Source organism: Bacillus nitroreducens (assembly GCF_964021195.1).
Genome location: NZ_CAXHYI020000003.1, coordinates 1922992 through 1980662, shown reverse-complemented (window position 1 = coordinate 1980662; position 57671 = coordinate 1922992). Strand labels below are relative to the sequence as shown.

Annotated in this window: 56 protein-coding genes and 3 riboswitches (2 of these 59 only partly in view); of the genes, 13 read left to right on the top strand and 43 right to left on the bottom strand. The window is 37.5% G+C overall.

The genetic code is table 11. The features are described from left to right. From ACWPVE_RS13380 to yutH, 3 genes are all read right to left on the bottom strand, one after another. Nucleotides 1-904 carry the 5' portion of a homoserine dehydrogenase gene (locus tag ACWPVE_RS13380; RefSeq protein ID WP_453994111.1) on the bottom strand. 395 nt of this gene lie to the left of the window's left edge, so only the first 904 of its 1299 coding nucleotides appear in the window; it begins with the start codon at nt 902-904; the stop codon falls past the left edge of the window. A 214-nt stretch (nt 905-1118) separates the two neighbouring features. Next, the gene (locus ACWPVE_RS13375; RefSeq protein ID WP_453994109.1) at nt 1119-2108 is read right to left on the bottom strand and encodes a 2-hydroxyacid dehydrogenase; all 990 of its coding nucleotides are present in this window, start codon (nt 2106-2108) and stop codon (nt 1119-1121) included. 56 nt (nt 2109-2164) lie between these two features. Continuing rightward, entirely contained in the window at nt 2165-3169 is a 1005-nt protein-coding gene (yutH, locus tag ACWPVE_RS13370; protein WP_453994107.1) for a spore coat putative kinase YutH, read from the bottom strand. A gap of 144 nt (nt 3170-3313) precedes the next feature. Here yutH and ACWPVE_RS13365 point away from each other — a divergent pair, with 144 nt between their 5' ends. Together ACWPVE_RS13365 and ACWPVE_RS13360 are read left to right on the top strand one after the other, a co-directional pair. Then, the gene (locus ACWPVE_RS13365) at nt 3314-3814 is read left to right on the top strand and encodes a phosphatidylglycerophosphatase A family protein (protein WP_453994105.1); all 501 of its coding nucleotides are present in this window, start codon (nt 3314-3316) and stop codon (nt 3812-3814) included. Nucleotides 3815-3990: 176 nt separating this feature from the next. Continuing rightward, nucleotides 3991-4197 (top strand): hypothetical protein, encoded by a 207-nt coding sequence (locus tag ACWPVE_RS13360; protein ID WP_453994103.1) that lies wholly within the window; start codon nt 3991-3993, stop codon nt 4195-4197. 181 nt (nt 4198-4378) lie between these two features. On the opposite strand, the gene ltrA is transcribed toward ACWPVE_RS13360, so the two are convergent. From ltrA to ACWPVE_RS13345, 3 genes are all read right to left on the bottom strand, one after another. Next, the gene (gene ltrA / locus ACWPVE_RS13355) at nt 4379-5677 is read right to left on the bottom strand and encodes a group II intron reverse transcriptase/maturase (protein WP_453994101.1); all 1299 of its coding nucleotides are present in this window, start codon (nt 5675-5677) and stop codon (nt 4379-4381) included. 559 nt (nt 5678-6236) lie between these two features. Next, nucleotides 6237-7007: a TIGR01457 family HAD-type hydrolase gene (locus ACWPVE_RS13350; RefSeq protein WP_453994100.1), complete on the bottom strand. Its 771-nt coding sequence runs from the start codon at nt 7005-7007 to the stop codon at nt 6237-6239. Between the two features lie 249 nt (nt 7008-7256). Beyond that, entirely contained in the window at nt 7257-7694 is a 438-nt protein-coding gene (locus ACWPVE_RS13345) for a DUF86 domain-containing protein (RefSeq protein ID WP_453994098.1), read from the bottom strand. Between the two features lie 242 nt (nt 7695-7936). Between ACWPVE_RS13345 and ACWPVE_RS13340 the strand changes: the two genes are divergently transcribed. Then, nucleotides 7937-8203, top strand: coding sequence for a DUF3055 domain-containing protein (locus ACWPVE_RS13340; RefSeq protein WP_453994096.1), 267 nt, complete (start codon nt 7937-7939; stop codon nt 8201-8203). Between the two features lie 117 nt (nt 8204-8320). Then, entirely contained in the window at nt 8321-8551 is a 231-nt protein-coding gene (locus ACWPVE_RS13335) for a cytosolic protein (protein ID WP_453997530.1), read from the top strand. 264 nt (nt 8552-8815) lie between these two features. Here the strand turns inward: ACWPVE_RS13335 and ACWPVE_RS13330 are convergent, their stop codons facing one another. After that, nucleotides 8816-9091 (bottom strand): YutD family protein, encoded by a 276-nt coding sequence (locus ACWPVE_RS13330; RefSeq protein WP_453994094.1) that lies wholly within the window; start codon nt 9089-9091, stop codon nt 8816-8818. 108 nt (nt 9092-9199) lie between these two features. On the opposite strand from ACWPVE_RS13330, the gene ACWPVE_RS13325 reads away from it, so the two are divergent. Beyond that, entirely contained in the window at nt 9200-9970 is a 771-nt protein-coding gene (locus ACWPVE_RS13325) for a YhcN/YlaJ family sporulation lipoprotein (RefSeq protein WP_453994092.1), read from the top strand. Between the two features lie 163 nt (nt 9971-10133). Here ACWPVE_RS13325 and lipA read toward each other — a convergent pair whose 3' ends face one another. Beyond that, nucleotides 10134-11033, bottom strand: a complete 900-nt coding sequence (gene lipA / locus ACWPVE_RS13320; RefSeq protein WP_453994090.1) for a lipoyl synthase — start codon at nt 11031-11033, stop codon at nt 10134-10136. Between the two features lie 299 nt (nt 11034-11332). On the opposite strand from lipA, the gene ACWPVE_RS13315 reads away from it, so the two are divergent. Next, complete coding sequence (locus ACWPVE_RS13315; protein WP_453997528.1) at nt 11333-12271, top strand: M23 family metallopeptidase; 939 nt, start codon at nt 11333-11335, stop codon at nt 12269-12271. Nucleotides 12272-12350: 79 nt separating this feature from the next. Here the strand turns inward: ACWPVE_RS13315 and ACWPVE_RS13310 are convergent, their stop codons facing one another. The 25 genes from ACWPVE_RS13310 to ACWPVE_RS13190 all read right to left on the bottom strand — a co-directional run bounded on the left by ACWPVE_RS13310 (nt 12351) and on the right by ACWPVE_RS13190 (nt 39178). After that, nucleotides 12351-12458 (bottom strand): methionine/alanine import family NSS transporter small subunit, encoded by a 108-nt coding sequence (locus ACWPVE_RS13310; protein ID WP_453994088.1) that lies wholly within the window; start codon nt 12456-12458, stop codon nt 12351-12353. Then, complete coding sequence (locus ACWPVE_RS13305) at nt 12458-13981, bottom strand: sodium-dependent transporter (protein WP_453994086.1); 1524 nt, start codon at nt 13979-13981, stop codon at nt 12458-12460. The genes ACWPVE_RS13310 and ACWPVE_RS13305 overlap by 1 nt, the downstream gene beginning before the upstream one ends. 247 nt (nt 13982-14228) lie before the next feature. After that, the gene (locus tag ACWPVE_RS13300) at nt 14229-15812 is read right to left on the bottom strand and encodes a Na+/H+ antiporter NhaC family protein (RefSeq protein ID WP_453994084.1); all 1584 of its coding nucleotides are present in this window, start codon (nt 15810-15812) and stop codon (nt 14229-14231) included. 133 nt (nt 15813-15945) lie between these two features. Next, nucleotides 15946-16129, bottom strand: a riboswitch (Lysine riboswitch). Nucleotides 16130-16221: 92 nt separating this feature from the next. Next, nucleotides 16222-16935 carry a sporulation protein YunB gene (yunB, locus tag ACWPVE_RS13295; RefSeq protein WP_453994082.1) on the bottom strand — a complete coding sequence of 238 codons (714 nt, stop codon included), beginning with the start codon at nt 16933-16935 and terminating at the stop codon, nt 16222-16224. Between the two features lie 172 nt (nt 16936-17107). Next, the gene (locus tag ACWPVE_RS13290) at nt 17108-17410 is read right to left on the bottom strand and encodes a YunC family protein (RefSeq protein ID WP_453994080.1); all 303 of its coding nucleotides are present in this window, start codon (nt 17408-17410) and stop codon (nt 17108-17110) included. Nucleotides 17411-17526: 116 nt separating this feature from the next. Next, entirely contained in the window at nt 17527-18930 is a 1404-nt protein-coding gene (locus ACWPVE_RS13285) for a bifunctional metallophosphatase/5'-nucleotidase (RefSeq protein WP_453994078.1), read from the bottom strand. Nucleotides 18931-18964: 34 nt separating this feature from the next. Beyond that, nucleotides 18965-19819, bottom strand: coding sequence for a DUF72 domain-containing protein (locus ACWPVE_RS13280; RefSeq protein ID WP_453994076.1), 855 nt, complete (start codon nt 19817-19819; stop codon nt 18965-18967). 120 nt (nt 19820-19939) lie between these two features. Next, on the bottom strand, nt 19940-21337 hold the full coding sequence (gene sufB, locus ACWPVE_RS13275; RefSeq protein ID WP_453994074.1) for a Fe-S cluster assembly protein SufB: 1398 nt from the start codon (nt 21335-21337) through the stop codon (nt 19940-19942). A gap of 56 nt (nt 21338-21393) precedes the next feature. Next, nucleotides 21394-21840, bottom strand: a complete 447-nt coding sequence (gene sufU, locus ACWPVE_RS13270) for a Fe-S cluster assembly sulfur transfer protein SufU (RefSeq protein WP_453994072.1) — start codon at nt 21838-21840, stop codon at nt 21394-21396. Next, nucleotides 21830-23050 carry a cysteine desulfurase gene (locus tag ACWPVE_RS13265; protein WP_453994070.1) on the bottom strand — a complete coding sequence of 407 codons (1221 nt, stop codon included), beginning with the start codon at nt 23048-23050 and terminating at the stop codon, nt 21830-21832. Before ACWPVE_RS13265 ends, sufU begins: the two co-directional genes overlap by 11 nt. Next, nucleotides 23050-24357, bottom strand: coding sequence for a Fe-S cluster assembly protein SufD (gene sufD / locus ACWPVE_RS13260; RefSeq protein WP_453994068.1), 1308 nt, complete (start codon nt 24355-24357; stop codon nt 23050-23052). The genes ACWPVE_RS13265 and sufD overlap by 1 nt, the downstream gene beginning before the upstream one ends. Nucleotides 24358-24374: 17 nt before the next feature. Continuing rightward, nucleotides 24375-25160 carry a Fe-S cluster assembly ATPase SufC gene (sufC, locus tag ACWPVE_RS13255; RefSeq protein ID WP_453994066.1) on the bottom strand — a complete coding sequence of 262 codons (786 nt, stop codon included), beginning with the start codon at nt 25158-25160 and terminating at the stop codon, nt 24375-24377. 494 nt (nt 25161-25654) lie between these two features. Then, nucleotides 25655-25780 (bottom strand): hypothetical protein, encoded by a 126-nt coding sequence (locus tag ACWPVE_RS13250; RefSeq protein WP_453994064.1) that lies wholly within the window; start codon nt 25778-25780, stop codon nt 25655-25657. A gap of 187 nt (nt 25781-25967) precedes the next feature. Next, a complete protein-coding gene (locus ACWPVE_RS13245) occupies nt 25968-26828 on the bottom strand; it encodes a MetQ/NlpA family ABC transporter substrate-binding protein (protein WP_453994062.1) in 861 nt (286 codons plus the stop codon). Nucleotides 26829-26846: 18 nt separating this feature from the next. Then, nucleotides 26847-27515, bottom strand: a complete 669-nt coding sequence (locus ACWPVE_RS13240) for a methionine ABC transporter permease (RefSeq protein ID WP_453994060.1) — start codon at nt 27513-27515, stop codon at nt 26847-26849. Then, complete coding sequence (locus ACWPVE_RS13235) at nt 27512-28534, bottom strand: methionine ABC transporter ATP-binding protein (RefSeq protein ID WP_453994057.1); 1023 nt, start codon at nt 28532-28534, stop codon at nt 27512-27514. The genes ACWPVE_RS13240 and ACWPVE_RS13235 overlap by 4 nt, the downstream gene beginning before the upstream one ends. A 250-nt stretch (nt 28535-28784) precedes the next feature. Then, a riboswitch (SAM riboswitch) is annotated at nt 28785-28891 on the bottom strand. A 106-nt stretch (nt 28892-28997) separates the two neighbouring features. After that, entirely contained in the window at nt 28998-30326 is a 1329-nt protein-coding gene (locus tag ACWPVE_RS13230) for an O-acetylhomoserine aminocarboxypropyltransferase/cysteine synthase family protein (RefSeq protein WP_453994055.1), read from the bottom strand. A 169-nt stretch (nt 30327-30495) separates the two neighbouring features. Then, nucleotides 30496-30595: riboswitch (SAM riboswitch) on the bottom strand. A 245-nt stretch (nt 30596-30840) separates the two neighbouring features. Beyond that, nucleotides 30841-31146: a thioredoxin family protein gene (locus ACWPVE_RS13225; RefSeq protein WP_453994053.1), complete on the bottom strand. Its 306-nt coding sequence runs from the start codon at nt 31144-31146 to the stop codon at nt 30841-30843. Between the two features lie 81 nt (nt 31147-31227). Next, on the bottom strand, nt 31228-31581 hold the full coding sequence (locus tag ACWPVE_RS13220) for a toprim domain-containing protein (RefSeq protein WP_453994051.1): 354 nt from the start codon (nt 31579-31581) through the stop codon (nt 31228-31230). 151 nt (nt 31582-31732) lie between these two features. Then, a complete protein-coding gene (locus ACWPVE_RS13215; RefSeq protein WP_453994049.1) occupies nt 31733-31978 on the bottom strand; it encodes a YusG family protein in 246 nt (81 codons plus the stop codon). Nucleotides 31979-32110: 132 nt separating this feature from the next. Beyond that, on the bottom strand, nt 32111-32494 hold the full coding sequence (gene gcvH / locus ACWPVE_RS13210; protein ID WP_453994048.1) for a glycine cleavage system protein GcvH: 384 nt from the start codon (nt 32492-32494) through the stop codon (nt 32111-32113). Between the two features lie 112 nt (nt 32495-32606). Beyond that, nucleotides 32607-32963: an arsenate reductase family protein gene (locus ACWPVE_RS13205; protein ID WP_453994046.1), complete on the bottom strand. Its 357-nt coding sequence runs from the start codon at nt 32961-32963 to the stop codon at nt 32607-32609. A gap of 571 nt (nt 32964-33534) precedes the next feature. Then, a complete protein-coding gene (locus ACWPVE_RS13200; protein ID WP_453994044.1) occupies nt 33535-35319 on the bottom strand; it encodes an acyl-CoA dehydrogenase family protein in 1785 nt (594 codons plus the stop codon). 59 nt (nt 35320-35378) lie between these two features. Continuing rightward, on the bottom strand, nt 35379-36557 hold the full coding sequence (locus ACWPVE_RS13195) for an acetyl-CoA C-acetyltransferase (protein ID WP_453994042.1): 1179 nt from the start codon (nt 36555-36557) through the stop codon (nt 35379-35381). Nucleotides 36558-36793: 236 nt separating this feature from the next. Next, nucleotides 36794-39178: a 3-hydroxyacyl-CoA dehydrogenase NAD-binding domain-containing protein gene (locus tag ACWPVE_RS13190; RefSeq protein WP_453994040.1), complete on the bottom strand. Its 2385-nt coding sequence runs from the start codon at nt 39176-39178 to the stop codon at nt 36794-36796. Between the two features lie 241 nt (nt 39179-39419). Here ACWPVE_RS13190 and ACWPVE_RS13185 point away from each other — a divergent pair, with 241 nt between their 5' ends. Further along, nucleotides 39420-39569, top strand: a complete 150-nt coding sequence (locus ACWPVE_RS13185; RefSeq protein WP_453994038.1) for a YuzL family protein — start codon at nt 39420-39422, stop codon at nt 39567-39569. Nucleotides 39570-40681: 1112 nt separating this feature from the next. On the opposite strand, the gene ACWPVE_RS13180 is transcribed toward ACWPVE_RS13185, so the two are convergent. Further along, the gene (locus ACWPVE_RS13180; protein ID WP_453994036.1) at nt 40682-41599 is read right to left on the bottom strand and encodes a proline dehydrogenase family protein; all 918 of its coding nucleotides are present in this window, start codon (nt 41597-41599) and stop codon (nt 40682-40684) included. 213 nt (nt 41600-41812) lie between these two features. Here ACWPVE_RS13180 and ACWPVE_RS13175 point away from each other — a divergent pair, with 213 nt between their 5' ends. Both ACWPVE_RS13175 and ACWPVE_RS13170 read left to right on the top strand, forming a co-directional pair. Further along, the gene (locus ACWPVE_RS13175; protein WP_453994034.1) at nt 41813-42124 is read left to right on the top strand and encodes a hypothetical protein; all 312 of its coding nucleotides are present in this window, start codon (nt 41813-41815) and stop codon (nt 42122-42124) included. Nucleotides 42125-42187: 63 nt separating this feature from the next. After that, nucleotides 42188-42523, top strand: a complete 336-nt coding sequence (locus ACWPVE_RS13170; protein ID WP_453997526.1) for a spore coat protein — start codon at nt 42188-42190, stop codon at nt 42521-42523. Between the two features lie 101 nt (nt 42524-42624). On the opposite strand, the gene ACWPVE_RS13165 is transcribed toward ACWPVE_RS13170, so the two are convergent. The 5 genes from ACWPVE_RS13165 to ACWPVE_RS13145 form a co-directional block, all read right to left on the bottom strand. Continuing rightward, nucleotides 42625-42870 carry a YusU family protein gene (locus tag ACWPVE_RS13165; protein ID WP_453994032.1) on the bottom strand — a complete coding sequence of 82 codons (246 nt, stop codon included), beginning with the start codon at nt 42868-42870 and terminating at the stop codon, nt 42625-42627. Further along, entirely contained in the window at nt 42842-43645 is an 804-nt protein-coding gene (locus ACWPVE_RS13160) for an iron reductase (RefSeq protein WP_453994030.1), read from the bottom strand. The genes ACWPVE_RS13165 and ACWPVE_RS13160 overlap by 29 nt, the downstream gene beginning before the upstream one ends. A 157-nt stretch (nt 43646-43802) precedes the next feature. Continuing rightward, complete coding sequence (locus ACWPVE_RS13155) at nt 43803-44615, bottom strand: ABC transporter ATP-binding protein (RefSeq protein ID WP_453994028.1); 813 nt, start codon at nt 44613-44615, stop codon at nt 43803-43805. A 50-nt stretch (nt 44616-44665) separates the two neighbouring features. After that, nucleotides 44666-45724, bottom strand: coding sequence for a FecCD family ABC transporter permease (locus ACWPVE_RS13150; RefSeq protein ID WP_453994026.1), 1059 nt, complete (start codon nt 45722-45724; stop codon nt 44666-44668). Continuing rightward, the gene (locus ACWPVE_RS13145; RefSeq protein WP_453994024.1) at nt 45721-46725 is read right to left on the bottom strand and encodes a FecCD family ABC transporter permease; all 1005 of its coding nucleotides are present in this window, start codon (nt 46723-46725) and stop codon (nt 45721-45723) included. The genes ACWPVE_RS13150 and ACWPVE_RS13145 overlap by 4 nt, the downstream gene beginning before the upstream one ends. Before the next feature lie 454 nt (nt 46726-47179). Here ACWPVE_RS13145 and ACWPVE_RS13140 point away from each other — a divergent pair, with 454 nt between their 5' ends. After that, nucleotides 47180-48160 carry an ABC transporter substrate-binding protein gene (locus ACWPVE_RS13140; RefSeq protein ID WP_453994022.1) on the top strand — a complete coding sequence of 327 codons (981 nt, stop codon included), beginning with the start codon at nt 47180-47182 and terminating at the stop codon, nt 48158-48160. Between the two features lie 154 nt (nt 48161-48314). Here the strand turns inward: ACWPVE_RS13140 and ACWPVE_RS13135 are convergent, their stop codons facing one another. From ACWPVE_RS13135 to ACWPVE_RS13120, 4 genes are all read right to left on the bottom strand, one after another. Then, nucleotides 48315-49079 (bottom strand): (S)-benzoin forming benzil reductase, encoded by a 765-nt coding sequence (locus ACWPVE_RS13135; RefSeq protein WP_453994021.1) that lies wholly within the window; start codon nt 49077-49079, stop codon nt 48315-48317. 67 nt (nt 49080-49146) lie between these two features. Beyond that, nucleotides 49147-50229 carry a Ger(x)C family spore germination protein gene (locus ACWPVE_RS13130; protein ID WP_453994019.1) on the bottom strand — a complete coding sequence of 361 codons (1083 nt, stop codon included), beginning with the start codon at nt 50227-50229 and terminating at the stop codon, nt 49147-49149. Continuing rightward, the gene (locus ACWPVE_RS13125) at nt 50226-51314 is read right to left on the bottom strand and encodes a GerAB/ArcD/ProY family transporter (protein WP_453994017.1); all 1089 of its coding nucleotides are present in this window, start codon (nt 51312-51314) and stop codon (nt 50226-50228) included. The genes ACWPVE_RS13130 and ACWPVE_RS13125 overlap by 4 nt, the downstream gene beginning before the upstream one ends. A gap of 17 nt (nt 51315-51331) precedes the next feature. Further along, the gene (locus ACWPVE_RS13120) at nt 51332-52816 is read right to left on the bottom strand and encodes a spore germination protein (RefSeq protein ID WP_453994015.1); all 1485 of its coding nucleotides are present in this window, start codon (nt 52814-52816) and stop codon (nt 51332-51334) included. 275 nt (nt 52817-53091) lie between these two features. Between ACWPVE_RS13120 and ACWPVE_RS13115 the strand changes: the two genes are divergently transcribed. The 3 genes from ACWPVE_RS13115 to ACWPVE_RS13105 form a co-directional block, all read left to right on the top strand. Next, on the top strand, nt 53092-54453 hold the full coding sequence (locus tag ACWPVE_RS13115; RefSeq protein WP_453994013.1) for a S8 family peptidase: 1362 nt from the start codon (nt 53092-53094) through the stop codon (nt 54451-54453). Nucleotides 54454-54723: 270 nt separating this feature from the next. Next, nucleotides 54724-56436, top strand: a complete 1713-nt coding sequence (locus ACWPVE_RS13110; RefSeq protein WP_453994011.1) for a DUF6044 family protein — start codon at nt 54724-54726, stop codon at nt 56434-56436. 417 nt (nt 56437-56853) lie between these two features. Further along, nucleotides 56854-57671, top strand: partial view of a glycosyltransferase family 2 protein gene (locus tag ACWPVE_RS13105; protein ID WP_453994009.1) — the 5' portion only. The gene runs 205 nt beyond the window's last position; the window shows 818 of its 1023 coding nt (coding positions 1-818); the start codon lies at nt 56854-56856; its stop codon lies beyond the right edge, outside the window.

Genomic DNA, 57671 nt, shown 5'->3' with positions numbered 1-57671 from the left:
CCGCTCCTGGTCCGTAGAACATTGTTTCACCGACTGCTTCACCATGCACATATACTGCGTTAAATTCGTCATTTACCCCAGCCAAAGGATGGGATTCTGGAAGAAGCGTTGGCTGAACACTAACTTCGACCTTTTCTCCTGCGCGATGGGCATTACCGATTAATTTAATGACATACCCTAAACGTTTACTGTATTCAATATCCTCACTTGTTACAGAAGAAATTCCTTGAACACGAACGTCTTTGAGGTCGATATTCATCGAGTACCCTAATGAAGCCAAAATTGCCATCTTTCTTGCTGCATCTAGTCCTTCCACATCTGCTGTTGGATCTGCTTCTGCATAGCCAAGTTCTTGTGCTTCTTTTAACACATCTTCATAGGCACTTCCGTACTTACTCATCTTTGTTAGAATAAAGTTCGTTGTACCGTTAACGATTCCCATCATTTTAACAATTCGATCTGATGCAAAGCCATCTACTAAGCCACGAAGGATTGGAATCCCCCCTGCCACACTTGCCTCATAAAACAAATCACAGCCATTTTCATTTGCTACAACTAATAGTTCTGGACCGTATAAAGCCATTAAGTCTTTATTGGCTGTTACAACATGTTTTTTATTACGAAGGGATTGTAGAACTAGCTCTCTAGTGTCTTCTACTCCCCCCATTACTTCTATAACAACATCAATATCTGGGTCTTCAATTACATCGTAAGCATTTGTTGTCAAAATTGACGGATCAATTTCTACTGGTCGTTGTTTAGTGAGATCTTGTACTAACACTTTCTTTACTTCTACTGGGCATCCAACTTGATGCATTAATTTATCTTGATGGTTCTTTATAATCGTAACAACGCCACTACCAACCGTACCTAATCCTAATAATCCAACTGAAATACTTTTCATTCTTCTTCCGCCTCCTCTGTACTCCCTAGAAATACAATTGTCTTCCTATAAAAGACATTATAGTGGGGATACAATACTTTTACAAGTACTAATTTTAAATTTTATTAATTATAAACGTATAACACGGTAAAATTAAAGGGAATTTTTTTTATTATGGAAAAATTTTTGCTAAAGAATAAGAGCACCCTATAAGCTCCAGGGTGCTCGATTAAAATTACTTAACTGAAAGTCCCCATTCTTTGTTCACAAGTGTCTCTGGTTGTTTATTACTTAAGATAAGTTCAATATTCTTACAACATAATGCCATCATCGCTTCTCGAGTTTCTATACTCGCACTACCTATGTGAGGTAAGGCCACAACATTCGGAAGTGTTAATAATGGATGATTCACATCCACGGGCTCTTTTACAAACACATCTAATCCCGCTGCGGCAATTTCTCCCTCCACTAATGCATCATATAAAGCATCTTCATCTACTACTGCTCCTCTTGAAGCATTAATGAAGATTGCCGATTTTTTCATTTTCTTAAAACTTTCTTTACTAAAGAATCCTTTTGTTTCTGCAGATAATGGAATTAAGCTTACAACAAAATCAGACGTTTCGAGCAATTCTTCGATAGATACATAGGACGCACCAATACGCTCTTCTGCTGTTACGTTACGTGAACGATTATGGTACAAAATATTCATATCAAAGCCAGTCGCCCGCTTAGCCACTGCTTCCCCAATCTTACCCATACCAACAATGCCTATTGTTTTGTGGTGGACATCATGACCTGCTAGCAATAGGGGACTCCAGCTCTTCCAATGACCATTTTTAACAAATTCTGCTGACTCTACAACTCGTCTTGCAGTTGCTAGTAATAAGGCAAACGTTAAGTCGGCGGTTGTGTCTGTTAACACATCTGGTGTATTACAGATAGCAATTCCCTTTTTATTCGCATATTCTACATCGATATTGTCATATCCAACAGCAAGGTTTGCTACCACTTTTAAATGAGGCGCTGCATCAAGAAGTTCTTTGTCGATTTTTTCTGTTATTACACTTAATAGAGCATCTGCCTTTTTAGCCTCTTCAAGCAGCACCTCCCTTGGAACAGCGGTTTCCTCTTCATGCCACATATGTACATCTGCAACATTCATCAATGGTTGAATTACTTTTTCGGAAATTTTTCTAGTAATAAACACATATGGTTTCTTCATATTCCACCTCTTAGCAATATTTGTTAAAGAATCTTATATTATAGTACCATATTTATTTAATTTTGAAGCCAATCAATACTTGGAATTTTCAACCTTTTCTCACCAATGCCTACATTTGATAAAAATGAGGCTAAAAAACGTTCATGGTCGCTAGAATGAGTTAAGATTGAGTCTAATTGTTGAGATTGTTTTTCTCTCTCTTGATCAGACTTTGACATGTAATACCCTTCAATACACTCAAAAAAATGAAGTGGAAAGAGGAGTCTTGCATATAGAAGCCTCCAGGAAAAGGTGGATAAGGGTGAAACCTGCTGATATTCTTGTAAAAAGTGGGCAATCAGTCCGCTTTGCCGCGTGTCTCCACTTACATAAAGACTGCGGATAAATTCTGCCAAATCTCGGGTATAATGGTCAAACACCCAATCTGTTGGAAGTTTTGTGTAGGAATCCTGATGCCATGTTTGTTGTGTAAAACGGTGGTGACAGATGGTCGCAGAATCAATTGTAGTTGGTGTTTCATCCATTTCGGTGTCCACGAGATATTGGATAGCATTTTCCGTTAGTCCCAAATAATAGGGAAATGCTTCAATAAATAATGTTTCAAAACGATTTTCTGGGTGTTGTTTCACTTTTTCCTTCCAGAACAGTTCCATTTGATCCACTCTTTTTTCCCATAGGTATTTCCATTGGCCGATTCGATTGACTTTATTTATCTGATAAGGAAAGCTTCTCCCTCTCTTATGAAATCGTGCTAATTCATATCCGATAGAATGGGGCATCCTATAGCTGTAAGCAGGACATCTAATGATCACGATCTCTTTATTATCAATGTTTGTGCTCAATTTTCCATCTGTTGTTGGTAAAATCGAACCGACGCGAATATCGCCTTTTTGAATCATATAATCACTAAGATGTTTCATTTCAAACAATTCTTCTTGTTCCAAATTTGGTATTGGCACAATACAATATACTATATTCCGATAAAGGATGGCTTCATAGCCAAATACATGCATATAACGATCCACTTTCAATTTGTATTTCTCATAAAGTGCTTCGTTCATAAATCATCACTCCTCGCACATACTATGTAACTACGTAATTGTCTTTCTAATCCATCTATATGAAACAAAACCCCATTACTTGTGGTAAACTAGTAAATATTAGAAATAATTGATTTAGAAATCAGAAGAAATTAGGTGAACAATATGAGTGAAGAAAATAAAATGAATGATATTGAACGCACTGCAAGACGTTGGTTAGAGGAAAGAGGCGTCACCATCCAAGATATTGCAGAGCTAGTATATTATCTTCAAAGTAAATATCACCCTGAGTTAAAAATGGAGGAATGTATTCATAACGTTGATCGTGTTTTAACGAAACGTGAAATTCAAAATGCTGTGTTAACAGGGATTCAACTAGACAAATTAGCTGAACAAGGGTTACTTGAGGAGCCACTATTGTCAACCATTAAAGTTGACGAAGGGCTTTATGGGGTCGATGAAATCCTTGCGTTTTCTATCGTGAACGTCTATGGATCGATTGGTTTCACAAATTATGGATATATAGACAAGAAAAAGCCTGGTATCTTGAAACGTTTAAATGATAAATCTTCTGGAGAATGCCATACATTTTTAGATGACATTGTAGGGGCAATTGCAGCTGCAGCATCAAGTCGTTTAGCACATAGAGCAGCAAATACTAATTAATAAAAAGCACAAAGTCCACAGCCTTAGGCGACAAGCGTTGCCTTCTGACTTGATTAGCTTGATGGCACCTTGTGCTAGACAAAAGGGAAAAGTCCAAATCAATCCAGATTTGGTCTTTTTTATTGATTACTAATCGTAGACTGAATTTCCGAACTTTTTTAAAGAGGGGGATATAGATGAACATGTACTTTAAAATCGTAGGTCTTATCTTTATAGTATGGGCACTTTTTATCCTAGTTCCTTTTAGAAAAGAATTTACAAATCTTGATGATCAAATTCTACATAGAACGATGGTAAAGCGCTGGTTGAGACGCCTAAAAACATTTACATTCTTGACCGTAATCGGTAGTACTCTTGTTATAATTGGGCCTATTTTTTCATAGTAGAGTAGAAAACAGGAATTAAATATTGCCTTCTTTGTCTTCGGGTTTCAGGGTGTTCCACCTTACTAAGCCAGATAGGAGGGCAATTTCTTTTCCTGCTTCCCCTCATCAATTCCGTACGTGAGGTTTTCCCTCATACGGCTTTCCGATGTTCTTCTTTCTTTGGCTTTACGTACTTTCCTTACTTTGCCAATTTCACAAGTGTATGTTGAGTCATTTTATTAACTTGACCAATCCCACTATGTTTATTGCGTTTATTTCTCTTCTTATTCCAAAACAGCGTTAACCTTTCGATTACATACCAATCAATTCTGTTGAGCCATTTCTTGGCGATTGGTGAGATGAGATAGTAATTCTTGAATCCCTGGAGCTTCCTATTCAGTCCCTTTATCAATTCAAGCATATCTAGGAAAAGCTTATTCCTTTTCCCGGTATATTCTTTAATTTTATATCTCATATTCTTCATTGCTTTCTTTGTCGGAATATGTGACATGGCATAGATTTTAGAGCCTCCCCTGTTCATTACAGGAAACTTTCTATGATGTAATCCCAGAAAGTCAAAACCATCTGAGTCACCCCATATATTGACCAATCTAGATTTCTCAGCACTTAGTGTAAGGTCAAGTTTGTACATAATACCTTTTATTACTTCTATGGTTTCAAGTGCTTGTTTCTTGGTTTTACACATTACCACGTAATCATCTGCATAGCGAATCAACTCTCCTAAATGAGAGAATTTCTTTATCCAAATGGAATCCAACACATTTAAATAGATGTTCGATAATAACGGCGAAATGACCCCACCTTGCGGCACGCCTGTGACGGAGTCACGGAAATGGCCATCTTCCATGATTCCAGCTTTAAGCCATCTGCGGATAAGACTTAAAACCCTTTTGTCACTAATTCTCATTTGAATAAGGTTCATGAGTTTATCTTGATTGATATTATCAAAATAACCTTTTATATCAACATCTACTACCCAATAGGATTTCTTGCTTGTCTTTCTTATCTTCGCTATTGCCTTGTGGGCACTTCTTTTTGGTCTAAAACCAAACGAGCATTCTTGGAAGTCCGCTTCGAAAATAGGTTCAATAACCATTTTCATTGCCATTTGTGCTATTCTATCTTTGATTGTTGGGATACCTAGCGGTCTTTGTTTCCCATCACTTTTAGGGATATATGTTCTTCTAACAGGTTTCGGTCGAAATCTTTTCTCTTTGAGTTCTAGATAAAGTTCATTCATAAACTTACTTTCACCGTATTCTAGGACAATCTTTTCAATCGTTTGTCCATCAATTCCGCCACTTCCCTTTTTACTCTTAACTCTACGCCATGCCTCTGCAAGTATGTCTGGTCGATATACTTTGTCATATAACGCATGAAATCGCCGTGTAGGATTTTCCTTGGCACAAAGATATAAAGTTTTCCAGAGTTCTCGAGCTTTTACATCGGTGTAGTTAGCTAGTTTTCCAGCATTCACTACTCTTACCTCCTTTAAACTTGTGAACAAAGTAGGGTATTGGCTTATGCCGTCCTTCCCTAGACAACGTTATGTTGTCGTTGTCATCATTGGTACTATGACCCCCTCCGACTCCCTCTCATCCATCCACCATTTCGTTTGCACTTATAGGTTTCTGCTTTACTTTCGTAAGAAAGTGACGAGGAGGGTATCCCAGTTCCGTTAACTACTTTACTAACATGTCGTTCCCCTTACCCCGAGAGATTCTTCGGTGCTGTATTTCCAAGTTCTCCACACCTTCCATGGTCTTCGCCTATTTTCACCAGTCTCGACTTCTCTTTGTCCTTATTTAAAGGTCTCTTTTTACGAGGCGGCAGGATTCACTTCATGTTACAACCTGTTAGCTTGCTCGCACTCTCTACGAGAGTTACTTTGTCACAGGGCTTCAACCTTAGGATTTCTCCACCAGTTGCCTGTCAGCTACTGAGCGTCTTGGCACTTACTCAGGTTGGACTCCCACCAACTAGCAATTAACGGCTTGCTGGGCACGCTAAAAAGAAAAACGCTCAGTCGAGCGTTTTTAAATTCTTTCCATCCATTCCTTTAAACTGTGGATTGCGTAGGTTGGCTGGCGATCATATCCTTTAAGTAGTTCTGGAGTAGTTACGCCTGTATGAACAAGTAATGTATCGATACCTGCATTCATTCCAGCTTTAATATCCGTATCATAATAATCGCCAATCATTAACGTATCTTCTTTTGCAATACCTAATTTCTTTTGAGCCTGCTCCATAATGACTTTCTCAGGTTTTCCTATAAAAATAGGTTGAACAGTAGTCGATACGGTAACCACCGAAGTTAGAGAACCATTTCCAGGTAAAAAACCTCTTTCAGTCGGAATGGAAATATCACCATTTGTTGAGATAAAAGTTGCTCCGTTACGGACAGCTAAACATGCTAGTGCAAATTTTTCATAAGTTACCGAGCGGTCTATCCCAACCACAACAAAGTCTGGATTTTCTTCTTGAATGATAAAGCCCTTATCCTGTAAGGCCATTCGAATTCCTTCTTCACCAATCACATATACAGTATTCCCTTTCTTTAGGTCATACATATAATTGGCCGTTGCTTGACTAGTTGTGAAAACTTGATCTTCCGTACAAGCAATGTCAAAATCTCGAAGCTTTGCTGCTACCTGAGCAGGTGTTCTTGATGAATTATTTGTAACAAATAAATATGGAATTTGTTTCTCATTTAGAGCATTAACAAAATCACATGCTTCGTTAATACGCTCAGTTCCTAGGTACATTGTTCCATCTAAATCAATTAAGTAACCTTTATATCTTTTCACTATTCTTATCACCTTTTTAGTAGATGTTCAAAAGATCTGATGAATAGGACACATCGACAAAGAACTCAACCAATTTCCAACTCATCTGATTGTTGTAAATTGAGTTTGTCTGGAGTGATTTACTCTCACTCGTACGGCTCACCGCCTAAAATGTTCGACGCGTTGGAAAAACACATCTCTACACTGTGAAACACGGTTACGTTCTTATCGACGCGGTCTCTTCATCCTTCTAAATTGAACACACGTTTTTTAGTTTTTAAATGCTGAGACAGGTCCTAATTCATTTTCCAAATAGGTTCGTACCGCTTGTGGAAAAATGGCTAGGCTGTCTTTATTCTTATGCAAATTCGAAATTAATTCATCATGGTTAATTTCAAGGTAATCTTGAACAATCACTTTTCGAAAGCGAATTATTTCTTTTAAATCATTTGCAACCGCTGTTGAAACCACTTTTTCATCCTCTAAAATATCAATGATATCTTCGTAGCTCCCTGGGTCGCGCATAATGAATCCATCAATCATTGAATTTCCCACATCTAAAATAGCCTCAATTAATAAATGGGATATTCGCTCTAACGCTTTCATTTCAATTGAGCTTGTCCATTTTGCATCCACTTCTACTAATCCTAGCATTTCTTCGTAAAAAAGAAGGGTCTTTTCAATCTTTTCTCGGTCTACAAAATACACAGTATCACCTTCTAGTTATTATCGTCATCCATCACTATTTTACCATAAAGTAAAACATACAGCAGTAGGATTACATTCGTTAAGTGAAACGATAGCTCCCTAGATGTTTTAGTGGATGAGACCTTATTAGGAATTTTTCTTATTCCAGCTAATTTTTACTGTATCGTGCATGAATTCGTTTCCTAAATAAAAAACCTTTGATATGATTGATGTACAATTGTTATAACAAAGGGGAGTCCTATATGACTGAACGTTTTTACTTATATGATGATACGGTTGATACTCAAACACGCTTTGTAAGCTTTATGGGAGAACATCAACGTTATGATTTAGCGATTCTTAAATCTGATCGCTATTATGGCAAGCATATCGTCTTAAATATCTTGAGTAACCGTTTTGCTATTATTGGCAGAGATGACCTTGATGAACCTGGATATATTGAACATGCTTATCAATTGAACGAAGATGAAGCAGAAGAATTACGTGCTTTTCTGTATGAAATTGTCTGACATGAACCAGTAAATGATTGAAAATACTAGTAGTAAGAAGCGAGGTGTTTTCAATTGGCGGATAAAGAAAAAGATAAAGAAGAAATAAAGTATACCGATTTTTCAAATGTGGAGACGATGAGGAACTTTCTTACCTTTGAGGAGTATCCAGAAGGGCCTTATGGTACTGAACGAGGAAAGGATACACCTGTAGAGAACAAGAGCACCCCTTGGAAAGATGGACAGCGAACGTATAGTAACTTTAACTATGAGTTCAAATCACTACATCAGGACCTACCGAGACAATTCCCTGGTGCTCACCCTACACACGATGATAAGGAAGAAAATGCCGAACCTCCTTATGATTAAGACATATCAAAAAGTACAGGACGTTAGCCTGTACTTTCAGACTATTGACAAACGCGCGTATACTTCGTTTCTAGCCTCACTCGTCCGTTCATGAAGACAACTTCTATTCGCGTCTTCGATCAGTGAGCGCGACTTGTCTGACCAGCGTTTTCAAGACAGTCTGGGAAAGTGAATCCTACTAGTGTTTCCTATAAAAATGAGTGTAGACAAAGTCAAGTTTTTGACTTTGTCTACACTCTGAAAGTACAGGACGTTAGCCTGTACTTATTTTTTTACTTTTTTTAAAACAAAATAAGCACAACCGAAGTTACAATATTCGTATAAATATTCGGAAAGAGTACTAATTTTTGTATCGAAAGACGCTTTTTGGTTTTTATCATCAAAAAAACCTTTTAGACGTAACTGCTCATATCCCCAGTCACCGACAATATAATCATATTTCGCAAGGATGTCACTATATCTCGCACGAAAGGCCTCTTCATTAAATCCACCTTTAAGTTCATCAACAAGTTCATATGTACTATTGTTAATGGTAATCACTTTTACTTCACACCCCTTATTATATAACCATTATAGCCAATCAACCCATCAATTACTATGCGAATTTTTTTATAAAATGGTCAACCTACAAATGAGGAGGTGTAGAGCTTGAAAAAATACACGATCATTTCAGGTTTATTAGCATTAAGCGCATTAACTGCATGTGGAGCTTCAGATGACAATGCTGGAGTTTATCATGAGAGTGGAAATAAGATATATCGTGTCGACCAAAATGAGCTTTACAATGCAAGAGGGGTTAAGAATGATGGAAAAGAAATGACGAACTTTGGCTATGTTCGTCACCAAAAGAACCCAGTCCCTGGAGATGCGAGTGTTTATAATACAATGCCAACAATGGATCGAGAAAGTGTTGCGGATTTAATCAGTAAAATCTGTACCACCATTCCAAATGTAAATGACGTTGGTACTCTTGTTACCGATGAAGAAGTCCTGGTAGCATACGAAACGGATGCGAAGGACCGTGTCCTCGTTGCCGATCAGGTTAAACGAGCAGCCCTTTCTGTTGTTCCAAGGTTTTATCATGTGTATGTTTCAGACGATCCAACTATGATGGATCAAATTGAACGATTTGGCAGACTCGACTCTGATAGCCGTAATATTGATCAAATCATTACATCTACGATAAAACAAATGATCAAATCTCCTCAAGGATACAAAGTAAGTGATGGGGAAAATGAAAACGGAGAAATGGAAGGTGGGCCTAACCCTGAGTATGAACGCAGGGCAAAGGATCACCAAGACTTTCTTGAAAACCCAAGCGTTCAAAGTGATGATGAATTTGAACACGAACACGATACTCCTGGCATTAAACAAAAAAGGGAATTTGGAAAAGATCTCTTAAACAAAGGTACCAACTAAGACGGAAAGGATGAAGGACATTTCTTGCTAAGTAATCGGGAGAAATGTTCTTCACTTCCTTTCCTGTTTGGATCTTGAAGGCTAAAAGTCCTTAACAGATTTTTATCCAATTGAGATGATCCATAGAAGTTTTTCTCCAAACAAAAAAGGGGTTCTCCCCTTTTTATGCTTGTTTTACTTGTTGATTTGCTTTTGCTGCATTTACTTGTTCATCTGCATGATAAGAAGAACGTACCAGTGGGCCAGATTCACAATGGCTGAACCCCTTGCTTAAAGCAATCTCTTTTAATTCTGCAAATTCATCTGGATGATAGTATTTTTCAACCTTTAAGTGCTTTTTCGTTGGTTGTAAGTACTGCCCAATTGTTAAAATATCCACATTATTCGCACGAAGGTCATCCATTGTTTCGATGATATCTTCTTTCGTTTCACCAAGTCCAATCATGATACTTGATTTTGTTGGGATATCTGGATTTATTTCTTTTGCACGACGTAAAAATTCAAGTGAGCGCTCATATTTTGCACGCGCACGAACGCGGTCAGAAAGTCGGCGAACTGTTTCAATATTGTGATTCATAATATCGGGTTTTGCATCCATTAACGTTTTTAAATTTTCGTAAACTCCACCCATATCTGAAGGTAAAACTTCAACTGATGTAAATGGACTTTTTCTTCGAATCGCACGAACGGTTTCAGCAAATACTGCTGCTCCCCCATCTTTCAAGTCATCACGCGCAACCATTGTAATCACAGCATGCTTCAATCCCATCATTGCGACAGAATCTGCTACGCGCTCTGGTTCTGCCCAATCCAATTCATTTGGAAGCCCAGTCTTAACCGCACAAAAGCGACAAGCACGGGTACACGTATCACCAAGAATCATAAATGTAGCCGTCTTACGTACAGCCCAACATTCATGAATATTGGGGCATTTCGCTTCCTCACATACAGTATGTAGTTGCTTTTCCCTCATCATTTTCTTTAAGCCTGTATAGCTTTCATTTGTATTCAATTTTATTTTTAGCCATTCGGGTTTTCTAAGATATTCTTGTTTTTTTGACATACATTATCACTCCAATGCAAAGGCTAACACTATTATACTCATAACATAGGTAAGAATCCAAGTATTCGATTATTAGAAAAATTCTAGGTTTCCAACAATTAGTGATTATGAAAACTCGACGATATAGCAAACTAACTTGGAAGAGTCTTTTATAAAACCTAATTTAACTCCTATACAATACGTAACAATATGAATAGATCAAGATCCTGTCTAATCTAAAGAAAGGAGACTTTTGAGCTGTGAAAAGAACCCTTGGAATAGTAGTTGTTATATGTTTACTTTTAACGGGTACCCCTACAATGGCAAGTGAAAATACAAAAAAAGAGCAACAAAATATCTTTCAAGAACGAATGAACCTCTATACAAAAATGGAAACAGTAACCCAGATCCCATGGTATTACTATGCAGCAATCGACCAATATGAAAGAAGCATTCGTCGTGCTCGCAAGGACATTCCTAGGGAAACGGGTCTAATCGGAATCTATATCAAACCTGAAGTTTGGGCGGGAGCATTAAATCCGAATCCAAATGACTCCAATCCTTATAGCATTCAGCTTTTTGGAGGCATTGGACTGGATGGAAACGGGGACGGTGTTGCTGATCAAACGAATGATGAAGACATCCTGATGACGATTGCCGAACAAGTTCTAGCCTATGGAAACGACCCTGATAATTTTAAAATTGGTTTATGGGATTATTACAAACGAGACAAGTCAGTCTCGCTCATTATGGGAATCGCCAAAATATATTCAACATACGGCACACTCGATTTAGATAAACATGCGTTTCCAGTCCCGCTTGGCTATAATCACAGTTATAAAAATACGTGGGGAGATGCGCGTGGCTGGGGTGGCCGAAGAATGCATGAAGGTACGGATATTTTTGCAAGCTATGGAACACCAGTAAGAGCAACTTCATATGGAATTGTTGAAATGAAGGGTTGGAACCGATTTGGTGGCTGGCGAATTGGCATTCGAGATATCAATAACACATATCACTACTACGCACATTTAAATGGGTTTGCTAAAGATATTGCAATTGGACAGGTTGTTGAACCTGGTACCATCATTGGTTCAGTCGGCAGCTCAGGATATGGCCCACCGGGAACAGCAGGAAAATTCCCTCCACATCTTCATTACGGGATGTACAAAGATAATGGATATACGGAATGGTCTTTTGACCCCTATCCACATTTACGCGCCTGGGAAAGAGAAGAACGTAAATCTAGAAAGCGCTAGAAATAACAAAGGCTGTGGTATTAATCACCACAGCCTTTGTTCCGTACTATATATTGACCCACTTTTTATATCCTATGTCCTACTTTGTTTGTTTAGATTTACTAATGGCGTTCGTAATACTTGCCGCCAATCCTCCCCAGATAATTATAATTCCGATAATCATCATAACGATTGCACTAGTACCCATTATTGTGATACCCCCTTACCAGATTTCACTTCAACACGGGCAGTATTCCACTTTTTAACTGTGAATAGTGTTCCAATTAAAATCGCACCGATTGCAACTGACCATCCCCAGGTAAATAAAAACTCTCTTGGATATCCTTCATACTCAGCTGTAAGGTTTTGACGAAGATTATCGAACATCATATAACCTAAAACGACAGGTGTAATAACTCCCAAACTAATTCTCCACCACGCACCTAATTTAATATCTGAAACCCCATCAGCATGGCTTTGAAGGTTTTTAAGCTCTTTTGCAAACCAAGCAATTGCAACAACCTCAAATAATCCTGCTAAAGCAACACCGAAGTTGTTAATGAAATAATCAGCGGCATCTAAGAAAAATAGTCCACCTTGTGTAGCAAATGCTAAGGATAATAAAGCTGCTAATCCACCACCGTATGCAACTGATTTAGTACGTGAAATGTTAAACTTCTCTTGTACCCCTGCAACAAATGTTTCTACAATTGAAATCAAGGACGTTAATCCAGCTAATACAAGTGATCCAAAGAACAAGAAACCAAAAAATCCATTGAATGCTGGAAGTTCATTAATAATTTGTGGGAATACAACGAAAGCCAACCCGACTCCAGCTGAAACAACTTCATCTACACCTACGCCCTGTGAAGCAGCCATGAATCCTAAAATACTAAATACCCCGATACCAGCCAATAATTCAAAACTTGAATTCGCAAATCCTGTTATAAATGCATTATTTGTAATATCTGATTTTTTCGGCAAGTAACTTGAATACGTTATCATAATAGCGAAAGCAATTGATAAGCTAAAGAATATTTGTCCATAAGCCGCTACCCAAACCTTACCATCTGCAATTTTAGACCAATCCGGTGTAAAGAATGCATGTAAGCCCTCAGCAGCACCATCTAAGGTAACAGCACGTATAACAATAATTAAAAATAAGACCAATAATGTAGGAATCATAATTCTGTTTGCAAGTTCGATTCCTCTTTTCACACCTGCGAATAAAACACCTAATGCAACTACCCAAACAATTACCAGTGGAATGAACACCCCAGGCACAATGCTACCAAATTGGCCTATCTCGCCTCCTGCTAAATCGATTCGATTTAAGTACTCACCCATAAGGAAGCCACCAGTATCATCTCCCCATTTTTGACCAAAAGAAAAGACAGAATACGACATAGCCCAAGCAACAATGACTGCATAATATGTTGCGATAACAAATGAAATCGCCACCTGCCACCAGCCGATCCACTCTTTCCCTTTACTGATTTTTGAGAGAGAAAGAGGGGCAGAACCGCGATATTTGTGCCCAATAGTAAACTCCATAATTAATAATGGAATTCCGGCAGTCAGTAAGGCAAATAAATATGGAAGAAAGAATGCACCGCCGCCATTTTCATACGCAACCGCTGGAAATCTCCAAATGTTTCCTAACCCGACCGCCGAACCAACTGCAGCTAAAATGAATCCTAGTCGCGTCCCCCACTGTGGACGATTATCCATAAATAAACCTCCCCTTTTCCACTTTAGCCCGTTACCGTAATAGTCATTTAGTACTAAGGCTATGTTGGAAATTTTTATATTTTCAGATTATTTATTATAATCTATTTATTAGTATAGCCAGTCTAGAACCTTATGTCAAAAGTTATTTTCTAATTCAAATTACAATATAAAAAAGTGAGGCTATGGTTCTATTTCCCATGCCTCACACGTATTAATTTAGATTTACTTGTAAAATAGGATAACAATTTTAAACTTTTTGCTTATTTTTCATGATGAAAACAAACAAAATAAATAATGCTAAAGCAGTAAACAATCCAAATAATGTATTGCCCGTTAGACCTAGCACAACATAGCCAATACCAGCAATAACTGCAGATGAAATTGCATATGGAAGCTGTGTCATCACGTGATCGATATGATGGCTCCCCGCACCTGTAGACGATAAGATTGTTGTATCCGATATTGGTGAACAGTGGTCACCAAAGACTGCACCAGCTAGTACTGCCGCTAAGGCTGGAAGTAATAACTGAATATCTGCAGCAGCCGCAATGTCCCCAGCAATTGGAAGCATCATCCCAAACGTGCCCCAAGACGTTCCTGTCGCAAAAGCCATGAAGCCTGCTACAACAAATAAAATCACAGGTAAATAGGCAGTATTTAAGTTAGAGTTTTCGACAAGACCCGCTAGATATTTTCCTGTTTCAATCTGTCCAATTAAATCAACTATTACCCAAGCAAAAATAAGTATATAAACAGCTGGAAGCATCGATTTAATACCTTCGATTATCCCTTTAGGAAGAAGTCCAATAGATAACGTATTTTTCGAATAGACTTGAACAAAGAACAAAATAAGTGTAACAATAATACCCAAAGTTCCACCGTTTAAGAGCGACCTAGTTACATCCGTATTTTCAAAAATGGTAAAAATCGTTACCTTGCCTTCAGAAGCTTTATAACCTGTCCAAATGAGAGAGCCCACAGTACCAACAACTAGCGCTACAATTGGCCACACTAAGTCACCAACAGTACCTTTTTCACTTTGAGGTAATTCTTGCTTTAATTCTCCCAGAACTGGTTTTTCTGGATCTGTAAGTTCTCCTGTTTCGATTGCACGATTTTCGTGAGTTTTCATACTACCGAGATTAATATTGAAAATAGCAACAGCAATCACCATTAAAATAGAAATCATTACATATAAATTCATTGGTATCATCTGTATAAATGCAGATAATGGTGAATACTCCGTTAAACCATGTGTTGCTAAAATAGGAGCCAAAATTGCAATAATATATGCACCCCAACTTGAAATTGGAGATACAACACAAATTGGCGCAGATGTTGAGTCAATGATATATGCAAGTTTTGCACGAGATACTTTATTGCGGTCTGTAATTGGCTTGCTAACCTGGCCGACTGCCAAAGCATTAAAGTAGTCATCAATGAAAATCAGGATTCCTAAAACAGCTGCTAGTAACTGTGAGCCCGTTCTTGTTTTAACTTTTGTTTGTGCCCAAGCTCCAAAGGCCCGACTACCACCTGTAATTGATATAAAGGCTGTAATAATTCCTAATATAAATAGAAATAAAATGATATATACATTCCAAGAGTTTAATGCGCCGTCAGACACAAATACGGATTTTATACTTGTCCAAATGGTGAGAAAGATGTCTTGTAGCCAAGTTTCTACTCCCTCTTCCTTTAGGACATTTCCATGTAATACAAATGCAGCGGAAACAATACCTATTCCCAAAGACAGTAAAACTCGACGTGTTAAAACAACCATAAGTAAAGCAATAATGGGTGGGATAATTGAATAAATGGTTCCAGACATGACGTGTTCCTCCAAAATAAAATTTTATGGAGGGCAGGAGAAGTGAAGAAGATACTCATTTTCGCGAAAAAAAAAGAGTAAATGATAGAAAATAACTATCATTACTCTTAGTAATGTTATGTTATCCTCCATCACGATCAGTAGCCCTCCATTATAGATATCTTTCTATAATGACAGTGTTACCTATTTTCAAGGCAACCCCAACAAAAATAACGTTGACGCGTTTGTTTTTGCTTCGGCGAAATATCCTTTCAACTATGATCATTGTTGTCATCCTCACATAGCCTACTCTTATTTTCCGCACCTCTACCCCATCGATCCGATAAGGTGATATATGAAGTTTTTTAGTCCTACTGTAGTATAGCGTATATCTTTCTATTAATCAACTATACCAATATAGTAATTAATGTTAATTTGGAGGAAACTCAATAGATGGTGATGTTTCACCACCATTGTTATAAAATTGCGGAACTTCATGCATAATATTTTGATTGATGATAGGTATGATAGTTTCTATTTCTACTTCACTTGTTTTAAAAGGTAAAATAACTTGCATTGTTACTGTTGCCAACACATTATACTGGAACCACCCATTATTAATACCCCACTCATCAATTCTTCCTTGTGGTGTTGTTTTTCCAAATCCAATCATATGAAAGTAAATTGGTATTTCTGGACCTAAATTTCCTAAGATTGCGTTGTTTGTTGCTTCTCCAAGTGGAACTCTAAATACAAATCCTGTTTGTCCAGTTCTCTCATCGGTTTCAATTTCTAAATCTGGGTACTCTAGTTGGTTTAGTTCCCCTTCATTTACATGCTTTAAATATCTTTCTATATTTCCAAGTGTTTTTGTTGCCATTTGATTAACGACTTGTGTGTTATAGCTAATTACTTTTCCGTTATCATCAGTCTGAAAAATGCTTAATTCCTCTTGGTTCAATTCATCATCATTTATTTGTTGGTTAATTGCATTTTTTATTACAGTTGCAGCCATTTTCTTTGTTTCATTTTCTGCATATGCCATGAGTGCGGGTTCTATCGCTTTGTTCACAATATATACCCCGATTACAGTTGAAAGGATAAAAAAAACAATTGTTAATAAAAAAACGTATCGAAAAGGCAAGGGCCCTCTCCTTCTAAGCTGTAGGCGACCTCTATATTTTGCCAAACGAAAATCCCCCCTCACAAGCTATTTGTATGCAAGTAAGGTGGGATGTACGATAACTTTTTAAATGCATCAATAATCTTCAATTTATAGTGAAAAGCATTTCAGTTGTTCTTGTCATAAGATAGTTTTAAACCATTTTTAATAAGGCGTCCTTGCCTTTCATACCAACTGTGATGCCTCGTTTTTCCGCTTCAAACGTAATTGATTCAAGAGGGGCATCCAGTAATTGCTCGATTGTTCGAACACCAACTGCCCTACCAGCAATGATACCTCGCTCTTTGAGCTTATCATTTAACAGTGCAACGTCGAGTGCTCCACACATAATATAGCCATTTTCATTTGTTACTGCCATAAAATTTGTCTTAGGAAGTTTAACGGTAATGGCTGTAAATTGATGATTATCAATTACGATTGGTGTCATTGAGACCATTCCTAGCACACTCCTTTCCTTACTAATTTATGTATTGGAAAAGGGATATGTGTTAGAATTGGGTGCTGTCAAAGCCCTATATTTGGCTACTACCTTAGGTTCTAGCTCCATACTCCTTAGAGCATGTGGCCAATTTGTTTGATCTTTTCAGCTAATAAATCTCGCAGAAATTCTGGCATGTAATACTTTTTTTCTTTCGCATCTCGAATGACAGGAAACAGTAATCCAAAAGTAAACATATCTATAGTTGCAAGTGAATATGTTTTGTCAGGGTCAAGATCCTCACCATTGATTTTAATTTCAGTGATTCGGACTAAGCCATCTGCCCTTTTTATTGTCTTAAACTGTAATCCGTCATACACCATTTTGCCCATGACCTTTCCACGAAAACCTAGGCCTTTAATTTTAAGTTGCTCCATTTTCTCAGTGTTTGCTTGTAAAATGATTTCCTTTAGTTCATTCCCTTTTACCCAAACCTTACATGGGTTGATTGGGTGAGGGCAGATTCGATGAAGGTCCTCTCTTGTTACCTCTCCTTTTGGAAGCGAATCAAGCAATAGTCCCGAGTTTACCATTGATACATCCCCATCACACCATTCTCGAATTACTTGAGCTAATAGCCTTGAAAACGAAGTTTCCGAGAACCAGTCACTAATGAGAGGTTCATCAATTCTTGCAATTACATCTCCTTGTAACGCTTGCTTGCTTTCTTGAAGAAAACAGGATAGGATTTCATTCGTTTCCTGGCTTTCTGGAAGTAATTTGGTTGGAATTACGCTTGCATCACTTTCGATCAGTTTTTTATGCACTGTATCAATTTTTAAAGTAACATGTCCGATATAATTTCCGTACTTTTGAGCACAGCATAGCAAGGTATTGTTGATTCTTTTCCCTGTTTCTAAGAGGTGGTGTGTATGTGCGCCTAGCAGGATATCAACTTCCGGGAATTCTCTGGCAATTTGTTCATCTTCATTAATTCCCAAATGTGACATTAACAAAATCATGTCAGTTTTATTTTCTAATTCATTTAGGGTTTCACGCAACACAACGAAAGGATCTTTAATGTTCCAACCGAGCAATTTATATAAACCAATGTAATGAACAGTTAAACCGATAATTCCTATTCTAAAACCACTTGGCATCACGTGAATTTCATAGGGCTGAGCCCAGTCTGGCAAATTTCCATTTCGATCAAAAAGGTTCGCAAGCAACACCTTAAATTCAGCATTTTCATACAGGGTATCTAAGTGATCATAGGACATTGTAATTCCTTCATTGTTTCCAATTGTCACATAATCATATTTCAAATGATTTAAAAGTTTTACATTTATTTTTCCGTACGAAGCTTCTGAAATTGGATGAAATCGGTCAATGTGGTCCCCAATATCAAGCAAAAGCATCTCTTCATCGTTATGGCGGTGAAGTTGTCGCTTTTCAGTAATATACTGTGTAATTTTTGGCCATCGGTCAAAATGGCTATGAAGATCATTTGTATGATAAATATGTAATGTTTCAATCAATTCCTTCACCACCTTCTTATCTTAGCATTGTTAATTAAGAATCACTAAATAAGTCTAATTGCCTTGGAGCTAATCCATGGTATTCAATTCCGAGCATATCGATAAATTGCTTTGCATTTTCTGCAGCATCTCCACCTGAATTATTATTAAATAACACATAGATGGATTCACTTGCTTGATTCAATTGTTGAATATGATGAACCCATTCTTCTAATTCTTCTCTATTGTACTTATATAAATAACGCACCTCACGCCAGTTACCTGCCTTTGGCTTCGTCCAACCGTGTACATTGCGTCCGTGAAATCTTACAAGTGTTTTTTGTTGATTTGTTGGATGAAGGACTGTCGGAATAGAGCCAGAGCCTGTCTGTGGTTCATCACAAATACTATGTATCCAACCTTCCTGTTTCATGAAGTGCAACGTTTGTTCTTTTAATTGTGGTGAAAACCAGGATTGATGGCGAAATTCAAGGGCTACAGGTATATCTCCCATTTGTTTTTTACACCATCTTAAATAATCAACATTTTCACGTTTACAATCATACCACGGTGGAAATTGAAATAAAACCATGGAAAGCTTATTTGCTTTTTGATACGGTTCAAGTGATAAACGAAAAGCATCAAACATGTCTTTTTTCGATTTAAACGGAATTTCACCACGCTGATGACCAGTCATTCCCTGATACGCTTTTACAATGAATTGAAAAGACTCTGGTGTGTCTCTCACCCATTTTTCCACATTACGTTTTGGTTGGATAGCATAGAAAGATGCATCCACTTCCACAATTGGAAAATGACCAGCATATTCCTTTAGTTTATCACCTGATGATGTTCCTGTCGCATATAGGGAATCATGATCTCCCCAACCAGTTACACCAATATAAATCATAGGAGTCACCTCCATTCGACTAGCTGTTAGCTGTCTTTTACCTTAAAATCATATAACCCGTTTATGTATAAAAATAACTCGCTTGAGAGGCTCTCAAACGAGTTATTGCATGTGTTCTTATTAACCAATAGAACCTTCCATTTCGAACTTGATCAAGCGGTTCATTTCAACAGCGTATTCCATTGGAAGTTCTTTTGTAAATGGCTCGATGAAGCCCATTACGATCATTTCAGTTGCTTCTTGTTCAGAAATACCACGGCTCATTAAATAGAATAATTGTTCTTCAGATACTTTAGATACTTTAGCTTCATGCTCTAGTGAAATGTTGTCATTCAAGATTTCATTATATGGAATTGTATCAGAAGTTGATTGATTATCCATGATTAACGTATCACACTCGATATTTGAACGCGCGCCATCTGCTTTACGACCAAAGTGTACAATACCACGATATGTTACTTTACCACCATGTTTAGAGATGGATTTCGATACAATCGATGATGTTGTATTTGGAGCAAGGTGCATCATTTTCGCACCAGCATCTTGGTGCTGACCTTTACCAGCAATCGCGATAGAAAGTGTCATACCACGAGCTCCTTCACCGCGAAGGATGACTGCTGGATATTTCATGGTTAATTTTGAACCAATATTACCATCTACCCATTCCATCGTAGCATTGGCATCACATACCGCACGCTTAGTTACAAGGTTAAACACGTTATTTGCCCAGTTTTGAATCGTTGTATAACGGCAATAAGCATCTTTCTTAATGATGATTTCAACAACAGCACTGTGAAGTGAGTTTGTTGTATAAACAGGAGCAGTACACCCTTCAACATAGTGTACACTTGCACCTTCATCAACGATGATTAATGTACGCTCGAATTGCCCCATGTTTTCAGAGTTGATACGGAAGTATGCTTGCAGTGGTGTATCAACTTTTACACCTGGTGGTACATAGATAAATGATCCACCAGACCAAACAGCAGAGTTCAATGCAGCGAACTTGTTATCTGTTGGAGGAATAACTTTTGCCCAGTGCTCACGGAAAATGTCTTCATTTTCTTTAAGAGCTGAATCTGTATCTTTAAATACGATTCCTAGATCTTCAAGGTCTTCCTTCATATTGTGGTATACAACCTCTGACTCATACTGTGCTGAAACCCCAGCAAGATATTTTTGTTCCGCTTCTGGGATTCCTAATTTATCAAATGTAGCTTTGATTTCTTCAGGAACTTCATCCCAAGATCTTTCAGATTTCTCGGATGGTTTTACATAATACGTAATCTCATCAAAGTTTAAGCTATTTAAGTCTCCACCCCACTGTGGCATAGGCATATTGTAGAAGTGCTCTAAGGATTTAAGGCGGAAATCTAACATCCATTGAGGCTCTTCCTTCATGCGGGAAATTTCTTCAACAATTTCCTTTGTTAAACCACGTTCTGAACGGAAGATGGAAACGTCTTTATCTGCAAAGCCATATTTATAATCGCCAATTTCAGGCATTTTCTTTGCCATTCTACTTCACTCCATTCTTGTGAGAGATACTTCTAACCACGATTAGAGTTCTTCACTCACGATTCATTTTGTTCGTTCTTAAATCCCTTTTCCATTGCTTTCCATGCTAATGTTGCACATTTAATTCGTGCAGGGAATTTTGAAACGCCCTGAAGTGCTTCAATGTCTCCTAAATCAATGCTATCATCATAATCTCTTCCTAGCATCATTTCTGAGAAGATTTGTGACATTTTTAGTGCATCTTCAATTTTTTTGCCCTTTATCGCTTGGGTCATCATCGATGCAGATGACATAGAGATAGAACATCCCTCACCATCGTATTTTGCATCTTGAACAATTCCATCATCAACCTTTAAAGTGAGATGGATGCGGTCACCACAGGTTGGGTTATTCATGTCAATCGTTAAAGCACCATCTTGAATAACTCCACGATTGCGAGGCTTTTTATAGTGATCCATAATCACTTGGCGGTACAAGGTATCAAGATTTATCCTAGAATCCATTGCTGAAATACTCCTTTGTTTTTATGAGTCCTTCAACTAGTTTATCAATTTCTTCTTCAGTATTATAGAGGTAAAAACTTGCACGAGCAGTAGCAGACACTTTTAGCCATTTCATTAATGGTTGAGCACAATGATGACCTGCTCTGACCGCAATACCATCTGCATCTAAGACTGTAGCAACATCATGTGGGTGTACATCTTCAATATTGAATGTGACCAATCCAGCACGATGTTTTGGACCATAAATCGTAAGTCCTTCAATCTCTGATAAACGTTCCATCGCATAATTAGCTAAATTGTGTTCATATTCTAAAATATTATCTAGGCCAATATCCTCTAAAAAGTCAATTGCAGCACCTAGTCCGACTGCGCCAGCGATGATTGGTGTTCCAGCTTCAAATTTCCAAGGAAGCTCTTTCCACGTAGATTCGTAAAGATCTACGAAATCAATCATTTCGCCACCAGTTTCAACTGGTTCCATTTTTTCAAGCAATTCTTTTTTACCATACAATACACCAATACCCGTTGGTCCGCACATTTTATGGCCAGAAAAAGCAAGGAAGTCACAGTTCAGGTCTTTTACATCTATTTTCATATGTGGAGCAGCTTGTGCGCCATCAACGACCATGATTGCTCCATTTCGATGTGCAATTTCAGTAATTTCTTTGATTGGGTTTATTGTTCCAAGTACATTAGAAACCATCATAACAGACACAATTTTGGTTTGCTCAGTTACTGTTGCTTCAACATCCTTAAGATCAATTGAACCATCCTCTTGCAGAGGAATATATTTCAACTTCGCACCAGTGCGTTTGGCAATTTGCTGCCAAGGAATAATGTTAGCATGGTGTTCCATATAAGTAATAACAATTTCATCGCCTTCTACGAGATTATCACGCCCGTAGCTTTCCGCAATTGTATTAATCGCAGTTGTCGTTCCCCGGGTAAAAATAATCTCTTGAATAGAAGAAGCGTTGATAAATTTACGAACCTTTTCACGAGCATTCTCATAAGCATCGGTTGCTTTTGTACCAAGAGTATGAACCCCGCGATGGACATTGGAGTTATATTCTCGGTAGTATCGATCAAGCGTTTCGATAACAGTCACGGGCTTTTGAGAAGTGGCAGCACTGTCTAAATAGACAAGTGGTCTGCCATTAACTTCCTGATTTAAGATTGGGAACATAGAGCGAATATCTTGGATATTCATTATCTTACTTTCCTTTCAATTACCTCTACGAGTTGCTTTTTAACACCTTCAATTGGAAGTTCTTTTACAACTGGTGCAAGGAATCCATGGATAACTAAGCGCTCTGCTTCTTCTTGCGGTATACCACGGCTCATTAAATAATATAATTGTAGTGGGTCAACCCTACCAACTGATGCAGCGTGACCTGCTGTTACATCATCTTCATCAATTAGTAAAATTGGGTTTGCATCCCCACGCGCTTTCTCACTTAGCATTAATACTCTTGATTCTTGTTCTGCATTTGATTTAGAAGCTCCATGTTCAATCTTTCCAATACCATTAAAGATCGAACTTGCGCTGTCCTTCATGACACCATGTTTTAAAATATATCCTTCTGAATTTTTACCATGGTGCGTAATGTTAGTCGTAAAGTTTTGTTTTTGTTCTCCTCTACCTACAACAACTGTTTTAGAATCAGCATGTGAGCCATCCCCAACTAAATGAGTGATGTTTTCTGAAATCGTATCACCATCATTCATAAGTCCAAGAGCCCATTCAATTTTACTGTCACGACCGACTACACCGCGACGAGCAACATAAGTAGTGTTTCCTGTTGCTAACGCATCAACAGCTCCATATGTTACTTTTGCATTGGCACCAACAATTACTTCTGAAACAATATTTACAATTGTATCTACAGAATCTGTTGTAGAAAGATAGTTTTCAACATAAGTAACAGAACTATTATCTTCAGCCACTACAATAACATGATTGAAAGTAGCTGCTTCACCGTTGTCTTGAATAAATACTGCATGTAATGGAACAGTTACTTCAACATTCTTAGGAACATATACAAAAGCCCCACCATTTACTAACGCAGCATGTAGTGCTGTCAAACGGTGTTCGTCCACTTTAACAGCTTCTGTCATAAAATACTTTTGAAGAAGGTCACTATGTTCACGAGCAGCTGTATGAATATCTGTAAAAATAACGCCGTTTGCTTTTACCTCTTCTGTAAGAGAAATAAATGCTGGAGTGTTATTACGTTGAATATATATATTCTTTTCTTCTTCAATATCAATAAGTGATTTAATTTCTTCTGGTAATTCGTCAATTGAGTTATAAGGTGCACTTTCCACAACATGATTTGTAAATTGTGTAAAGTTCCATTTATCAATTTTTGTTTTGTCTGGTCTTGGCATTGGAAGATCTTCAGCTTTTTCAAGAGCTTGTAAGCGAAGTTCCGCAAGCCAGCTTGGTTCACCAAGAGTAGACGAATAACCTCTGACATAATCTTTATCAAATGGTAATTTCGTTTCGATTGTCATCATTATCCTCCTAACGCTTACGCTTCTTGACCTACAGTTTCATCTTCAATTCCTAGTTCTTGCTTAATCCAGTCATATCCTTCTGCTTCTAGGCGTTGTGCAAGCTCTGGTCCTCCAGATTTAACGATACGACCTTGCATCATGACATGTACTTTATCTGGTGTAATATAGTTAAGTAAGCGTTGGTAGTGAGTAATGATTAAGCAACCAAACTCTTCTCCGCGCATATCATTAATTCCTTTAGAAACAACTTTTAATGCATCAATGTCAAGCCCTGAGTCAATCTCATCAAGAATTGCAATCTTTGGCTCAAGCATTGTTAATTGTAGGATTTCATTACGTTTCTTTTCCCCACCTGAGAAGCCTTCGTTCAGGTAACGTTGAGCCATATCAGGATCCATTTCTAGCTTTTCCATGTTTTTATCCATAGTGCGGATAAATTTCATTAGAGAGATTTCGTCGCCTTCTTCACGACGTGCATTAATTGCAGAACGAAGGAAGTCAGCATTTGTAACTCCAGCAATTTCACTTGGATATTGCATTGCTAAGAAAAGACCAGCACGTGCACGCTCATCAACTTCCATTTCTAAAACATCTTCACCGTCAAGTGTAACGCTACCTTTTGTAACCTCATACTTAGGGTGACCCATAATTGCAGATGATAAAGTTGATTTACCTGTACCATTTGGTCCCATAATTGCGTGAATTTCTCCACCGTTTATCTCAAGGTTAACTCCCTTTAAAATCTCCTTGCCTTCAATCTCGACATGAAGATCCTTAATAACTAAAGTTGATCCTGCCATTACAACTACCTCCATTAGACAAAAAATATTTGTATAGAATTGACAAATTAAGTCAAAACTTCATTCTCATTTTATACTCATTACAATCTTATATCAAATTCAATCTGATATCAACCTTTACACTTTGGCATCAGGAATACATTTTCTATTATGTAAGGTTATTAAATTAGGTTGGTCTGAAAAGACTAAATATGAGAGCTAAATGAGAAAATTTTCGCTTAAATCTTGTCCAACACTAAGATAACATAATTTAAAAAGATATGTAAGGATGAAGGGGCTACGTTACTCAATACTGGATATATTTTTCACTAATTCTATAAATTCATTCAATATAATAAAAAACCCAGCATGTTGACACTGGGTTAGAACTAGATTTATAACTCTACCTTTGTATAATTCGATGAATTTGAGCTACTATCGTTAGACTCTTTTTATAATCCCGTTCACGACATTCCTCAATTCGCATGCGCTCGTCTAATTTTTGACAATAATCCTTATATCCAATCCCATGAGCCTGATGCATTGCCTTTTCCATTTCGCCCGTATAATTCAAACGGATTTGATTGATATCGAACCAATCCCTTCTTTTTTGTTGGATACAAATATAATGGTAACATCACCTTGAAACTTCCTCAAATACGGTATTCACGTATATTCTTCGATTCCTCTAATGAAAAAGGCATAGTGAAAATGAATGATCCATTATAAGTAACAAACCAATAAATACCTTTCATATCCTTGGATTTACTCCAAATTTGCTTTATAAAACAAATATAAGGTTGACCATCCACTGGTCAACCTCTCCTCTTATTCTTTAGCTGGAATAACAGATCCACTATATTTTTCTTCAATAAATTTAGTAATCTCTTCTGATCCTAAAACCTCTAGTAATGTTTGAATCGCATCACTATTTTCCTCACCTTGAGGAACCGCAATAATGTTCACATAAGGGTTATCCTCTGGAGATTCAACGATTAGAGCATCTGTAGTTGGATTTAAGTCAGCATCTAGTGCATAGTTACCGTTAATTGCAACTAGGTCTCCTTCTTCTCCCTCATACACTTTTGTTAGGAGCGCTGCATCAAGTTCCATTTCAAATTTAAGTTCTTTTGGATTTTCAACGATATCATCAGGAGTTGCACTTACTTTTTCAATTCCTTCTTTTAATGTAATAAGCCCTTCTCTTTCTAACATTGCAAGTACGCGGCCATGGTCAGCAACTGAATTACTCATAATTAATGTTGCGCCATCTGGAATCTCATCTATAGATTTGTATTTTTTTGTAAAAATACCAATTGGTTCAATATGAACGCCACCAGCGTTTACAATTTCGTAGCCTTTTTCTTCAACTTCTTTATTTAAGTAAGGAATATGTTGGAAATAGTTTGCATCTAAGTCGCCTTCACTTAAAGCTCTATTCGGAATTGCATAATCAGTAAATTCCTTAATATCTAACGTAATTCCTTTTTCCTCTAATAGAGGTTTTGCTTCTTCTAAAATCTCTACATGCGGTACTGGTGTAGCTCCGATTGTAATGGTTACATTTTCGGATTCTCCTTCAGCTCCACCGTTGTTGTTTTCTTTTGTTCCTTCTTCATCTGCTGTTCCACATGCAGCAAGTGCTAGTACAAATGCTACTACTAGAATTGACTGTAAAAACTTCTTCATCGAGTTTTCCCTCCATTTTTATCGTTTATCTATTATAGAAGTGAGAATATCACCTATAAGCTGAATGATAAATACAATGACTAATATTAATATAGTTGCTACAAAAGTTACATCTAAGTTTGAGCGGTGGTATCCTTCCAAATAGGCCAATGTGCCCAGACCACCTGCACCCACTGTTCCTGCCATTGCTGTATAACCAACTAGCGCAATAGCGGTAACGGTGATACCCGAAATAATCGCTGGCAAAGATTCAGGTATTAAAACTTTCCAGATGATTGTCGTTGTCGTTGCACCCATTGATCTTGCTGCCTCAATCACACCTTTATCAATCTCACGAAGAGCAATTTCAACCATTCTTGCATAGAAAGGTGCCGAACCTATAATTAATGCTGGTAGTGCTCCTTTTACACCTAACATCGTTCCCATAATAAGACTGGTAAACGGAATTAGTAAAATGATTAAAATAATGAAAGGAATGGAACGAAAAATATTAACGAATGATGCAATAACAGAGTTCAACACTTTATTTTCCCAAAGATTTCCCTTAGAAGTTAAGAACAGTAATAATCCTAAAATAAGTCCGAATATAAAGGTTAAAACAACGGATATCCCCGTCATACTCAATGTTTCAAGCGTCGATTCCCACACATTTTCCCACTTTACGTTTGGTAAGTATTTTTCCATCATTGGCTCAGCACCTCCACTTCAACCTGTTGCTTACGGATGTACTGGATAGCCTGTTCAATTTCATTAGTATCCCCATTAAAATGTACAAACAAAGTTCCATAAGATCCACTTTGGGTTTGTGAAATTTTTCCTTGAATGATTGTAACACTCACTTCATAACTTCTTATTACATCCGTAATTAGTGGAGTTTCAGCTGCCTTTCCAACAAAGGTTAATTGCACGACCTTTCCACTTGAATACTGCTCCAAGAGGTGTTCGATCGTCTCCTTCGTTTCTTCAGGTTCTGTAACTTGTTGTACAAAACGCTTTGTAATATTAGCTTTAGGCTTTTTGAACACTTCAAGTACTTTTCCTTGCTCAACTATCTCTCCGTTTTCCATGACTGCGACACGGTGACAAATTTTTCGAATCACATGCATTTCATGGGTAATTAACACAATCGTTAACCCTAATCGTTGATTTATATCAACCAGTAAGTCTAATATAGAATCCGTTGTTTCTGGATCTAACGCAGATGTTGCTTCATCACAAAGGAGTACTTTTGGATTGTTGGCAAGTGCTCTTGCAATCCCTACTCTTTGCTTTTGTCCCCCACTTAGCTGAGATGGATAAGCATTTTCTCTGCCTTCTAATCCTACAAGCTTAATTAGCTCTGCTACTCGTTTTTCTCGCTTTGGTTTTGGCACCTTTGCGATTTCAAGTGGAAAGGAAATATTTTCGCGAACTGTACGGGACCACAGTAAGTTAAAGTGCTGAAAGATCATGCTTATTTCTTTTCGAGCTTCTCGTAATGCTTTACCTTTTACGGTCGTAATGTTATGACCTGCAACCATAACTGTACCATCTGTTGGGGCTTCAAGCCCATTTAATAAACGTATAAGGGAGCTTTTACCTGCACCACTGTAACCAATGATTCCAAATATTTCTCCTTCATTAATTTCCAGGTCAATATTGTTAACGGCTGTAACCGAATTTGTTTTAGATTGATAAATCTTTTTCACATTTTTAAGTGTTATCATATCGTCACACCTTCTATTCATCGAAATGCGCTGACCCCATCTATCGGCGACAAGGATAAGACGAGCACTGACAGAAGGTGTTTCTTACCTTCCGTAGCGATTGACTTAGACCAGAGACCCGATGGCGCCTGTAGCTATACATCTCATAAGACTTTGTTTAGTTTATGCGAGTAAGCAAATAATTAAAAAAGAAAATAAAAATGCCTTCCTGCTAAAGAGAGCAGAAAGGCACCATAAAATGAATTCCTTCCTCTCATCTTCCAAAGCTATTGCTTTGTGTGAATTGGCACCTTTTCAACAAATGTTGACGGTTGCTGGGTTTCATCGGGCACATCCCTCCACCACTCTAAATAAGAGTATCTAATCTATTTACTTTTAAACGTTCATTCTAAACAATATGAAGGTTATATTATCATCAGTAGCAATTGCTGTCAATGGAAATGGTGTGACAAAATTTATCCATTTACTTTAATGCGTTTTCTGCAGTGTAAGCTGAACTTGTACCGTTCGCTATTTTAATAGCTTGTTCTAAGTCTTCTAATATATCATCGATATTTTCAATACCGATAGATAAGCGAACTAAGTCTTCTGTTGTACCAGATGCCTTTAAGTCTTCTGAACTTAATTGTTGATGGGTGGTGCTAGCTGGGTGAATGATTAGGCTCTTTGCATCACCGACATTTGCAACATGTGACCAAAGTTCAACACTGTTGATTAGTTTTTCACCAGCTTCTCTTCCACCTTTGATACCAAAGATAACAACGGATCCTGCACCTTTTGGTAGATATTTATCAGCTAATTGTTTATTAGGATGATCCTCTTCACCAGGGTATTGAACCCATTCAACACCTGGATGGTTTTTAAGATAGGAAACTACCTTTTTTGTGTTTGCAATATGTTCTTTCATACGAACATGTAATGTTTCAAGACCTAGGTTAAATTGGAATGCATTGAATGGACTTAAAGCAGCCCCAGTATCACGAAGTAGTTGAACTCTTGCTTTAATAATAAAAGCGACTGGTCCAAGCGCTTCAGCATAGACTAAATCATGATAGCTTGGATCTGGTGTTGTGAAACCTGGGAATTTCGGTGAATTCCAATCAAATTTACCACCATCTACAATAATTCCTCCCATTGTTGTTCCATTACCTAATAGCCATTTTGTAGCTGAATGAATAACAATATCTGCCCCATGCTCAATCGGTCTGCACAGATATGGAGTAGAAAAGGTATTGTCAACAATTAATGGAATCCCTGCCTCATGAGCAATATTAGCAACGGCTTCAATATCAAGGACATCTAAACTTGGATTTCCAATCGTCTCTGCAAAGATCGCTTTTGTATTTGGAGTTATAGCTTGACGGAAATCCTCTGAGTTAGTGGGTTTTACAAAATGCGTTTTAATTCCATACTTAGGAAGCGTATTTGCGAATAGGTTATACGTTCCACCATATAGTGTAGAAGCTGATACAATCTCATCTCCAGCACCTGCAATATTTAGAATAGCTGTCGTGATTGCTGCCATTCCACTTGAAACAGCCAACGCACCGACCCCACCCTCTAATTGTGCAACTCTTTCTTCAAATACAGTTGTTGTTGGATTATGAATACGTGTATAGATATATCCATTCTCTTTTAAACCGAATAGATTTGCTGCATGCTCAGTTGTATTAAATTTGAATGCATTAGATTGATAGATTGGTACAGCTCTAGCACCTGTTATTGGATCTGCTTCTAGTCCTCCATGTATCGCAATTGTTTCTGGTCTATAATTCTTTTGTTTTTCGCTCATTAGAATCTCTCCCTATTTTTTAATAAATAAAGGCTGTTTGCGCAGACATTGTTGTTATATTTACCAGGTAGTTTTTACACGATATCACCCAAACGACACTACAATCTTTTAGAAAAGAGTAGAAATAAAAAACCTCTTCAATAAGAAGAGGGTGTATGTATGATTTCTCTTCTTATCTTTCAGACTTATAGTCTGTTGGATTTAGCACCGTGTAAGTTACCGGTTGCCGGGCTTCATAGGGCCATTCCCTCCGCCACTCTTGATAAGATTAATATTTAATTTTAATTTCTTATGAATTAATACGATGGTAACCCTTTTTCTTGTATAAGTCAATATTAATTATTAGAAAAAAAGCTAAATTCACAATTTCCTGTTATTTGTCATGTAAACACAAAATTAGACAGTATTATTAAAAATACAACAAACTATATTCCTAATTGCCCAGGAAATACGTCATATTCTGATGGATTACCACATAAAATCGCAATTAAATAACGCCAATTAAGGCGTTGTTTTATTCTTTAGAGATGACCTCTAATAAGTATGGGATCGATCGAAATGCATAGTACTTCTCCAATGCCAGCCCTTCTTTAATACGCATTAAGCAAGGTACACTTTCAATTTGCCATTCCACTGCTTTTTGAGGTAAATAATTGAGATCACTTTTCCCGATTATTACATGAGGGAGTAATTCATCCACTACTGTTATCATTTTAGATGCAACTTGGCAAGTTCCGCACATTGGTGTATATAAATAAAGCCAAAATTCTTCTGTATTGGCAAGTCGATCGTTAATTTCTCTTTCATTCCATTCTTTCATCTTATACTTCAACCTTTATATTTGTTTTGCATCATATTGTAACACGATTTTTAAAGTAATGTATCATCCATGCTTATATCTCTATAATAAATATTCTGCATGTACGTCTATATTTGCTGATAGAAGAACTGTTGCAATATGCTGTTCAGGGGCTGTTGCTACTTCACGATATGATTTATCGATAAATAAATGTCGTGCTTCAGGAAATTCGCGTTTAAATTGCTTTCGTAGTTTTTCTCCAGCACGATCAGCGTCTACTAATATATAGACATCCTTATTAAACAAATGCTCGATTAGTTCATCTAATCTTGATATACTAATCGTTCCATTCGTACAAATGATTTCAACCGGCTCATTCACAACTGTTTCTACTTTCTTTTTATCGGTTCTCCCCTCAACAATAATTACTTTCTCAATATCGTCAAAAGCCACCATTTCATCACCTTATTTCGAGTGTACATTTTATCTGTTATTTCTTTCTATTCGATGTGTACAACTGCTTTTCCTTCATTTTATAGAAAAGATTAAAGATTGGTGAATCACATGGAAACATTGTGGAAAAAAAGACAGTGGGTTTCCACTGTCTTTAGCACCAACCATTTTCATCATCACAATCGACATACTTCATATCTGGGTTGGTCGTTACATCTGCATAGGTAAAAATTTTATTTGATTCCTGCTCAAATCCTTGCTTTAGCTCATATTGTGCACCTTGACTCGTAAATCTAATCTTACCAATAGGTTCCTTTTCTACAAATAATGTCATTTCATCATTTCCAAGTTTTCCAATGACTCGATCAGTCACTTCAATTCGTGTTCGTTTCAATACCATTTTTAAACACCCTTCCATTGTTGGTATTTAATTTTAGAGTGTCCATTCAGCGAAACTTCATTCTGTCAGTTACCACACAGAAAAATACAATTAAAAAGAGCTGGTAATGAAATACCAGCTCTTTTTGGAAAATCAATCTTCATTTATCATTTCTTCGTACTGTTCAGCTGTCATGAGGTTCTCAACATCACCAGCATTTGCAGGCTCTACAACAATCATCCATGCTTTTTCATATGGAGATTCATTGACGAATTCTGGGCTATCATCAAGATCTTCGTTAACCTCAACAACTTTACCACTAAGTGGAGCATAAAGCTCAGATACTGTTTTAACGGACTCAACGCTTCCAAATGGCTCATTTGCTTGAATTTCGTCACCAACCTCTGGAAGTTCAACGAATACGATATCTCCTAACTCAGATTGTGCAAAATCTGTAATTCCAATGCGTATTCTATCTCCTTCAACTTTTACCCATTCATGTTCTTCAGAATAACGTAAATCTTTAGGTGTGCTCATTTTGTACCCTCCATTAAATCGTTATTTTATGAATTAGTTCTTGCTATTTTGTTGAGAATCACTCAAACAAAATTATGTAAAAGTCCTTTGTAAGGTCTTACATCCAAAACTATTAAGCCCAGGTTTGTTTAAATTGATCTTCTTTAAACCCAACCGTAACCTTACTTCCATCGGTAGTGAGTGGGCGTTTAATAAGCATTCCATCAGAGGCTAATAGATCTAGTAATTCATCCTCTGTTGATGTACCAATTTTATCCTTTAAGCCCAGTTCTCGATACTTTTGACCACTTGTATTAAAAAATTTCTTTAATTCTAATCCACTATTTTGATACATTTCTTTTAATTGCCCTTTTGAGGGTGGGTTGTCTACAATATGAATCTCCTCGAAATCAATCTGGTGTTCCTCAAGCCATTTTTTCGCTTTTCGACAAGTTCCACACTTTGGATACCAATAGAATGTTAATGCCAAAATTCTCACCACCTTACCTAAAAAAATGCGCAAGCGCCCTGAAATCAAATACTTTTAGAAAATACCACTCCTGTGGCGAACATGGAGGTCAGCACATCCTTGAAAATGCTTTACATTTACTTCGTGTGATGCAAATGCTCTCGAAGCCCTCCTTGTCCTATGGAAGTCCATAAGCATAAGAATAACTAGATAGAATGCTGCTTTTTAAATAAGGCTGTTTTCACAAACTTTGTTGTTATTGACACAATTGATTTCCGCTGCAGGTGGACGCTTTCCGCTGCAGGTGGACGCTTTCCGCTGAAATCGAAAGATTAGTTTTAACCAATAGCAACAATCTTTTAGATAAGAGCCTTAAATAATCTTAACAATTTAGCTAGACTAGAGAGCGCCTAGGCGCTAAGCAAATCTAGCTTACCTACCAAGATTATTTTAACATATTGGATTTTGAATTTAAAATAATATTGGTACTACCACTAATTGATTTCGACTTCTAATCAGTTAATCCTGCTTAAAAAATAAAATCTTTTAAAGTAAAAGAAAAAGCCCCAAAGGAGCTTCTTCTAGTCTAATATTAAACAGTATACTTTTCAGCCTCAATAAGGTTACCAGCAATCTCACGTTTCTTCGCAATAACATTAATAGGAGTAAAGCGAGTAAGTTTTCGTAAGGCTGATGTCATCATTCGTAATACATCGCCTTCTTCTGTTGCCACAAGGGTTTCCTTCGCATGGGCTTCTATTTCATTAAATGCCTCTTGAACAAATACTTGGGTATAGAGTATCTTTTGCTGGTTTTTTTCTTCCCCAGATTTATTAATTGCTTTTTCTGTACGTAGAACCACGGATTCCATCGCATAAATATTTGCTGCAATATCTGCGATATTCGCTAGAATCTCTTGTTCTTTCTCTAGCTTAGGTCCAAATTTTTGTGCAGCAAGTCCTGCTATCATAAGACCGATCTTCTTTGCATTACGCACTAAGTATTTCTCTTGTTCCAGAAGACCTTCGCCTACCTCTTCAGGCATGAGCATCATAAGCTCCTCCTGAAGCTGTGTTGCTTTTTCAAGTAAAGGTAATTCTCCCTTTAATGCCTTGCGAAGGAATGTTCCAGGTACTAATAAACGGTTAATTTCGTTTGTACCTTCAAAAATTCGGTTAATACGGGAATCGCGATAGGCTCTTTCAATTTCATATTCCTGCATAAATCCATATCCACCATGTATTTGGACACCTTCGTCTACCACATAATCTAAAACTTCTGTGTTGAAAAATTTATTGATCGAGCACTCGATAGCATATTCAGCGATTGATTTTGCTACTTCTTTTCCATTATTTACTTCTTCATCTGATAATTGCCCCATGCGATCCTCGAAATAGCCAACTGTACGGTAAACACTGGATTCAGCCGCATAAATTTTTGATGCCATGTTCGCTAATTTTTCCTGAATTAATCCAAATTTAGAAATTGGCGTTTTGAATTGCTGACGCTGGTTCGCGTATTTCACAGCCAGCTCAAAGGCACTCTTTGCACCTCCAACTGCACCAACTCCAAGCTTATACCGTCCAATATTTAAAATGTTAAATGCAATAATATGACCTCTTCCGACTTCACCTAAAAGGTTTTCAACTGGTACCTGTGCATCTTCTAAAATTAAGGTACGTGTTGAGGAACTCTTAATCCCCATTTTCTTTTCTTCTGCCCCTGTTGATACTCCAGGAAACCCTCGCTCTACTATGAAGGCAGTGAATTTTTCACCATCAATTTTTGCATATACGATAAACACATCTGCAAAGCCCGCGTTTGTAATCCATTGCTTTTCACCATTTAATACATAGTGAGTACCTTCAGCATTTAATTTTGCAGTTGTTTTTGCACCAAGTGCATCGGATCCAGAACCAGGCTCAGTTAATGCATAGGCAGCAAGTAGCTCGCCAGTAGCTAATTTGGGAAGATATTTTTGTTTTTGTTCTTCATTTCCGAAAAGAACGATCGGAAGTGAACCAATGCCGACATGGGCACCGTGAGAAATGGAGAACCCTCCTGCTCTTGCCATTTTTTCCGCTATTAATGCGGAGCTTACTTTATCAAGACCTAGTCCTCCATATTCTTCAGGCACGTCTACTCCTAATAACCCAAGTTCACCTGCGCTTTTTAAAAGCTTTACAGACCGATCAAATTCATGGTTTTCAAGATGCTCTACTTGAGGAAGTACTTCATTTTCAATGTAGTCCTCTGTAGTTTTTGCAATCATTTTATGTTCATCAGTATAATCTTCTGGAGTAAAGACACGCTCAGCTTCTAAGTCCTCAATTAAAAAGCCCCCACCTAAAACGACTTTATCAGTTGCATTTGACATTTTGTTTCCCCCTATTATACGTGAATTGGATAGGCTAACCAGTTAAATTAGCCAATTATTTAAGCTAATAATTCAAATACTCCAGCGGCTCCCATTCCACCGCCGATACACATTGTCACAACACCAAATTGCACGTTGCGACGCTTCATTTCATGCATTAATGTCAATGTTAATTTAGTACCCGTACATCCTAGTGGATGGCCTAGTGCAATTGCACCACCGTTTACATTTACTTTTTCTTCATCAAGTCCAAGTTCACGAATGACTTGAAGTGATTGAGAAGCAAAGGCTTCGTTTAATTCAAATAATCCAATATCCTCAAGCTCGAGACCCGCAAGTTTTATTGCTTTCGGAATAGCTGCTACAGGTCCAATACCCATTACTTCAGGTGGGACACCAGCCACTGCAAATGATCTAAATTTAATGATAGGAGTTAACCCTAGACTTGCAGCTTTTTCTCGGTCCATTACCATAACAGCTGCCGCACCGTCGCTAGTTTGGGAAGCATTTCCTGCTGTTACTGAACCAGTAACCGAGAATGCTGGTCTTAATTTTGCTAGGACATCAAGATTTGTATCTTCCCTCACACCTTCATCCTGCGAAAATTTAACATGCTTTTCAATTAGTTTATGATTTTCATCAACGTGACGAAGTGTGACATTAACTGGAACAATCTCATCGACAAATTTACCCGCTTTAATGGCTGAGGCTGCCTTTTGATGACTTCTAACTGCAAAAGCATCTTGGTCTTCACGACTAATTCCGTACTTAATCGCAACTTGCTCTGCTGTGTGGCCCATTCCCATGTAATATTCTGGCGCTGTTTCCGCAAGTTTTGCGTTTGGTCGGACAACATGACCCATCATTGGTACTAGACTCATAGATTCAGCTCCACCAGCTATCGCTGTATCTGAGTGACCTAGCATAATTTTTTCTGCTGCATAGGCGATTGATTGAAGTCCAGATGAGCAATAACGATTGATAGTGATTGCTGGAACCGTGTGGGGAAGACCTGCTAATGCTCCAATATTTCGCGCCATATTTAAGCCTTGTTCTGCCTCAGGCATAGCACATCCAATAATTAAATCATCAATATTTCCATCGTAATTTCCTGCACGCTTTAGTGTTTCCTTCACGACTAGTGCACCTAAATCATCTGGTCGTACATTTGCTAGTGTGCCTTTTTTTGCTTTCCCAACCGGAGTTCTCGCACCGGCAACGATGACTGCTTCTCTCAATATATTCCCTCCTAACTTATTATGAAGGTAAAGTACGGATGAAAATCTCTGTGGAATCTCTTCGTCACTCTGTCCCACTGCCCTTACGTAATCCCAACATACGCTCTTGTCTTCGGTACCATCGTTCCTCGACCTTTCGACGCACAGGATGTGCTAGTGTCGACTTTGGCACAGGACGTGGCGTCTTAGTCGACGCGATCGTTTCATCCTCCCTATTACCATTTATTCAAGTTCCTTTAGTTACGTAATGGTTTTCCTTTAACCAGCATGTGTTGCATTCTCTGCTGTGTCTTTGGCTCACCGACAAGGCTTAAGAATGCCTCACGCTCTATATCTAATAAGTATTGCTCGTCGACCTCTGTACCGTATGGAACATTACCACCTGCTAGCACCCATGCAAGTTTCTTTGCAATCTTCATATCATGATCTGAAATGTAACCAGAATATTTCATTGCTTGTGCACCTAGAAGTAAGGTTGCGTATCCAGATTCACCTACAACAGGTACTTTTTTACGAACTGGAGCTTTATACCCTTGATCGGACAATGCCAAAACTGATTGTTTCGCATCATAGATAAGGTGGTCATTATTGAAGCTTACGCCGTCTTCTTTTGTTAGAAAATTATTTGTACGAGCTTCTTCTGCAGAGGTAGACACTTTCGCCATTGCAATTGTCTCGAAAACTTTATTTGCGACATTTTGAAGATTTACCTCTACTCCAGCTGGCATGCCTTGGAGATGGTTGAGATACAGTTCTTTATTCCCACCCCCACCTGGGATTACACCTACACCAACTTCAACTAGTCCCATGTATGTTTCGCTCGACGCTTGTATTTTTGATGCAGGTAAACAAATTTCAGCTCCTCCACCAAGTGTCATTCCAAATGGTGCGGCCACCACTGGTTTTTCACTATATTTGATATTCATCATTGCTTGTTGGAATTTACGAACAATTAATTCAATGTCATAATAATTATCATCTTGTGCTTCCATTAAAATCATCGCAAGGTTTGCACCGACACAAAAGTTTTTGCCTTGATTACCAATGACAAGGCCCTTATAGTTTTTCTCCACTTCTTCAAGTGCGTAATTAATCATTTGAATAATATCAAAGCCGATTGCATTGTTTGGTGATGTAAATTCCAATAAAGCAACATCATCACCTATATCAATTAAACTAGCTCCACTGTTTTTCTTAATGACCCCTTTTGTCTCTTTTAACGTCTTAAGATGGATGTTTTTTGGATTAGCTTTTACCGCTTTGTACTCACCCATATCGTAAAAAGAAGTAGAGCCATTGTCTTTTCTATAGAAAGAAGTGTGTCCGTTGGCTAACATGTCTTTAATCCATGCTGGTACAAAAGAACCCTCTGCTTCCATTTTCTTCACAGAACGTTCAATCCCAATCGCATCCCACATTTCAAAAGGACCTAGTTGCCATCCAAAGCCCCATTTCATTGCCTCATCAATTGCAACGATATCATCTGCAATTTCACCTAAAAGCTGTGCAGAATATAGTAGCGTTGGACTTGTAATATTCCATAACAGCTTTCCAGCACGATCTTCTGTGTATAGAAGGGTTTTTAGCTTGTTAGCTGTCCCCTTTACTTGTTTGATGGATGCGGTAACGGGTGTTTGTAATTTTTTACGTTCTTCGTATTGGAGAGTATCTGGATTTAATTCAAGGATTTCTTTTCCTTTCTTTAAGAAGAAGCCTTGGCCAGTTTTACTTCCTAGCCATCCTTTTTCTTGCATGGACTTCATAAAGTCAGGTATCTTAAATACTTCTTTTTCTTCTCCATCAACTTGCTCATAAACATTATTTGCAACGTGAATAAATGTATCGAGCCCTACAACATCTAAGGTTCGGAATGTGGCACTTTTTGGTCGACCAATCATTGGACCCGTAACCGAGTCTACCTCACCAATGCTATATCCACCCTTTAACATTTCACGCACAGTAACAAGCAATCCATATGTTCCAATTCTGTTTGCGATGAAGTTTGGTGTATCTTTCGCTTCAACAACACCTTTTCCAAGGACGTCTTCTCCAAATTTTTTCATGAATGTAAGGACTTCTGGGCTTGTGTTTTTTGTTGGAATCACTTCCAGCAACTTGAGATATCGAGGCGGGTTAAAGAAATGTGTTCCCAGAAAGTGTTTCTGAAAATCTTCTGAACGTCCTTCAGCCATAGCTTCTACCGAAATACCAGATGTATTTGAGCTTACAATGCTGCCTGGCTTTCTCACCTTATCAACCTGGCTAAAAACCTTTTTCTTAATCTCAAGATTTTCAACCACCACTTCAATAATCCAGTCAACTTCTGCAAGTTTTGCCATGTCATCTTCGAAGTTTCCTGTTGTAATTAGTGCAATGTTATCTTTTGAAGTGAGCGGAGCAGGTTTTTGTTTTAATAATTTTTCGACAGCAGCGTTACTTAGTCGATTTCGAACTTGCTTATCCCCTAATGTAAACCCTTTCTTTTTTTCGACTTCTAAAAGTTCCCGTGGAACCATATCTAATAATAAAGTAGGTATTCCGATGTTTGCTAGGTGTGCAGCAATACCTGACCCCATAACCCCCGAACCAAGGACTGCAGCTCTTTTAATGCTTTGGATCATTCACATTTTCCCCCTTTTACACATTTTGAATGAACACTCATTCATTTTTTCCTCAAAAAAAATATCCATATTCGTTTTCAACTTATTATCCTTGAACACCAAAAAGAATGAATACCTTTATATCTAAATATAAAACAATATTTAAATTTTCGCAATATATATTCAAAAAACTATTTTTCTTTTTTACTTCGAATTGAAAGACGTGAATCTGGTGACTCTATGAAATGGAGGTGACAGTCAAATGGCAAAAGTTGATAAGAACCCATCAAAACGTGCAGTAAGTGCAGCAAGTGTAAAAGGAAATGCTGGTCCTGATACAAGAGCAAGAAGCGGAAAAACAGGATCCACAAACCAACAGTACGGAGCACATAATACAGGCGACGAGGAATAACGGTATCGAGTAAATCTGTATTTTCATGTTAGATTCTTGGAGTGATATTAACCTCCAGGAGTGCTTCATAAGCTTAATGAAACTCTCTTCCTAATGATAGCAATGGTCGATGATTTCGCTCCCTTTTCTAGGAGCGAATATTTCGATGATTTTTCTCACGACAAATCCCCTTCATTATATCGATGAAGGGGATTTCGTCAACTATTCTCGAGGAGTTTCCTCTTCATGAAGCAAATGAAAAGGATTTCTTGGATTTTTCTCACGACAAATCCCCTTCAATACGTCGATGAAGAGGATTTTGTCAACTATTCTCGAGGTGGTTCCTCTTCATGAACCAAATGAAAAGGATTTCTTTGCTTTTTCTCACGACAAATCCCCTTCATTACATCGATGAAGGGGATTTCATCAACTATTCTCGAGAGGTTTCCCCTTCATGAACCAAATGAAGAGGACTTCTTGGATTTTTCTCACGACAAATCCCCTTCATTACGTCGATGAAGGGGATTTCATCAACTATTCTCGAGGAGTTTCCCCTTCATGATCCAAATGAAAAGGATTTCTTTGCTTTTTCTCACGACAAATCCCCTTCATTACGTCGATGAAGAGGATTTCGTCAACTATTCTCGAGAGATTTCCCTTCATGAACCAAATGAAAAGGATTTCTTGGATTTTTGTCACGACAAATCCCCTTCATTACATCGATGAAGGGGATTTCGGCAACTATTCTCGAGGAGGTTCCTCTTCATGAACCAAATGAAAAGGATTTCTTGAATTTTTCTCACGACAAATCCCCTTCATTACATCGATGAAGGGGATTTCGTCAACTATTCTCGAGAGGTTTCCTCTTCATGAACAAAATGAAAAGGATTTCTTGGATTTTTCTCACGACAAATCCCCTTCATTACGTCGATGAAGAGGATTTCGTCAACTATTCTCGAGAGATTTCCCCTTCATAACCCAAATGAAGAGGATTTCATCAACTATTTTCAAGGAGTTTCCTCTTCTAATTAAAGCGGATTGTCTCAAAAATTATTCTCCTCAAAACAACGAAGATCGTATGCAAAAACTAAACAAAACCATACATTTACCATAACCATATCTTTTTAATCAGCTTACTTCCTAATAACACCTTTTAATACGAAAGCAACGTTTGCTGGCCTTTCTGCAAGGCGGCGCATGAAGTAGCCATACCAATCTGTCCCATAAGGAACATACACCCGCATTGTATAACCTTCTTTCACAAGCTCCTCTTGGCGTTCTGTTCGAATACCGTAAAGCATCTGAAATTCAAATTGGTCTTTGCTTATGTTATGTTCTTTCACCAATTCCTTTGTATACTGAATCATTGCTTCATCATGTGTAGCAACTGCCGTATAATTTCCATTCAATAAATGCATTTTAATGATTTTTTTAAAGTTTTCATCCACATCCTCTTTTTGTGGAAAAGCTACATCTGAAGATTCTTTATAGGCACCCTTCACAAGACGAAGATTTGGATTATAGGCATTTAGATCTTCGATATCCTCTACAGTCCGATATAGATATGCTTGAATAACAGTTCCTACGTTATCATATTCTTTTCGAAGCGTTTTGAAGATCTCGATTGTTTTGCCACACCTAGAGTAATCCTCCATATCGATTGTGACAAAGACATTATTTTCTTTCGCTGCATCAAGAATTCTTCGCATATTATTCATAACAACTTCTTCTGAAATATCCAAACCCATAGAAGTCATTTTTAATGAAAGTTGAGAATTTAATTTTTCTCTACCGATAGCTTTTATAGCATCGATTGATCCGTCAGCCATAAGGTTTGCTTCTTCTACACTGTCAACAAATTCACCTAAATAATCAATGGTGACTGCAAGACCTTTTGCATTTAGTTCTTTAATTTTTTTTACAGCTAAATCAATAGTTTCTCCTGCGACAAATCTCGAGGCACCAAAACGTAAACCGTATTTCCTAGCTAAATTTGTAAGCGCTTTATTTTTTGATAAGAATAAAAAAAAGTTACGTAAAAGGTGTTCCACGTCAATTCCCCCTCGTTTCGCACTCTAGCTGAAATTTCTCTTAATCTAGCAATCCTATTTTATCATGTTTACATATAATTGAATACGCTTAATTAAGTTAATTGCCGAACACATACATATAGGAATCTTGCTACGTAATTACTATATGCTTTGCATACAAAAAACGTTTTGTTGGAAACCTAATATGGAATAAGAGATTAAGGAGGCTTTCATATGCAACAACAACAGCAATTACAACAACAACCATTTTATACACCACCTGGCAAACAAATGTCTGAAACTCCAGATGTTATCACATCAAAGGACCTCTTGTACCTAACAGATATGATGTCCTGGAATCTGTTGGCACTAAAAAAGGCGCACTTTTTTGCTGGCCAATGCCAAATGCCTGAAATTTCACAGGCCTTAGAAAAAGCGTGTCAAATGCACGAGCGCCATTATCGTCAAATTTTAGAACATATGCAAAAGCATACAGGCCAAGCGCCACAACAACCGAATCAAAACCAAGGCCAGCAAATGCAATAAAAGGAGGCTACATAAATGAATCAACAGATGAACCAAAACCAACAAATGAATCAAAATCAACAGATGAACCAAAATCAGGTAAAAAATCCTAAAACGCCAGTACCAAAAACACCACAAATGAATGATCGTGATTTTATCAATGACATGCTCGCAACTGAAAAATACATGACAGCTGCATACAGTACTGCACTTAACGAGATGAGTCATGAAGGGCTTTACGAGGATATCCGTTCTATTTTTAATGAAACACAGGATTGCCAGAGAGAGCTCTATAATCTCATGTTCAAAAATGGCTGGTATAAACTTGAAGAAGAGGATACACAAAAGGTACAACAAAAATTACAGCAGTTTTATAACTATACCACCACACAATTTCCAAACCATAATACGATTCAATAGGGATTCTGATTGCACCGATCTTTTCTCAAGGAGATTGGGATGTCAATATGCCTATTGATTTTAAGCTAGACATCAAAAAAGAGATGAAGCTTTTTTTAGCTTCATCTCTTTTTACGATGTTCTTCATTTAACATTTTAATTTCAGAGATTATTTCCTTTAAACTCTCCTTCGCTTCTGGATAGGTTTCATTCCAATGTTTTGCAAGTGGTGGCATTGATTTAGAAATATGCATATACAAAGACCAGAGTTTCACTTTTTCCTTTAAATCAGGCGAAGTTTCTCCAAGTAAAAGTTCTGTGTACTTTTCTAATAAGCCATCAACTTGTTCTTTTATGTTTTGATTCATCTTTTTGAACTCCTAATTTGCAATTTATCGGACAAGTTTTGCAGCGTTCTTCCGTGGTCGTTGTCTTATAGTAAAGACAACATGTACTCCTTGTTCGGATGTTTTGGTCGTATTCAGGTCGATATACCCTTACACCAAAATAACGGGATAAAGGGTTGAATGCAATCGGGCCAAATTGTTCTCCTTTTGCTTTCTTTATAAGATACTCAAAGTCTTCCAGAATTGTTTCTCGTTTATCATCAAACTTTGGTTTAGCCAACACTGATTCATAAAGCCAATACACATAAATCGCAACGTTTTCCCAAAGAACTTTTTTGGATAGTCTCGAATGATTTGAAAGAGTATTTAAGACCTCATAAATATGATGAAAGATAGCGCGAATTGTTTCATCTCTCCACTTATCGCGAGAATCGATTGGTGCTGACACTGTATGAAGATCATTAAAATAGAACTTGGGATTCCAATACCAAATATTCTCCTCGTCGCTCGTTTCTAATGAAATATTAGACAACGACACATTTAATCGCTTGTTAAAAATCGTCATTGCATACAAATTTAAGACCGCGAAAAACCCATATCGTTTCATGAACATAGATGCAGCTACTCTTTTATCTGGTGCTGAAATCCGTTTCTCAACAGTCTCCAAATATTGCCTCAAATTTTCTTCTTCAAAGAGTTCTATCACAGGACTCGAGAGGCTTGATTGCATCTGTTCATCACTAAAGCGAAATTCCTTTAATTCTTCAATTTCTGTTTCAAAAAGGAGGTTTGACATCGTTATACTCCTACCTTATTTTTTATCAAATACGCCTTGGGATATTCGTTCACAGACTTCTCTAGGACATGGCCCAAGATGTGTCATTCATTGACTTTATTTTTATGCCAATTTGTTTTGAAAAAGTATGTCTGTGCCAGAACTTTCTTACCTTTATTCAGATCTTCTGCTTTTTAAAATTTATACGTCTTCCCTTTCCATGTGGGATGCATAAAGGTGTACCAAACAATGGATCTACAGTGATTTCACATTTCATGCCAAATACATCCTCCACAAGGCTACTATTCACAACATATTCAGGTTTGCCTTGTCCATAGATTTGTTTGTTTTTAATCGCGACGATATGGTGTGCGTAACGGCAAGCTAAATTTAAATCATGTAAAACCATGACAATGGTTCTCTTTTCTGTCTCATTCAATTCAAATAAAAGATCGAGAATTTCAATTTGATGAGTCATATCAAGATAGGTTGTTGGCTCATCAAGTAAAATGATATCGGTTTGCTGTGCTAGTGTCATCGCAATCCAGGCTCTTTGTCGTTGTCCACCTGATAGTGAATCAACCGTTCGCTCCGCAAAATCCTTCATATTCGTAGCCTCTAGGGCATAATTGACCATTTTTTCATCCTCTTCGGTCCATTGCTTGAGCCAGTTTTGGTAAGGGTAGCGACCTTGTTTGACTAACTGGAGGACAGTTAAACCTTCTGGTGCAGTTGGTCCTTGTGGAAGGATTGCAAGCTGTCTCGCCACTTCTTTTGTCGGAAGTTTAGCAATTGTCTTTCCTTCAAGGAGAACGGATCCTTGCTTTGGTTTGAGTAATCTTGCTAATGACCGCAATAGGGTTGATTTTCCACAACCATTTCCACCAATGAAGACGGTAATTTCTCCCTTTGGAATTTCAAGCTGTAAGTCCTCGATAATTATCGAATCTCCGTAAGACAATGTTAAGTTTTCGGTCTCCAATGCATACATCAAGTAACGCTCCCTCACAATAACTTTATTCTAAAATCCGAGAAGGCTATTTAACTATTCCGACTCTTATAAAGTAAATATATAAAATATGGTGCTCCAATTGCAGCGGTAAACACCCCCGCTGGAACTTCAATTGGTGAAAATACGGTTCTGCCTATTAAATCAGCTAGCATTACTAGAATACCTCCTAAAAGGGCTGCCGTTGGAAGTAATGCACCGAAAGCTGAGCCAACCAATCTTCGTGCCATATGTGGAGCCATCAGGCCAACAAATCCAATCCCACCAGCAAACGCAACTGCACTTCCCGTTAATGCTGTAGCTGCTAGTAATAATATAAATCTTTGTTTCTGAACAGCACTTCCAACTCCAGTTGCAAGCTCTTCACCTAGTTCCTGAATGTTTAAATTTCGTGCTAGCATAATACAAAGAATTAATAAAATGAGAACTACAGGACTTAAAATGTGAACATTTGCCCATGTTGACCCATTTACAGTTCCAGTTATCCAAATATTTGCTTGACTTGCTTGGTATATAGGTCCCATTACCATAAAGGTTGTTGTTAAAGCTTGTGTGAGGGCTGAAACACCAATCCCTATTAAAACAAGGCGAATAGGTGTAACACCATTTTTCCAAGCTAATATATATACTAAAAACGCTATAACTGTTGCACCAAGAAAGGCTGCAACTGGCATCCATTTCACACTTACTGTTAAAGCATTGCTTGAATTTGAGAAAACGGCTAAAAAAGCGACAACCGCTACAGACGCACCACCAGTAATCCCTAATATATCTGGTGAAGCAAGCGGATTTCGAATCATACCTTGTAGTATACTCCCTGCAGCTGCTAGCGCCATCCCTACTAAGAAGGCAATGATAATTCGCGGTAATCGAAATGAGGTAACAACTAATTGTTCCATTCGAGTACCATACCCAAATAATGTTTTTACAACTGTAATAGGGTCAATTTTCATTTCTCCTAACCCTGTACTCACTAAAAATAAAATGATGGCTACTGCTATTAATATAAGAATAGTTAAGAGTGCTTTTTTATCTATTAAAAATGAAATTGCCCCACTTTTCCCAATTCGTAAAGATTTATATTTTTTCATGCTTTACGAAACCCCTTTCTCGCCACATAAATAAAGAAAGGTGTTCCAATTAATGCGGTCATAACCCCTACTGGCACTTCTTCAGGCATGACAATATATCGAGCTGAGATATCTGCTATTAGGAGTAGGATTCCACCAAGAATTCCGCAAAATGGGAGAATCCAGCGATGGTCATTACCAACTAACGCTCGGACAAGATGTGGAATGACAATTCCGATAAAACCAATTGGACCTGCCACTGCAACTGCTCCCCCCGCTAGTAGAATGATTGTAATGGCTGTTAATAGCTTTACAGTGCCTGTTCGTTGCCCTAACCCTTTTGCAACATCTTCTCCCATTGATAAGATATTGATTTTGTTTGCTAATAAAAGTGATGCGATCCATGCAACTCCTAGATATGGAAGGACACTTGTAAGCATTTCGAGTTTTCTTCCTTGGATAGAGCCTGCAAGCCAGAACAAAACTTGATCAAGAGCCATCTCATCAATTACGAGTAAGCCTTGTGTAAAGGAAGAAAACATAGCAGCCATTGCCGCTCCTGCCAACGTTAATTTCATTGGCGTCAAGCCTTCTCTACCAAGTGAACCAATAAAGTAAACAAGAAATGCAGCAAAAGCTGCACCTACAAAAGCAACCCATGTAAAGGCTTGTAAAGAGTTTATCGAGAAAATTGATACAGCCGCGACAATAAAAAATCCTGCTCCAGCATTGACCCCAAAAATACCAGGTGATGCTAAAGGGTTCTTCGTTAACGCTTGCATAAGGGCTCCTGCAATTCCCAAGCTTGCACCTACGGATGCAGCGATAAGTGCACGTGGTAGTCGAATTGTTTCAATAATAATATGTTCATTGGAACCATTAAAAGTAGTAAACGTTTCATATGCCATCTTCCAAGATGTATCTGTGTAACCATAAACGATACTTGCACACATCGAAAAAAGCAGCATTATGATTCCAATTATAAGTCCTGTAACTTTAGCTTGTTTTGATTTCAAAACCATTATTATAAACTCCTTGATTTATAAGAAAAGAGCAAGGCGCCCCAAATCCCATTTAAGATCAACTACATCCTATACCTAACGCTGAAATTTTTGCTGTGCTGGCATATGTGACATACAAAAGTCAACTTTCGTTCTTCGTGAAGAATGACTAATGAAAAAGATTCGGGTGGCACCTTATGCTACACTTGTTATGAAAAACATGTATGACTTTCGTTGAACTTGTTTATGTTAAATAATGCGTGTATTTTGTTATACTTTGCATTTTAAATACCTTCTTATACATAAGTACAAACCTGTGAAAAAGGGACTAACTTAATTCTCTTCTAGTCTATTGGAATTGAGAATGCTTGTCAACGAGATGAAAATCATTCTCATTTACTATTGACTTACAAAATAAATCCATTTATCATCAAAGTTAAATGAAAATCATTTTCAATTATCAGGAGGCTACAAAATGAACTTTACGAAAAAGGCGTATATAGGACTCCTTTTACTAACTGTATTTACACTTCTATTAACAGCTTGTGGAGCAGCAGATAATACAGATAAAGGGAACAACGCTACAAACACTGAAGGAGAAAATACATATACTGTTGAACATGCAATGGGATCAACAACCATCAGTAAAAATCCTGAAAGAATTGTTATCTTAACCAATGAAGGCACAGAGGCTTTGTTAGCAATGGGAGTTAAACCTGTTGGTGCGGTTCGATCTTGGATCGGTGACCCATGGTATCCTCATATTGAAGACCAAATGGAGGGTGTAGAGATTGTTGGTGAAGAAAGCAATGTGAATATTGAAGCAATTGCTGCACTAGAGCCAGATTTAATCATCGGTAACAAAATGCGTCAAGAAAATATTTACGAGCAATTAAAAGCCATTGCGCCAACTGTCTTTGCGGAAGATTTACGTGGAGATTGGCAAAAAAACTTTACCCTTTATTCAAAAGCAATTAATAAAGAGGATGAAGGAAAAAAAGTTCTTGCCGAATTTGAGGACCATTTAAATAAGATAAAAGAGAAAATTAACACAGATACACAGGTTTCTATTGTCCGTTTCATGGAAGGGCGAACTCGAATCTATTATACGGACTCCTTTTCAGGTGTAATCATTGATAAATTAGGCTTACAGCGTCCAGAACACCAGGTTGAATTATTTGCTCAAGACAAAAATGATCAATTTGTACGTGAAGTTGACCAAGAGAAAATTCCTTTAATGGATGGCGATGTTATCTTTTATTTCACCTATGAAACAGGAAATGGTGAAGCAACAAAGGTTGAGGAAGAATGGATTAATAATCCGTTATGGAAAGGATTAAATGCGGTTAAAGAAGGAAATGTTTATAAAGTAAGTGACCCAATTTGGAATACTGCTGGGGGAGTACTGGCAGCTAACCTCATGTTAGACGATATTGAGAAGTATTTAGCGAAATAAACCCTCGCTTCCACTCTTTTAAGTGGGAGCTTTTTTTACTTCCTCTTTAAAGTTAATTCTTATTTGAAACTGAAACATGCCAGCTATTTAAAATGAGTGACGTTTGTTTTAAAGGAATTAAAAAACCTTCCTGTGTTCAGGAAGGGAAGACACACTATACGAATGATTTAATATCATATACATGCCCGTTGTTTAATGGTTGGTTAAAAATAAGATCGAGTATGATTCCAGCAACGAAGTCAGGTGATCTTAACATTCCCTTTTCGTTAAATTCAATGAATTGCTCAACTTCTGTGAAGTCCTCTTTCTTTGTTTTTCTGATAATTTCTTGCATATCTGTATCCATAACACCAGGTGAAAATGAGATCATTGTGACTGGGTTCTCAGCTGTTTCCTGCTCCAAGGCTACGGATTTTGTAAACATATCGAGACCTGCTTTAGATGTTGAGTAAGCAGTCCATCCATGTCTGGCTCGGTTTGCAGCACCTGATGAGATATTTACGATTACCTTTTTCGTCGCAAATGAAGCCGTGTGACGAATGAAATATGTACTTAAAAGCATTGGAGCGATTAAATTCACATGGATATTCTCGGCCAATTCTTTAGGACTAGCTTTTCCAATCGGTTGAATTGGGTCGATGATTCCTGCATTGTTCACCAAATAAATACCCTCTGCATTTGAAAAGTCAATTGATGAAAAAATACGCTCCATCACTTTTTCAATTTCATCTTCTCTCTGGAGGTCACAAGAAAAATAGTAAAGATTGATGCCTTTTTCAAATGCCAATTCTTTCAATTCATTGTTTTGCTTTCTTGAGATACAGAATAAGGTATTATTCTTGTCCATTACTTGTTTCACAATGGATTCTCCTAATCCCCTAGATGTACCCGTAATAATAAAATATTTCAAATAAGACACCTCTATTAGACTTTTATCTACTCTTATTGAACAACGTTTATGACCCTGAAAGCAAGGAAAATGTCTTTTATTCAACAATACCCGTTTCAAGTATCAACACTTTTGCATCAACCTCTATTTTAAGATTGGGATACTTTGTCTTAAATTTTTCATAATCTAGATTTCGTGTTGAATGGCGAGCCGTATATCCAATCCCAACTGGATCAATATTTTCTTTTTGAAAATGCGTAAACATTTCTTCCGTTTTATCTTTTATAATTGTTTCAAGTTCTTTCGTGATTTGTTTGATTATATCAGGGGATATCGTTTGTCCAGAAAACTCACTTAACGTTCCTTCAAACTTAATTGTTATCTTTACTTTCGGTTCCCCATGTGGGTCTTCAACAAATATTTTTCTCTTCGTTTTAATCCGTTTGATTGAAACGAAATCGTCAGTGCCGTCTAATCGCATTGTATATGATCCTTGACCATAATTTTCCACTAACATTTTGAAAAAGAACAATTTTTCATCATTAAGTTTAGAAACCATTTTTCCAGTCGAAAACAATGCCAGCCCCACAATCTCCATTTTATCATCAAGCAATTTTAATACAGGAAGATAGGGATCCATTCCTTCCATATAATGCCTATACATAAATGTGTGAAGATCAGATTTAGGGACATCCCGTTTTTCAATGCCATGTTCGATAATCGTTGAAAGGTATTCACCTGTACCCCTGTTTCCTAAATTCTTTACTAACACGTCCTTCGTCTTTCCTTCCACAACACCTAGATGAAGTCTTGAACCGATCGAAGAGTCACGTTGAAGGGCATCGATATACCTTAAGATTCCTTGTTTCGCTAGTTCATCTTCATATAGTGCAACACGTAAGCCACCTGTGACCAATGGGTCTGCCGATTGTTTTTGTAAAACATTGATGATTTCCTTTGCTAATACTGACTCTCCCATAAAACTAGCATTTTCAATACTTTTATCTGAAAGGTAAACAGGGATGACAGCTGTTCCCTTAATCTTTTTCCCATCTGCCCGATCAAATCCAATTGCAGCCACAACATTTACTTCATCAATAATTTCTGTATTTACACTACCAAAAATGATTGTTACGACTATGACAACAGTGATTGAAATACCTATAAAAAGCTTTTTCATTTTTTCTCCCTCAGTTTGCGAACGACTAGAGTGATAATAAAAAGAATGGGAATATATACGACAATCAGATAAAATCCAATACTCGCTATCATTTCATTAAGCATATTTATTTGCTGACGTGTCTTAACGAAACCATTTGAAATTAAGACTATAGCCAAAATGAAAATCAATCCTTTTCTTTGTTGAATTGATAAGACTCTTTTGACTCCCCTACTAGCTCCCCAAACAGCAATGCAAATATTAGGAAGTATTACGAGAAACCAAGAGGCGATTCCAATATACTCAAAGCGTTCCACAAAAGGCATGCTTACCACTTTAAACATTGAAAGAGTCGCCCAGATGATTTTATCGATCTGACTAGAACTATAAAACATGGTTGCTGTAATTGATACGATGGCGTATAAAACAGTAGTAGCAAGGACACCAAGATGAGCCCATTTTTGTGATTTCGATGGATTTTTTATAAATGGATAAAACAGAAAGAGTGCTTCAAATCCCAAGATACTTAAACTCATATCCTTTGTGGCTTTAAGAATATCTGAGATAGGATGGTTAAAAACGGGTATCAAATTCCGTATATTTCCATAATCCAAAGGATAAAAGACAACTAAAAGAATATAAAGAGGCAGGACAATACTAAAAAAGCTTATGCCCGTTACCGTTCTAAAGCCCCCATTTATAATATAGAACGTGAGCAACAAGGTAAAAAAACTAAACACATATACATTAAACTCTGGGAACATCCAAACCTGAATCACTTCAATATATGTGCGCAAAACATTAATCGCCAATCCAATAAGATAGACACTAAATAATAAACTAAAAAAACCACCTATCCATTTTCCAAATACCTCTTTATGAACTTCGATGAGATCCCCTTTTGAGCCATCTAATATTTTGTACATCATCCAAACAATGATATGTACTAGGAAACCAGCTAAAATGACCGAAATCCAACTATCATGCCCCGCTGATTTGGCAATGATTCGTTGAAACCCAAGTACACCTACTCCCACTTGCATGGAGTGAATTAAGAAAAAAACAAAAAAGGGAGAAACTAAAAAGGGCTCTCTAATCCGTTCCATGTCTGCAACTCCTTACACTACTCATCAATATCTTTCTTGGTCCTTGCTTTTTTCGGTTTAAAACGGGTTTCATCTTCTGCACGAACTAAAAGTGGACGCTTTACGAGCTTCGAAAAAGGTAAACGAATAAATGCATCCTTTAAGTCCCCTATTCGTAGAGGATAGATTGGCTCTAAAAATGGCCTACCTAAAGATGTTAGTTGAATTAAATGAGTTAATAGAAAACAAAAACACAAAACAATGCCTAATAATCCCCATAACTGTGCAAATATCAGAAAAGGAAAACGGATGATACGAATCGTGTTACCCATTGAATAGATAGGTGTAGTAAACGACGCTAGTGCTGCTAGTGCAATCATAATTAATAAAACATTACTCGTGATACCTGCTTCAACAGAAGCCGTTCCAATTACGATACCACCCACAATACCGATCGTTTGACCAACCTTCGCAGGTAACCTTGCCCCAGCCTCACGCAACAACTCAATAACTAACTCTAAGAACAAGGCTTCTAAGATAGGTGGCAAAGGAACCTCACGCCTTGAAATAACCAAGGTTGCCAATACATCTCTAGGTATTAGTTCGTGATGATAGGTAAGGACGGCAACATAGATCGGTGTGATTAAAATTGAAAACACAACGGAAAAAAATCGAAGCATACGTACAAAAGATGCAATGTACCAATTTAAAAAATAATCTTCAAACGAAGAGAAAAATTCAACCAAAGTTGTTGGTGCAATAATTGCTTGTGGTGATCCCTCTGAGAGAACCACTACCTTTCCTTCTACTAGAACAGATGCTACACGATCAGGGCGCTCTGTTTCGAGAACTTGCGGGAAGATAGACTCTTGATTATCTACAATAATCTCTGAGATAAACGAAGTGTCATTAATCTGATCAAATTCAATATCATTTATTCGCTGTAAGATCGTTTGTACATTTTCTTTCTCCACAATATCTTCGATGTACAGGACAGCCACTTTGGTCCTAGTTAATTTCCCGACAACTAATTCTTTAACTCGAAGTTCAGGAACAGGCAATCTTCTTCGAATAAGATTTAGATTCGTATCAATTGATTCAACAAAAGCCTCTTTCGGACCGTTTACACTAAATTCCACTTCAGGTACACTTATCGATCTTTTTTCAAACTTCACAGCGTCTATTAGTGCACAATAACTATCATGTTTGTGAAATTGAATCATGATACAGCCTTGTAAAAGCTTTTCTTTTATTTCCTTTGCTTTATTTGTAATGACGATTTCTTTATTTGGAATAATCCCTTTAAGCTCCCGTATGGAATAGATTTTGGTATAGAGTAAGTAGGGTAAAATCTGTTCGTTTAGGGTCTTAGTATCAATGATATTGCGCTGATAACAAAACCAAAAAGGACGAATGGCATGACTATTAAATTGACAGATAAAATCTTCTGACTTTCGGAAAGTTTGATAAACCTCCTCAGTTAATCGAGGCTTTTTATATTCCTTTTTAAACCAATTTGCCATAGTTATCTCCCTTTTGTTCGAACACTTTTTATTGAATAGCGTCATATACCATCAGCTTTTATCTAAGCCATTACTTCTTCTGAAGGTTGGAATAGTCTTATACTGACTTAGTACTTTCCTCATTTACCTGCAATCCTTTCTGTTAGTTATTCCTTGAAATGTATGGAAATTATGCATCGAATTTCTATTTGCATTGAAATTTTTGGAATGAAATCAAAGCATGAAACGGACGAGTCAGCAGGATAATAAGAAAAAGAATGTTTGAGGTGAAAGGAATGTGGAATAAAAAGAGAATTGCTACAGTGGCGTTAGCAATTGCAATTGGACTAACTCTTATCGTTTCTTTTTCGTTTTTTGATAATGGAGATCCAACAAAGCCAAGAACATCAACTATTAACAACAATCATCCTATAGGCAAAGAAAAGATTGATGCATCTCCACAAATCATGAACGTTGATTCAATTCAACTTTATAACAACGTCCAAAAAAAGTTAGACCAACATGAAGAGATAGATGTTATTGACCATAATGGAAAGGATAAAAGCCATTATCATCACCATCAAGTCATCGTTGATTTTAAACACCTATTAACACAAGATGAAATCAAACAGTTTGAAGTAGAGATAGATGGGAAATTGTTAAAGAAACTCGATTCTTCTTACATTTTTGAATCGAATACTCTTAAGACCCCAGAACTTATTTCATATTTTGAAAAAAATAAACATGTGAAATTTGCTGAGCCTAATTACATCCTGATGCAAAATCAGCAGTACCCAAACGACCTCTTATACAATGATTTTCAATGGAATTTGCGTATGATTGAGTCCGAAATTGGTTGGGGAATCACACAAGGTTCAGAGAAAGTTAAAATTGCTATTATTGACACTGGAGTGGATCTCGACCATCCTGACCTAGTCAATCGAATCACAGACGGATATAACATTGTAAAGGACAATCGGATACCAGATGATGACAATGGCCATGGTACACATGTGGCTGGTATCATTGCCTCTCAAACAAATAATTATGAAGGAACTGCTGGGATTACTTGGTACAACCCAATTATGCCCGTTAAAGTGATGGGTGAGGACGGATACGGATCAACCTTTGACATTGCTCGAGGAATTATATGGGCAACCGACCACGGCGCCAGTGTAATTAACCTTAGTCTCGGTAATTACAAAGGATCTAAGATGTTAAAACAAGCGGTTGATTATGCCTATCGTCATGATGTTGTCATGGTTGCTGCATCTGGAAACGATGACTCTAGTCAACCTAGCTATCCCGCCGCGTATCCTCACGTATTGAGTGTAGCTGCAGTCGATTTAAATGGGGATAGGGCCAATTTTTCAAATTATGGAGATTATATCGATGTTTCAGCACCAGGTGTGACAATCCCAAGCACGTATATTGATGAACAATATGCAGCTTTATCTGGTACATCAATGGCAGCCCCACATGTTGCTGCCCTTGCAGCATTGATGCGTTCTGTTAATCCTAATCTTTCAAACAAAGAAATTATGGAGATTATCAAAGGAACTAGCCTGGATCTCGGCCAAGTAGGGAAAGACATCTATTTTGGAGAAGGACTGATTGATATGGTCCAAGCCTTAAAACAAGCTGAACAAAAGAAATAATTTGCAATGTTAAAAGTGGGGCATCCCCACTTTTTTCTATTTCTTATTCATAATCTTTAACTTTTCGGAAAGGCTAAAAATGGAATTGGCAATAGAGCAAAACATTAGTAAGGCTAGGTATGCCCTACTGATGGTTAGTTGAGGCCCACACCAGGTAGGTCACAAAGACTTTTTCCACACGGATGTGCGTTCTTAGTCTTTGTTCCTTTAATGGGCTATTATGCGCAGATGTTCCCCCTGAAATAGGGTACTACTGCGCAATAAGGGAAAATGGAAGTTGGAGGAAGGACATTGTCACATACTGGAACTCTACAACGAAGTGAGTATCGTCTCATCATAGCTGCACTTTTACTCATCGTCCTCTTTGTTTCTCCATATTTTATTCTTGGAGAAAATGCTCATTTACGAGTTCACGACAATATGGATTCGAATATTGCTTGGTATCAAGTTCTTGCGAAGAGCAATCAAATGCTTGGGCCAGTCGATGCGACCATTCCCCAAATCATAAACGGTCAGCTCCAAAGAGGCGCATTTGGTACAGAATTTAGTGGAATTGTATGGCTCCACGCCTTACTTCCCCCCATGATTGCCTATGGATTAAGTCAATTTATCACAAGAATTTTCGCATTTCTAGGGATGTATTTATTACTAAAAAAGCATTTTCTTACGCGAAATGAATGGTCGTGGATTCGAGTCGGGGTTTCTTTAGCTTTTGCCCTCACGCCCTTTTGGCCATCAGGAATGTTAAGTACGCTCGGGATGCCTCTTGCACTTTGGGCTCTCCTTAATATCCGTTCAGGTGAGAGGTCATGGGTGAACTGGTTAACGCTCACGTTACTCCCACTCTATGCAAGCATTGTACTTGGCTTTTTCTTTTTTATTAGTGCAATGGGGATTCTTTGGATTGTCGACGTAATACGTGGAAAGGGATGGAACCTCCGCTTTTTATGGGCGCTTCTTTATTTCACATTAATTTTTATGGTCGTCGAATACAGACTTGTATACTCATTTCTTTTTATGGATGAACCAAATAGCCGTGACGAATATTTTCATGCCCGTCTATCTTTCCTTCGTTCTTTACGACTTTCCTTAAAAAATTATGTGTTAGGCCATACACACGTAATGAGTGTTCATGGACTGGTTATTTTACCTGTTACACTAATTGCCTTAAACATTGTACTTATAAAGAAGCAATGGAAACAAGAAAGAATCTTTATTTTCCTTCATATCTTAAATGCTCTCTTATCAATATGGTATGCGTTTTGGTTTTATAAAGGATGGCTCCCATTAACGGAACGGTTTCATTTTTTGAATACCTTTAATTTTGCAAGATACCATTTCTTACGCCCAATGGTCATCTACGTACTATTTGCCATTTCGTTAAAAATTTTATGGGAATATCGAAGCGGATGGAAGCGTGCAAGCTTATTATTCTTAACGGCACAATTACTTGTCGTGGCATCGTTTAACGAAGAAATTGTCTACAAAAAAAAGCCATCCTTTCAACAATTCTTTGCAGAAAAACAGTTTGAGGAAATCCAAACTTATATTGGTTTGCCTCAAGAGAATTACCGTGTTGCAAGTATTGGGATTCATCCCGCTATTGCACAATTCAATGGTTTTTACACACTCGATACGTACAATAATTTTTATCCCCTTTCTTACAAATATCAGTTCCGTGAAATCATTGCTAAGGAACTGGAAAAAGATAAAAAGCTTCGAGAATATTTCGATGAATGGGGTGGCCGGTGTTACATCTTTTTAGATGAACTTGGTAAGCATTATATGTTCAAAAAGAATTCGAAAAAAGAAATTAAGAATATGGAACTCAACACAAAGGCATTTTATGACATGGGTGGTCGATATATCTTTTCATCACTACCAATTAAAAATGCCTCTGAAAATAATCTTGTACTTGAACAAACTTTCGATTCATCAGAATCAGCATGGAGAATTTATTTGTATCGAGTAGCTTTAGATTAATCAAGGTGATTTTCTGACTAACTCTGCATTATAAGATACGTGGGCTGGATCAGACTTGGTTTCTTGCGGAAAGAATACTTGTTATAACTGAATCTAACTGGGATTCGGGCTATGGGTGCGGAATTTATACTAACTCTGTCCAAATCAGACGGGGTTTCTGACTAGACGGCAGTATATATACTAGGACTTGTCCAGATCGCCCCCAGATTCTGACTTAAATTACACGAAATTTATGGATCGGGTCCGAATCACAGGGGTATCCAACTCTACTAACTCAAGTATAGAATCAAAATCGGATTCTAACATCATATACACAGTGTTTAATGTGACAAGTCCAAACTCTTTTTAACATCTGTAAGATCAAAAGTTCTTCAGGGGATTCACAATACTTTCAAAAATGTTTAAGGGGGATTCATCATGAATGCACCAATACTTACGATCGTTGTCCCTTGCTACAATGAAGAAGAGGTTCTTCCAGAAACAATGAAGCAATTAAGATCTCTTTTGGATAGTCTAATTGACGAAAAACTCATTTCAGAAAATAGTAGGCTTCTATTTGTCGATGATGGAAGTAAAGATAAAACATGGACAATTATCTATAAACGTGGCCTTGAAGACAGTAAAATTAAAGGCCTTAAGCTTGCACGCAATGTTGGCCATCAAAACGCACTACTTGCTGGGTTATTTGCAGCTAGGAGTAGGTCAGATTGTCTCGTTTCTATTGATGCCGATTTACAAGACGATATTAATGTGATTCGGGAATTTCTGATTCGATTCTCTGAAGGATATGATATTGTCTATGGTGTGAGGAGAGAACGAAAGACTGATACTTTCTTTAAAAAGCATTCCGCACAAGGTTTTTATAAATTAATGAAACTTATGGGTGTCAATCTCGTTTATAATCATGCCGATTTCCGGTTAATGAGTAAAAGGGCAGTTGAATCACTAGAGCATTTCGGTGAAAGTAATCTCTTTTTACGAGGGATTGTGCCCCTTGTTGGCTTTCAGTCTACTTCGGTTTATTATGATCGAAAAGAACGAATGGCGGGTGAAACGAAATACCCGTTACGTAAAATGCTCTCGTTTGCTCTGGATGGGATCACATCATTTAGTGTTACGCCTATTCGACTCATCTCATTAATGGGGTTTATTTCTTTCCTAGTAAGTTTACTTTTTGGAGCGTATTTTCTTTACTTGAAATTTAGTGGACAAACCCAAACAGGATGGACATCTAT

Coding starts and splice junctions, on each gene's coding strand:
- gcvH (WP_453994048.1), bottom strand. CDS start 32,494: ATGAGCACACCTAAAGATTTACGTTATTCTGAAGAACATGAATGGGTA.
- lipA (WP_453994090.1), bottom strand. CDS start 11,033: ATGTCAAAAAAACAAGAATATCTTAGAAAACCCGAATGGCTAAAAATA.
- ACWPVE_RS13360 (WP_453994103.1), top strand. CDS start 3,991: ATGAACATGTACTTTAAAATCGTAGGTCTTATCTTTATAGTATGGGCA.
- ACWPVE_RS13215 (WP_453994049.1), bottom strand. CDS start 31,978: ATGGTATTGAAACGAACACGAATTGAAGTGACTGATCGAGTCATTGGA.
- sufU (WP_453994072.1), bottom strand. CDS start 21,840: ATGGATTCTAGGATAAATCTTGATACCTTGTACCGCCAAGTGATTATG.
- ACWPVE_RS13185 (WP_453994038.1), top strand. CDS start 39,420: ATGGCAAAAGTTGATAAGAACCCATCAAAACGTGCAGTAAGTGCAGCA.
- ACWPVE_RS13110 (WP_453994011.1), top strand. CDS start 54,724: ATGGAAGTTGGAGGAAGGACATTGTCACATACTGGAACTCTACAACGA.
- ACWPVE_RS13300 (WP_453994084.1), bottom strand. CDS start 15,812: ATGTCTGGAACCATTTATTCAATTATCCCACCCATTATTGCTTTACTT.
- ACWPVE_RS13225 (WP_453994053.1), bottom strand. CDS start 31,146: ATGAAAGAATGGAATGAAAGAGAAATTAACGATCGACTTGCCAATACA.
- ACWPVE_RS13290 (WP_453994080.1), bottom strand. CDS start 17,410: ATGGTCTCAATGACACCAATCGTAATTGATAATCATCAATTTACAGCC.
- ACWPVE_RS13280 (WP_453994076.1), bottom strand. CDS start 19,819: ATGATTTATATTGGTGTAACTGGTTGGGGAGATCATGATTCCCTATAT.
- sufC (WP_453994066.1), bottom strand. CDS start 25,160: ATGGCAGGATCAACTTTAGTTATTAAGGATCTTCATGTCGAGATTGAA.
- sufB (WP_453994074.1), bottom strand. CDS start 21,337: ATGGCAAAGAAAATGCCTGAAATTGGCGATTATAAATATGGCTTTGCA.
- ACWPVE_RS13160 (WP_453994030.1), bottom strand. CDS start 43,645: ATGTCAAACCTCCTTTTTGAAACAGAAATTGAAGAATTAAAGGAATTT.
- sufD (WP_453994068.1), bottom strand. CDS start 24,357: ATGACAATCGAAACGAAATTACCATTTGATAAAGATTATGTCAGAGGT.
- ACWPVE_RS13165 (WP_453994032.1), bottom strand. CDS start 42,870: ATGAATCAAAACATAAAAGAACAAGTTGATGGCTTATTAGAAAAGTAC.
- ACWPVE_RS13230 (WP_453994055.1), bottom strand. CDS start 30,326: ATGAGCGAAAAACAAAAGAATTATAGACCAGAAACAATTGCGATACAT.
- ACWPVE_RS13170 (WP_453997526.1), top strand. CDS start 42,188: ATGAACCAAAATCAGGTAAAAAATCCTAAAACGCCAGTACCAAAAACA.
- ACWPVE_RS13130 (WP_453994019.1), bottom strand. CDS start 50,229: ATGAAAAAGCTTTTTATAGGTATTTCAATCACTGTTGTCATAGTCGTA.
- ACWPVE_RS13125 (WP_453994017.1), bottom strand. CDS start 51,314: ATGGAACGGATTAGAGAGCCCTTTTTAGTTTCTCCCTTTTTTGTTTTT.
- yutH (WP_453994107.1), bottom strand. CDS start 3,169: ATGAACGAAGCACTTTATGAGAAATACAAATTGAAAGTGGATCGTTAT.
- ACWPVE_RS13305 (WP_453994086.1), bottom strand. CDS start 13,981: ATGGATAATCGTCCACAGTGGGGGACGCGACTAGGATTCATTTTAGCT.
- ACWPVE_RS13335 (WP_453997530.1), top strand. CDS start 8,321: ATGAGGAACTTTCTTACCTTTGAGGAGTATCCAGAAGGGCCTTATGGT.
- ACWPVE_RS13220 (WP_453994051.1), bottom strand. CDS start 31,581: ATGGTGGCTTTTGACGATATTGAGAAAGTAATTATTGTTGAGGGGAGA.
- ACWPVE_RS13245 (WP_453994062.1), bottom strand. CDS start 26,828: ATGAAGAAGTTTTTACAGTCAATTCTAGTAGTAGCATTTGTACTAGCA.
- ACWPVE_RS13240 (WP_453994060.1), bottom strand. CDS start 27,515: ATGATGGAAAAATACTTACCAAACGTAAAGTGGGAAAATGTGTGGGAA.
- ACWPVE_RS13265 (WP_453994070.1), bottom strand. CDS start 23,050: ATGAATATCCAAGATATTCGCTCTATGTTCCCAATCTTAAATCAGGAA.
- ACWPVE_RS13340 (WP_453994096.1), top strand. CDS start 7,937: ATGACTGAACGTTTTTACTTATATGATGATACGGTTGATACTCAAACA.
- ACWPVE_RS13155 (WP_453994028.1), bottom strand. CDS start 44,615: ATGTATGCATTGGAGACCGAAAACTTAACATTGTCTTACGGAGATTCG.
- ACWPVE_RS13375 (WP_453994109.1), bottom strand. CDS start 2,108: ATGAAGAAACCATATGTGTTTATTACTAGAAAAATTTCCGAAAAAGTA.
- ACWPVE_RS13200 (WP_453994044.1), bottom strand. CDS start 35,319: ATGTCAAATGCAACTGATAAAGTCGTTTTAGGTGGGGGCTTTTTAATT.
- ACWPVE_RS13140 (WP_453994022.1), top strand. CDS start 47,180: ATGAACTTTACGAAAAAGGCGTATATAGGACTCCTTTTACTAACTGTA.
- ACWPVE_RS13190 (WP_453994040.1), bottom strand. CDS start 39,178: ATGATCCAAAGCATTAAAAGAGCTGCAGTCCTTGGTTCGGGGGTTATG.
- ACWPVE_RS13115 (WP_453994013.1), top strand. CDS start 53,092: ATGTGGAATAAAAAGAGAATTGCTACAGTGGCGTTAGCAATTGCAATT.
- ACWPVE_RS13150 (WP_453994026.1), bottom strand. CDS start 45,724: ATGAAAAAATATAAATCTTTACGAATTGGGAAAAGTGGGGCAATTTCA.
- ACWPVE_RS13310 (WP_453994088.1), bottom strand. CDS start 12,458: ATGGGTACTAGTGCAATCGTTATGATGATTATCGGAATTATAATTATC.
- ACWPVE_RS13120 (WP_453994015.1), bottom strand. CDS start 52,816: ATGGCAAATTGGTTTAAAAAGGAATATAAAAAGCCTCGATTAACTGAG.
- ACWPVE_RS13365 (WP_453994105.1), top strand. CDS start 3,314: ATGAGTGAAGAAAATAAAATGAATGATATTGAACGCACTGCAAGACGT.
- ACWPVE_RS13175 (WP_453994034.1), top strand. CDS start 41,813: ATGCAACAACAACAGCAATTACAACAACAACCATTTTATACACCACCT.
- ACWPVE_RS13145 (WP_453994024.1), bottom strand. CDS start 46,725: ATGGTTTTGAAATCAAAACAAGCTAAAGTTACAGGACTTATAATTGGA.
- ACWPVE_RS13235 (WP_453994057.1), bottom strand. CDS start 28,534: ATGATAACACTTAAAAATGTGAAAAAGATTTATCAATCTAAAACAAAT.
- ACWPVE_RS13315 (WP_453997528.1), top strand. CDS start 11,333: ATGGCAAGTGAAAATACAAAAAAAGAGCAACAAAATATCTTTCAAGAA.